Origin of the sequence: Leuconostoc litchii, from assembly GCF_008107645.1 — a bacterium.
GTDB lineage: Bacteria > Bacillota > Bacilli > Lactobacillales > Lactobacillaceae > Leuconostoc > Leuconostoc litchii.
This window is the reverse complement of record NZ_SDGY01000001.1, coordinates 115882-173552: the sequence shown is the minus strand read 5'-3', so window position 1 is coordinate 173552 and position 57671 is coordinate 115882. Positions and strand designations below refer to the sequence as shown.

Here is a 57671-nt window from a genome sequence, read left to right as displayed (position 1 = left end):
TTACGTTCAATAATTTCATAAGTAATTCGAGTTAATGCTCGTTGCAATGATGCGGTATCTAACACTTCTTTATTCGTCATATTAATTTTCCTCCTCAACAACAGGTGTTAATGTTGACAAAGCGATTTCAAAGTATTCTGGTAATGGACTATCAAATGATAAAGTTTTCCCCGTTGTTGGTTGTTCTAATGTTAAAGTACTAGCATGTAATAATTGTCCATTCAGTTTTAAACCATTTAACGTTTGCACAGAACCATACACCGGATCTCCAATAACTGGGTGCCCAATATATGCCATATGAACACGTATTTGATGTGTTCGCCCTGTTTCTAATTTGACCTGAAGCAATGTATAACCTACGTAACGTTTTGTAACACTAAAATGCGTGACAGCTAATCGACCACCTTCAATTACAGCTTGCTTTTTTCGGTCAACTTTATGACGTCCTATTGGCGCGTCAATCGTACCTGAATTTTCAGAAAATTCACCTCTCACTAATGCATAGTATATTCTTTCATTTTTATGTGCTTTTAACTGAGCTGACAACGAAGCATGTGCTTGATCATTTTTGGCTATCATCAATAAACCACTGGTGTCGCGGTCAATACGATGAACGATACCAGGACGATATTCTCCATTAATTGTTGATAAAGGTGAATGATACAACAGGGCATTTACCAAAGTCCCCGAACTATGCCCAGCAGCCGGATGCACAACCATTCCTTGTGCCTTATTGACAATAATAAGGTCGTTATCTTCATAAACAATATCGAGAGGGATATTTTCTGCCGCAATTGTTGTTGTTTCAACTTCAGGCGGCACTATCGTAATAACATCCCCTGCAGTCACTTTATAAGAACGTTTAACTTGATTGTTATTTACTAAAATATGACCGTCATCCAGCCAATTTGATAATGCTGTACGGGAATAATTTAAGTTTTCTTTCGACAATACCGCGTCGACGCGCCCGATTTGTTCTATTATGTGAATTGATATTTTATTTGTCATTATTGTTCATATATTCCTTAATTTGCTCCACAACATTTTTGCTCAAAAAATATTTTCGTTCTCTATCAGCACGAGCAAAAGATAAAACGCGTCCGTTTAATTTCCAGTTTTGAATATCTCGTAGTGCTATTTTTTCATATTCTGATAGCAACACTCGCCCTAAAAAAAGATTAGGGCCAGCCATATAAACACGCCTTCGGACTATTAATACTAGTCCTAATAAAATCATTATTGCAACAAATAACATTGGTAAAATGGTTATTTTAAAACTCATCTCACCCCAAACAATAATACTTGCCATAAAAAATATACCCCACCACAACCAGCCGATTTGACCAGCTGAATCTAATGGTTGAAAAAAACCGCGTCTTGGTGTCATATGTTGCCCTTTTCTGTTAACGTCTTCAATTACCATTTTACCAGATTTGAATTAAAGTAATATAAAAAAATAAGGATAGCAATTGTCTCAACTATTGCTATCCGTGCACATACAATCAATATACATTATTTCCAAATAATTTGTTATACTCACGATATACCATTAGTTTGTGTAAGAGGAAAAGACCCAATGATTACATTATATGTTGATGCTGCGCGCGATACAGTAACAGGCCGTTCTGCGGCTGGTTGTCTTATGATTATTGATAAGGTACAAACGCAATTAAAAACAACTTTAGTAAATACATCCGATAATCAAGAAGCTGAATTTTTAGCCATTATTTGGGCCTTACAACAAGTGCCTGATAAAAATAATTTACAAATTTATAGCGATTCCAGTATTGTAACGGATGCACTTCAAAAATCTTATGCTAAACATTATCAGTGTTTAGTTGATAAAATTAAATTACAATTGGATCTTTACCCTTTATCCCTCATTAATTGGATCCCTGAGAAAAAAAATCGTGGTGCGCATAACTTGGCGTTACAAGCACTAAAAAGCGCAAACCATTAACGTCTGCGCTTTTTAATTTACTACTTTTATCTTACAAAACAACTTGATATGCCCACCGAATACCGTTAGTTTCATCACCCTCGTTAATGTGTACCACACCACGCTTTTCGAAACCATTTCCGATGATCACTGCCTGCATGGGCATATTTTCTGGATGTGTATCTATCCGAAAATCTCTATAACCTTGCTCATAAAAAGTCGTTAAAATTCCAGTCATAAAACGTTGGGCTAATTTTTGCCCTCTATACCGATCAAGAATAGCAAATCGATGAATACTTGCATAGTCTGTTCGACTATTCAGCCACTGACCATCCGTAATTAATGTATATACTGGATCTTCACCGGTGAGAATAGCAGAATATCCTGCAGGTTGTCCATCTACTAAGAGTAAATAGCCACGTTCTAACGACAAGTCCTCGATAATCGTATCTTGGTTAGGATAACCTGCTTGCCACTGTGACATTCCTTGTAACTTTAAATATTTACGAGCATTATCAATAATTTCAACAATAGCTGAAGCATCTTCAACACGTGCTCGGCGCATATAAACTAATGGCATGTCCAAATCCTTATCAGTAAAAATAATTTATTTTATAATAAATATTACCATATAATAGTCACAAAATCTCAGACATTCTCTTATCTTCACAATAATTTTTCAATCTATCCATCGCTATTTTTAACATTTCGATAGAAGCTGCATAACTAATTCTAATATAACTTTCACCTCCCGGGCCAAATCCAGATCCTGGTACCACTGCTAATTGCTGTTTATCTACTAAATCATAAGCGAAAGCAACATCATTTTGATTTAGATCATCTGGAATTTTAGCAAAAATATAAAATGCACCTCCTGGTGTCGCCATTTCAAACCCTAATTGTGTCATTTTTTCAACTAAGTAATCCCTACGTTCTTGGTACGCTGCTTTCATAACTAAAGTATCATTTTTACTTTGCACACCTGCTAGCGCTTCCGTAGCAGCAGCCATAGCTGGATTTGATGGCGTCATGATCACAAATCCATGCACCATATTAATTTTTTTAATAAGTCCTGCTGGACCAGCTAGTAAACCAATGCGATAGCCAGTCATGGCATGAGATTTTGAAACGCCATTGATAAGGATAGTTTGTTCTGGCAAGATAGCAGCCATCGAAACATGGTTCGCATCATAATTCAACTCAGAGTAAATTTCGTCAGCAATGACAAGTATATTAGTTTCTCGTAGAACTTCAGCCAAACCTTTAAGTTGTGCTTCAGAATAAGTCACTCCTGTTGGGTTAGAAGGATTTGTGATAATAATGGCCTTAATTTTTTGTTCTGTGGCAATAACCTTACGTAAACGGTCAGGTGTTAAAATGAAATCATCCTCTGAAACATCAATAAATACTGGTTGTCCACCATTGATACGCGCCATTTCAGCGTAAACGGGGTATGCAGGTGTTGGAATTAACACTTTATCATCCACATTTAGTATTGACGCTAACAGCGCATAGAGACCTTCTGTGGCACCAATTGTCGTAATAATTTCCTCTTCAGCATCATAATTTAAGTCATACCGATCATTTAAAAAATAGCTAGCTGCTTGACGAAGTGTCATCTTTCCTGCTGACACTGAGTAGTGTGAGTCATCAGCATTAATTGATTTTAGAGCCACATCTTTAATATGCTGTGAGACTGAAAAGTCAGGTTCGCCAATCGTTAATTTCAAAATATTTGGAACGTTACTAATTTGCTCATCAAAAGAATGAATTGGACTAGGTTTTACCTTGTTCAAATTATCATTAAAAATACCAATTTGTTCTAATTTAGATTTAATCATGTTGAACCCTCATTTCATTATTATTTTATTCTAACAATGGTAAATGATTTTTTCATGAGAATAATATACAAAGAAAAAAATAAATATTAGTCACCTCGCACAAATTAAACTAATCAAAAAAAGTAAGGGTTGTTTCACACCCTTACTTTTTATCTAACACGCTTTCCCCAATATTGGAAGTAATCAACGCGTAGTGCACCATTGTATAATTTACGTCGTTTAGTAGCCTTTTCACCATACGAATTCTCAAACTCTAAATCACTTGTTAAGATGTATTTACTCCAACTTGGTAACTTACGATAGACATCACCCATCTGTTCATATAACTCACGAGCAGCGTCCAATTCACCTAGACGTTCCCCGTAAGGCGGATTCGTAACCAAAACACCATTAATTTTATCGGTAATCCAATCTTTGGCTGCCAATTGTTTAAAAGTAATATCTTGACTCAATCCAGCATGTTTTGCGTTCTCTTTAGCAATTTCAATCATATTCTCGTCAATATCAAAAGCTTCAATATCTAGTGTACGATCGTAGTCAGCTTTTTCCTCAGCGGCATCACGAACCTCATCTGACAATTTTTTATCAAACCAGTCCATATTTTCAATATCAAAGTCGCGAATTAAACCAGGCGCAATGTTACGACCGATTAACGCTGCTTCAATAGCAATTGTGCCAGAACCAGTTGTTGGATCCACAAATGGTCTGTCTGGATGCCAATTAGTAAGTAAGACCAATGCTGCTGCAAAATTTTCCTTTAGTGGAGCACCACCCTTATTCACTCGGTAGCCTCGCTTAAACAGTGATTCACCCGTTGTGTCTAAAGTGACGATAACATGATTCTTGTCAATCATCACTTCAAGTTGGGCAAAGTAGCCATTTTCTGGTAAACGTGTTCTAATATGGTAAGCATCTTGTAATCTGTTTACAATAGCTTTTTTAGTAATAGCTTGCACATCAGGGACACTGAATAACTCCGATTTCTTTGAACGACCAGCAACAGGGAACTCCGAGTCGTAGTTCAGATATTCTTCCCATGGCAACGCTTTTACACCTTCAAATAATTGGTCAAATGTAGTTGCCTCAAATTCACCAACAATAATTTTGATTCGGTCAGCTGTACGGAGCCAAACATTGGCATTCAAAATATCTTTTTGTGTACCATTAAAGCGAACACGATAATTCTCTACTTGGTGCTCATAGCCCAAACGTTCTAGTTCTTTGCCGACAAGTGATTCTAGTCCGGCTGCTGCTGTTGCCATTAAATGATATGTTTTTTCCATGATTTTCCTTTATAATTAGTATATGAGATTAACAGATTTAGAAGACTTAACACAGTATATGTCACTAGATACAAAATTATTTATTGAAAACAACACTCAACCTGTTGTAGCAATAAAATACGCAGACAATCATGTTGATATTTTATTAGTTGCAAATAATAGTAACAAAGCCTTGTCTCTGTCACAGTTATTTGCTCGGTTACGTGAGTCGTCCGCAAATACTATACTTTTCAGAGAAGATACTAGTCCGATTTTTGGCTTTCATCTTAACGAACGATATGATATTATATTTAACTAATTAATCAATGACATTATTATAGGTCACACCACGTCTCCGTTGTTTAGCCACTTGAGCTTCCTGCGGTGTTGTAACATGTTCACGCTGCCAATTAGCAAGTATGGTTTCTATATAACGTAAACTGCGTGCATTATTAGCAACAGCTTCTTGAATTGCCAGTAACATCATAACCGGTTCAAAATGATCTTGATCAAACCAATGTCCTACTGTTTGTATTTCCATTGGTGATAATGGCCGGCCAAACTCAGCCTCCAAAGTTTGCATAATCTCGCGACGAGCACTCTTACCATCGGCTATAATGTCCGAACGTTCAACAACTTGACCACCCAATAGTTTTTCAAACAGCGGCGTGAAATCATATGTTTCTGTCTGGATACTACCACCATGCACTTGCATTAAATCACGGCGAATTAAGCTTTGAAGGCGTGTAATAACAATCTTTTCGGTCGTATGCATCACTTGAGCAATTGCAGCTGGTGTCGCTTGATCTCCTCGCCCTTGAATTCTTTGCACTTGCATATACAATGCTAAATCATCATTATCAAAACCAATATCTTGATAATGCAGTAACAAATCATTATTCACAGTGGTATTTCCTGCTTGAATATATTGTTGTAATCTTTTTTCTAACATCATATTGCCTCAGTTATAAAAACGTCCAATCAAGTTGGACGTTTTTTCTTCTATAAATAGTGTATCATACTCAGACCAAAAGCATATGATATAAAAACCATTGTCAAGGTCGCAAGCGATTGGTCATACGAGGGAATGGAATTGCTTCACGAATATGCTCTTCCCCTGTGACAAATGTAACCATACGTTCCAAACCAAGTCCGAATCCTGAATGTGGCACTGAACCATATTTTCTTAAATCAAGATACCATGAATATTCATCCATGCTCAGTCCTTGCTCTTCAATTAATTTTTTCAAATAATCGTAATCCGTGTCACGTTCTGATCCACCAATGATTTCACCATAACCTTCAGGAGCTAATAAATCAGCTGACACAACAACATCATCACGTGTTTCATGTCGCTTCATGTAAAATGGCTTAATTGCCTTAGGGAAGTTTACAATAAACACTGGTTTAGCAAAATGATTGGCTAGGAATGTTTCTTCAGGTGAACCAAAATCCACACCCCATTCAACGTCAAATTCATTCTCTTGCAATAACTTAATAGCATCATCATAACTTACGCGTGGATAAGGTAGCTGCGTGTATGACTGTAACAATTCTTTATCTCGATTCAAGATATCAAGCTCTTGTTCATTTTTTTCAAGTACTTTTGAAATTAAGAAAGCAATATAACGCTCTTGAATTTTCAAGCTTTCTTCTTGATTCATAAAAGCCATCTCTGGCTCAATCATCCAAAATTCTGTTAAATGACGCCTTGTTTTTGACTTTTCAGCACGGAATGTTGGACCAAAAGTAAATACCTTTCCAAATGCCATTGCACCAGCCTCAGCATATAACTGCCCAGTTTGTGATAAAAAGGCAGGTTCGCCAAAATAATCTGTCTCAAACAGTTCTGTTGTCCCTTCCGGAGCAGATCCTGTTAAAACAGGTGCATCTAACTTTGTAAACCCTTCATCATTAAAGAATTCATAGGTTGCTGCGATTAAAGTATTTCGAATCTTCAACGTGGCAAAAGGCTTTAAATGACGCAAATACAGATGTCGTTCATCAAACAAAAAGTCTGTACCATGTTCTTTTGGCGTAATTGGATAATCATGACTTTCGCCGATAATTTGAATATCAGAAACCGCCATTTCATAACCAAATGAAGAACGACTATCCTCATGAATTTCACCAGTAACATAAATACTAGTTTCTTGTTTCAATCCTTTAGCGAGTTCAAAAATATTTTCAGCTACGTCAGCTTTAGCCACAACGCCTTGGAAAAATGCAGTACCATCTCTTAACTGTAAAAAGGCTAGTTTCCCACTACCTCTTTTTTGTCGTAGCCAAGCACCAATTGTAACCGTATGCCCAACGTAATTTTTTGCATCAATAATTTTAATTTTTGGAAATTCTTCACTCATCACTATATTAATCTTTCATATATTTTTTAAAAAACATTTTTAAGCGCTTGATTGCTTCATCTAATGTCGCTTGGTCTTTAGCATAGCTTAATCTCAAGTAATTAGGCATGCCAAAACCCTCTCCCGCTGGCAAGGCAACATGAGCCTCTTCTAAAATTTTAGTTGATAATTCAACCGTATTTTTTACACCTACACGTTTTATAGTATTTTCATCAATTTTAGGGAACAGATAAAACGCACCTTGTGGTTTGACATCAACTTGCAAACCATCAATATCGTTCAAAGCCTCAAACGTAGTGTTTAAACGTTGCTCAAAGGCCTTACGCATATATTCAACTGTATCTTGCTCCCCACTTAAAGCTTCAATCGCTGCATATTGAGCTGCCACAGTCGGATTTGAAGTCATGTGACCAAGTAATTTGTTCATAGCGGAAATGATAGCGGAACTTGCAATCGTCCAGCCAATGCGCCAACCAGTCATCGAATAAGATTTCGATACACCGTCGACAATAATCATGTGACTATTTTCTGGCTCTTGTAATTGCAATCCAGAAGTAAATTGCGCTCCATTGTAAACTAGTTGACCGTAGATTTCATCTAAAATGACAAATGTATCATGTTCATTAGCCCAGTTTAAAATGTCTTCAATCTCTGACTTTGTGTAGACTTGCCCAGTGGGATTAGTGGGAGAATTGACAATGATTAATTTAACATCATCTTTAATTTTTTTCAATTCTGAAATCGTCAATTTCATTGCCGGATTATCAGAATGAACTTCAATTAAACGACCACCAGCTAATTTAATTTGTTCAACATAGCTAACCCATTCCGGTGCAGCAGTCACAACTACATCCCCTGGATTAAGCAAAACTTGCATTAAAACATACAATGACAATTTTGCGCCTGTAGTGACAGAAACGTTTTCCGTCATAATATTTGCATTATATTGTCGAGCCACACGTTCAACAATGGCCTCTTTTAAGGCAAGGAGACCACTGGCTGGTGTGTAAAAACTAGTTTTTTGTGCTTTAACTGCCGCAATAGCTGCTCTAGAAATATTATCTGGTGTTTGGAAATCAGGCTCGCCCACACCAAGATTAATCACATCAATACCCGCTGCTTGCATCTGCTTAGCGAGTGCATTCATTGCCAACGTTGGTGAAGCAGTTATAGCGTTCACACGATTTGAAAGAGTTATCACTTTATATTCCTTTCTACATGCCCGAAATAGCACGATATGCCTTTCCTGTTTTAAAATCTAAGGTGAGATAATTCAACTTGCTATCTGCCCCTTTGTAGCTTATTTCCCAAACTAATACTCCTTGGTATTCACTGATATTAGCTGAATAGAGTTTTTTAGGTTTATACTTCTTAGTTATTATTTTTTTTAGTTGACTGTCCGACATACCCTCTGATCGATTGTATGTTTTTACTTTGTTATGCCGAACAATAGCAACTTTTTCTGTACCAGATGCTGTCTGTCCTAACACTGCATAAGTTGTCGTTTTACGATAGTCCACTGACACTTGTGTTACAGTGGCAATACTTGTTTTATCACGCACTAATTTTTGAACACGATTTTCAGCTTGGCGCATAGGAGCTAGTGAAATATAAAAATACCCAAGAATAAATGCGGCTAAAACAATTAAAATGCCAATAACAACAAACCAGACATGCGCCCAATGAACACGTGTTTGACGATGGCGTTGACGAATTCGAATATCATCTTTAAATTGTATCATTTATCCAACACCTCCGTATTTGCACATTCACAAAATATTATATCAAAAAAACCACCTACTTTGAGTGATAAATTACAGGTTACGTAACAATACATCATATTGCTCTGCCAACCCTAATTTAAGGTTTATTTTTTCTAAAATAATTTGTTCTTTAAAGCGATTCCGTTGCATCGCGTTCAATTGAGAAATCAAAACACCTTGTTGATGCCGCTGCATTTGAGTTAATACATAACCTAATCTTGAAACCGGTTGCCAAACTTCCCGTTCTGGTACCATAACAATTGCTGGTAATTCTTGTTCACGTAACCACATAGTTGAAAAAATATTAGGCGTGACAATCACAATATTGTTTCGTTTCATTTGACTTTGCCGTTGAATCTTTTTTAAGGAACCTGTTATACCTTCAGCAACAACATTATAATTTGTTGTCACAGCGAATTTAATTTTTTGATACCAATGATTCACCCGCTCTTCATTAGGAACAATCAATAGTATTTCACCAGCGTTAAACTGAGTAATAGATTGCAAATGAGCGACAGGTGATGAACGTTGTAGTTGAACAACCCGAATTGGTTGCAAGTCATTATGAATAAACGCTCGTTCTACTGTAAATGAACTAGGTACATCACGTAAAAAATCGGTTATTTCTACTGGCAAAAATTCGCTAACAACTAATAATTTGTTAACGTTGGCCACAAATTCTTCCTGATAAATGACCTTTTCTTGTACATTAAACAATATTTTGTGTTGTGATTGACCATTTTCTTCAAGCCATGTATTGTTTATTACAATTTCATCTCTTAACTTTAGTCGCTGTATTTTTAATAACTGTACTGCTGCATTTTGAAATTCATAAGGTACACTGGTTCCATTCATTTCAAACAACTCATTTAAGCGTATGGTAATTAACAATAGTCGTTCAATACGCTTTAAAATAGTCTGCACTTTGTCTGATTGTACGATTTGCTTCAGTAACCTTAATGATTCACTAACACTTTGTCTAACAAACAAGCGTTGCTTATGTGTTAAACCTGGTATTTCTTGGTGATTCAGTCCTTTTAAAACATTTTGATATTGCGTTACATTTAATGACGTACAAAAATAATCATGTAAATCGTCCACAAACTGTGTTGGTGTTTCCATCACAACAATTGGCCATTTGTCAATTGCTAAATCTGCTCGCAATTGTTTACTCTGAACAAAATATGTATTAAAATTCATCACAATAATTTGTGATTCATTGGCTTGCTGATATGCTTTTTGAAAAAAATAAGACTCATTATGACCACAAATTGACTGCAATAACTTGTCATTCTGAACCCCCACAATAATTTCTTGAAGTAGACCAGTCGTTGTTTCTGTGAGCCAAACTAATAAACGAGCCTTAAAAAATTGTTCCTGTGGTGTTCCTTCTTCTAATAGCAACTGAGAAAATTTTTCAATATCAACGTAATCAGTAGGCTCGTATAAAATTGCACTTTGTACAGGCACATTAAACAATGCTGATAGTTTTGAAATAATATTTATTTGTTGTGATTGTAAACTATCATCGTTAGTGAGTAATACAGCTTTTTTTTGACTCAAAACAACGGGAACTAGGTAAGCTAAGGTTTTCCCAACTCTTGGTCCAGTCAAGGTCGTTAATAACCCATCTGTGCGCTTGTTTAAAAACTTATAAACTCGATTTATCAAATCATTTTGTGCTTCATTTGTAGACAACCAATGGCCAAATAATTTTTCTTTTGCTTCATTCGTTTTAGGAAAAGATTTCTTAGACAAGTCACTTGACTGCTCACTTACCCTTTCTAAATACTTTGGCAATAAAGCAATTTGATTATAATAGTTAAAATTCTGTTTATTTTTGGAACGAACAATTTTTAAAAACTGCTGTGTTTGTCTCAACAATGGCCATTCTTTTTGTTGAAGTTGCTTTAATGTTGGTTCAGGAAGTGTTTCTAGTTTTTTCCATAATTTTAAAAAAAGTAATGCGGTCGCATTAGCATCAGCATTAGCCCGATGTGCATTGTCCAATGTAATGTTCAAATGCGTTGTTAAGTCCAACAAACGATATCCTGGTGCTGTTGGTAATAATATTTGTGCCAATTGGACTGTATCAATAGCATTAATTTTTAATGGAGAAAAACCTGTTCTCTCAAATTCTTCATTTAAGTAAGGGTAATCAAAATTAACATTATGCGCAATCAAAACTGTATCTTTCAGTAGATTTTGCAGTACTGGCGCAATTTCTTCAAAATAAGGCGCATCTCGCACATCTTTTTGTGAAATATGTGTCAATTGCTGAATCTGACGATCAATTGGTTGACCCGGGTTAACAAATGATTCAAAATGATCAACAATTTGACGCTTTTTAATAAACGTCATGCCTATCTGAATAATTCGTCCACCTTTTTTTACACTATGCCCTGTGGTCTCGAGGTCAACGACCGCAAATGTATCATTGGCGTTCATATAAAGTACCTTTCCAAATGTGCATACTAGCACTTTTTATACAAGTATTACGCTGTTTACTACGTGTTAACCAGGCGCACTAAACAACGTAATACTCTTTTATATTTTACACTAAATACTCCCGTGAGGTACAATAGTAAAGTACATCTGGAGAAATTTATGTTAAGTCAAATGAATGGTGTGGGTCAATCCCACGCAAAAGCAATATTAATAGGCGAACACGCCGTTGTTTATGGGGAACCTGCAATTGCAATTCCTCTACCCAATATGACAGTTACTGCCACATTGCGACCAGCTTTTCGAGGTCAAACCATTGATGGCGCTGAATTTCATGGCGACTTGAGCGAACTCGGTGCCAACGTTGAAGGTATACGTCAGTTATTGTTACGTTTAATTAATAAGTTTCAAATGACTAACGTGCCTTTCATCTTGAGCATTGATTCAAATGTTCCTCAAGAACGCGGTTTTGGCGCATCAGCTGCTTTAGCAACTGCTATTACAAGAGCATTTTTTGATTATTTTGATGCTGAATTGCATAACACCGAACTAAATTACTTCACAAATATCGAAGAAGTTATTTCACACGGTTCACCATCTGGTTTAGATGCCACAACAGTTAATTCTAGTAGCCCCATTTGGTTTATCAAAAATAAAACGATGGAAAAATTTGACATGAACTTGTCAGGCACCTTAGTTTTAGCTGACACTGGTATTCATGGTCAAACTGTCCACGCTATAAGTATTGTCAAAGAATTTTTGATGAATGATCAAAAAAGAGCATGGTCTACGCTCCAACATTTAGGAGCAATAGCAGAAAAAATTCGCATTGATATTTCTGAAAATAATCCCGAGCATCTAGGAATGATGTTCACAGCTGCACACCACGAATTACAGTCGTTAGGTATTTCTCATCCGAAATTAGATAAATTAGTTAACGCCGCAACTCACGCAGGGGCTTTGGGTGCTAAACTTACTGGTGCTGGCATTGGTGGCGCAATGTTTGCCCTAGCTAGAAATAATAATGACGCTATTACAATTGCCAATGCACTTAATAAAGCTGGCGCACAGAACACATGGATTCAACCACTATGAAAGCTACTGCACATACAAATATCGCTCTAATCAAATACTGGGGCAAAAAAAATATTGAATTAAACTTGCCTACCACTAGTTCGTTGTCATTAACATTGGACAAATACTATACAACAACATCTGTTTCATCTGCGGAGATAGATAGCTTTGTTTTAAATAATCAACCCGCTGATGCCACAAGAATTCATCACTTCTTGAATATGCTTCGTAAACAACTAGGTGACTTTTCACCATTGAAAGTAATTTCTGAGAATCATGTTCCTACAAGCGCTGGCCTTGCCTCTTCTGCGTCTGCATTTGCTGCATTAACAGGTGTTGTTGTGCATGAGCTTGGTATGAATTTATCTAATGAAGAATTATCTCGTTTAGCTCGCCGAGGTTCTGGTTCGGCTAGTCGTTCATTTTTTGGAAATTTTGCAGTTTGGCATAAAGGTATTGACGATGAATCGTCTTTTGCAGAAAGCCTCAATGCATCCGATATGCCAATTGCTCTAGTAGTCGCTGAGGTTAGTCATGCAGAAAAAAAGATTTCTTCTACTGAAGGCATGCAACGTGCGTTGACTTCACCAAACTATGATGATTGGTTAGTGAAGTCTGCTAATCAACTTATTGATATGCAATCAGCTATTCAACATGCAGATATTGATAAAGTTGGCTCTATTGCTGAGGACAATGCATTAGGTATGCATGCCTTAAATTTAACAGCATCTCGTCAGCCTTTCACTTACTTTACTGATCAAACACAAATGATTTTATCGTTAATACAAGATATGCGTCATCAAGGTATTTTAGCCTACGCAACGATAGATGCTGGTCCAAATGTTAAAATCATTACAACTAAAGACGAGGCATCAACCATTGTTAATATATTGAAAAATGCTATGCCAACGCTAGCTGTTGAAGTCGCACAAAGCGGCCCTGGAATTTCTTATGACTAAAATATCTATCCCTGGTAAACTTTTTTTAGCTGGTGAATATGCTATTACTCATCCCGGCAATACTGCATTAATTGTTGCAATTACTACTGGCTTACAAATTGAAATAACATCTGCTACAAACTCTTCTACAATTACCTCTGATACCATTTCTGATGACTTAAAATTCAATATTGGTCAATCATTCTCTGAGTTGAACCACGAATGGCGGTTTGTTTGTGCTGCGATCAAGATCTTCACTCAATACCTTGATATGAAAAAATTAAATGATAATCTACATGAAATTCATATCTCTATTGAAAGTGATATGAATCATAGCACTGGAAAGCTAGGGCTTGGATCCTCTGCGGCCGTTGTTGTTGGTATCATATCTGCCCTCAATAAACATTTTGAAATCGATTTACCTATTTTAAAACAATTTAAACTTGCAGCCCTTGCTCATCTTCATATTCAAAAGAATGGTTCATTGGGAGATGTTGCCGCAATTACTTATGGTGGTGTTATTGCCTATAACAGTCCAGATTTATCAACCTATATTTTGTCAGACAAAAACTGGATACAACCAGAACTAGTTGAAATTACTTGGCAAAATTTAAAAATCACACCTCTTTTATGGCCCGCAAGCTGGAACATACTGCTCGGCGCAACGCACGAAAGTGCTGATACACATAAAGCGCTTTTATCAGGAAGTTTAACTACTGACTTTTTCCACCAAAGTGATGAAATTACCAAAAACATTATTCATTCTGTCATTAATAGTGACTACAATAATTTCTCCAATAATTTAAAATCAAATCAAATACTATTAAGCAACACGTTACCAAAAAAATATGTTACACCAAAATTGTCTAAACTACTACAATCACTTGGTACGACAGCTGGAAAAATTAGTGGTGCTGGATTTGGCGACAATGGCTTTGCAGTTGTGAATGCACCTACTAAATTACCAGAACAATGGCAAGCTGCTGGTATTGATGCACGGTACATTAAAATTGCTCCACAGAATCGAGGTTAACATGACTGAATCTGCTCAATCTCATCGTAAAGATGAGCACTTATCAATTAGTGCCAAACTTTGGCGTAATCGTTCATTACCAAAAATTGGTGCTACCTATGACGATGTTCGTTGGTTACCTAATACTTTTCCAGAAATGAGTGTATCAGACGTTGACGTATCAACTTCATTGATGGGTCATACTTTTAAATGGCCATTTTACATTGAAGCTATGACTGGCGGTTCAAACTTAACTGCCAAAATTAATACTCAATTATCTCAAATTGCGGCAAAATCTGAAATTGCGATGGCTGTTGGATCACAATCTATCGCCCTAAAAGAACCTGATATTCGCCATTCGTTTGAAATTGTCAGAAAAAATAATCCTACGGGTTTTTTATTGGCTAATTTAGGGGCTGATCATCCCCTTGCAAACGTCCGTGAAGCAATTCAAATGATTGATGCCAATGCTATCGAATTGCATGTCAACGCTGCACAAGAACTTGTAATGGCTGAAGGTGATCGGTCATTTTATTGGTTGGATAATCTTGCCGAAATTATTGCTAAAACGCCAGTACCTGTTATCATCAAGGAGGTTGGCTTTGGTATGAGCCAAGATACTTTCAAAAAGATCTCAGCACTTAATCCTGCTGCTATCAATGTAGGTGGTGCTAATGGTACAAATTTCTCTATTATTGAACGAAGACGTAACCATCTCAACGAATCTGTTAACCTAGATAACTATGGTTTTTCTACTGTTGAAAGTCTTATTGAAGCAAAAATAGCCAAAAATGATTTGCCTCTTATTGCCACTGGTGGCATTGAAAACGTAAATCATATTATCACCAGCCTAATGTTAGGTGCCTCTTTAACATCAAGTGCCGGATACATGCTCACCACTCTACTAGAGAAAGGGCAAACACCACTTCTTGAAGAAATTTATGCTTGGCAACAAGCGTTACCACGATTAATGACATTACTTGGTGCAAAAAATATTATGGCGCTTCAAAAAAAGCCAGTATTATATAGTTCCGAGTTACAAAATTTTATAGCACAACAAAAAGCATCTCAATGAGACGCTTTTTTAATTTGTTTATTTTATTAAATCAACTTTGTCAAAATCAACAATAGCGATAACCGGTAAATTTCTAAAGAAGTTATTATAGTCCATACCATAACCAACTAAGAATTCATCAGGTACTTCAAGACCAAAATAATCAACTTCAAAATCCACTACTCTTGCAGCCTTCTTATCTGCCAACGCTACCGTAGTCACAGAATCAGCTCCTTTAAGCTCAAAATAGTTGGTTAACCACTGCATCGTTCTGCCTGAGTCAATAATTTCATCAACAATAACAACATCGCGATTAGTTAAGTCCATACTGACATCATGAACAACTTTAACTTGTCCAGTTGATTCAGCACCAGAATAACTTTTAACATCAACAAAGTCAAAGTCTACATCTAAAGGCATTTTACGTAATAAATCAGTAGCGAAAATGACGCCACCTTTTAACACCGCAATAAAAATTGGACGCTCTTTATTTTTTTCAAATTTTGTAGTTAATTCATTAGCTACACGTTGTACTTGTGCCTGAATATCTGTTTCAGTAGCCAACACTCCTTTAATCGCAGGGTGTGTAATCAAAGGTTTCATGCTAATAAGCCTACTCTCTTGAAAATTTCATCCACGTGGCGCAAATGATAGTGATAGTCAAATGCTGCATCAACTTGCTCTTTCGTTAACCTTGCCTGAATCGTTGAATCAGCATCCACTAAGTCACGGAACATTAATTGCTCATCCCAAGAACGAGCCGTCAATGGTTGTACTGTATCATAAGCCTGTTCACGAGATAATCCAGCATCAATTAAACTTAACAGTAGGCGTTGAGAATATATTAAACCATATGTACGATCCATATTTTTTCTCATCGTTTCAGGAAAGACACCTAAATTGTTTAAAATTCCCGTATGGCGATTTAACATATAATCAATCAATGCCGTCGCATCTGCCAATATAATACGTTCAGCGGAAGAATGTGAAATATCACGCTCATGCCACAGAGTAACGTTTTCTAATGCTGTTACTGCATACCCACGTAAGACGCGTGCTAATCCAGTAATGTTCTCATCACCAATTGGATTACGCTTATGCGGCATCGCAGAGGAACCCTTCTGACCTTTAGCAAATCCTTCTTCAACTTCATGTATTTCAGAGCGTTGTAGTGAACGAACTTCAGTAGCTAATTCTTCCATTTGTGTCCCGATTAATGCAATTGTCTGTATATAATCAGCATGTAAATCACGTGGCAAAACTTGCGAACCAATTGGTTGTGGCGTTAAGCCAAGTTCTTTCATAGCAATTTCTTCAACATGAGGTGGTACATTGGCAAATGTACCAACAGCACCTGATAACTTACCAGTCTCTACTTCGTTGGCAACACGGTCAAAACGCTCAATAGCCCTTGTTGCTGATGCATAAAAACGAGCCATTTTCAAACCAAATGTTGTTGGTTCTGCGTGCACACCGTGTGTACGCCCCATCATCACTGTATCTTTGTACTGCAAAGCCAACTTTTTAATTGCTTCACGCCAGTCTTGTAAATCTTGCTTAATAATCTCGTTGGCTTGACGCAGACGTAACGCTTGTGCAGTGTCAACAACATCTGTTGATGTTAACCCATAATGAATCCATTTACGTTCCTCACCCAAAGATTCAGATACATTACGTGTAAATGCCACAACATCATGTCGTGTTGATAATTCAATTTCAGCAATACGTTCAACATCAAACTTTGCTTTGGCACGAATTTGTTCCAAATCTTCTGCTGGAATGTGACCTTCGGCAACCCAACCAGCATCAACAGCAATTTCAACATCAAGCCATGTTTGATATTGATTTTTTAACGACCATATGTCGCGAAGTTCTTTTCGTGAATAACGTTCAAGCATTATTATTGTCCTTTGTAAAATAAACTGATGCAGCGAGTAATAAACCACCAACCGTGTTACCAAAAAAAGCAGGTACAAGATTGTGTAACATTTGTACTAATGTAATCGTACCATTAAAATACGCAGCTGGTAACAAGAAAAAATTAGCAATGACATGATTAAAGCCGATTAACACAAATATCATGACAGGAAACCACATACCTATCATTTTACCTACAGTGTCTTTAGCTGCCATACCTAAATATACACCCATGGATACCAGCCAGTTTGCCCCAATGGCTGAAATAAAGATCATAAGCATATTTGGCGTCACTTTGGCTAATGCCATCGTAGTAACCTGTTTACCAAATATATCTGTACGCGTTAGGCCTAAATAATGTCCGAAGACGTAAGCTAACAACACTGCACCTAAACCATTCAAAAGCGTGATGACTGTTATTTCAGACAAATATCTAACCCAAGTCAGTTTACGATTAAAAGTGCTGTATCCTAGAACAAACATATTTCCCGTAGCTAGTTCTTGTCCAGTAAAGACAATCATGATTAACCCAACCGGAAATAAAGTTGCACCAACTATAGAAGTTAGTGGTGAATGCAAAGCTGCTAAGGGTGCCATAGCTCGAATAGCTGCTAAAAACCCAAGAGATATAGCTAATCCACCAAGTATGCCAAGAACGATCTTACTTTTTACAGTATACGAACTTTTCTTTTGGGCGGCATTGAGCAGTAAATTTTGCATCTCGTCATGTGTATGCATATTTGTCTCCAAATCAAGTTATTTAATTTTTCTCTACTCAATTATTTTACCAGTTATAATAGTTATTGCGTTCGTAATTAAATTAGTTTTTTCTCACAAAAATAAAAAAAGTTCGTTATTCACGAACAAAAAACAGTATTTTATGATACTAAACGAACGTTTGGATTGTAAGCGTTCACAGTCCTAAATAGAATTTTGCAAAAAGCGCAGCTAAAATCGCACCCACAAATGGTGCTATACCCGGCACTAATAATCCATATTGAAAATCACTAGAAGCCTTTTTTTTCCAAGGAATAATTGTATATGCAATCCTTGGACCCATATCTCGAGCCAAATTCATCGCAAAACCAGTTGTGCCACCTAAGCCCATACCAACTGCCCAAACTAGAAAAGCAACAGCTAATGGTACCATCCCTGGAATATCACCAGCACGCTCTGATATTGCTAAGATGCCTGTTAAAAATACGAAAGTTGCAAACATTTCAACAAAAAAATTTCGAGGTAAATTACGGATTGCAGGTGCCGTTGAAAAAATATTACGTACAATTACTGGATCAATGTCTTTTTCAGATAATTTAAATTGATCTTGATACATCACATACACAATCATTGAACCGAAAACTCCGCCCAAAACTTCAACTAGACTAACAATTAGAAAATAATCAAATTGAATATTACCTAACACAAGTTGCACCATCGCCATTGCCGGATTAATGTAAACATCCCCAAAAATAAATAAAACAATCGCGATGCCGAACCCCCATGTTGTGATAGAAAAGAGATGCCCCGAACCGTGATATTTGGTTCGGTTCAAAACTTCGTCAGCGTGAACGCCAACGCCGAAAATAATCATGAGGGCTGTACCCATGAATTCCGCCAACAATTGATGTATCATTTTTAATCTCCTAAGGGGTTGAAAATTTGCATGTTATGGTTTGAATTTCAGTCACCTACTTATACTAAGGCCTTATGCCCTTGCTGTAAAGCTTTTTTCTTATTTTGTCAACAAACCGTCACAATTCATTTTGTTTCATAAAATGCTATAATTATTTCTGACGAATAAAGTTTAAAAAGAGGAATTTTTGAATGAAAGCACAAGTTGTATATGCTACAATCACAGGAAACAATGAAGATGTGGCAGACATTATTATTGAAGCACTAGAAAATGATGGTGTTGAAGTAAAAAAGTCAGAAATCAGTCAAACAGAAGTAGATGAGCTAGAGCAGGTTGATATTGCAGTGGTTGTGCCATACACATATGACCAAGGATCCCTACCAGATGAAGGCCTTGATTTCTTTGAAGATTTAGCTGATGCAAATTTGGAAAACGTTGTTTACGGTGTTGCCGGATCAGGTGATACTTACTATCTAGACGACTATTGTCTTGCAGTGCCCAAGTTCGAAAAGCAATTTGAGTTCACTAATGCTGTTAAAGGTGCTGAAAGCGTTAAAATTAACCTCAATCCTAAGGTAACCGATGTTCCTCTATTAGAAAAATTTGCAAAAGATTTAATTACTACCGCAAAAAAAACAAATTAAAAAGAAGGCTATCGCGCCTTCTTTTTAAATACAATCCACTTACTTAATACAAAATTAGATATAATAACAAAAACATTTTGTATCATATTCCAAATTTGTGCATCTTGCTTTAATAGGTTTACACCAAAATAAAAAATAACAAAACCTAGAAGCGCAGTTGCAGCTCTAGCTAACAAAAACTGAAATATTTCATGAACTATCGACATGAAATCATATGCTGTTGAATGAAATACCCAAGTCCTATTTGTCAGATAAGCAAAAACAATAGACCAAAACCAAGCAAATAAATATGATGCTGAGGAGTTAATATGCAATATTTGAAAGGCTAACCAAAATGTAATAATGTTGACCATCATTGTCAATCCACCAAATATAGTGTACAAAATGGCATCCTGATACTGCTTTAACAATATTTTTATTCTGTCCATGAATGTCTCCTAAAGTAGCACATAGAAACTATTTTATTTTTCTTTTAAATCATTAGCAAATTCAATTTTAGGATCAAAGGTTTTTCCTGCATGAAAACCTTTTTTAAAGATATCAAGTTTTTCTTGTTTGCGTTCAGTATTAGAAAATTTAATTTGAAAATATTCTGCCCACATACGTAACATAGCACGATTGCGACGATAAAAGTCTCGCTTTTTGGCATAATAACGCTTATTGCGGTATGAATAAAAGTAACGTGGTGTTCTATTAGCATTGTCATTTAATAAGCTACTGCCAACGTTCTCAGCCATTTTGTGAGTTACTTTTGCACTGGGAACAAAATAACCCGGTGTCACACGGCCAGCACGCTCTGTATATTCAATGTCATCCCCCCAGATAAAGAATTCTGTAATAGGTAGCCCGATTTTTTTAACAACTTCACGTTTTATTAGCAAAGAAACAAAAGTTGCATTTTGAAGTTGAATAGGTTCTACTTGATTTTCTGGTATGACTTTCAAGCGATTCATCGGTGCTGGTTGATTCATCAAAGCACGATGACCATCGATCCAACGTACATCGCTAGATAAAAAGCCAAATTGCTGTTTTTTATCAGCAAACTTCAATAATTCTGTTAGCGTATCTGAATGAACAATTGTATCATCATCCATTAACCAAACAAAATCATCTGTTGTATGTTCCATGAAATAGCGTACGCCCTTATTAAAACCACCGGCTCCACCAATATTTTCTGGAAGACGTACATAATCAATTTGGTCCCCAAGTGACGTTAAATATTCTTGCGTATCGGCTTTACTATTATTATCGACAACAATAATGTGCGAAAGTTTTGTATCTTGAGATTGCAAACTTTCAATAACTTCTTTTAAAAGTGTAAGACGATTAAATGTAACAATTACTGCACTGACATTTTGAGACATATTATTTTCCTTAATTCAAAAATGTTGTTAAATTCACGACTAATGTTAGTATAACCAAAAAAGCAATTGTCGTGTAGAAAAAAATTTTTTTAGACATATTCCATTTTACAGGAATTGGAAGAAAATCTAATAAGAATTCAATGAGTTTTATTGCAGCAATCAAACCCAAACTAGAGACAAAAATATTATCTGCTCGACCATAACTAAAATACACACCACTTAATTTAGCAGCAATAACAATTATTAGACCACCTAATAAAATCCAAATGATGCGCATTTTAGATGAATTAATAATAACTATACGATCTAATAACAGTACTCCGGTACCAATAAAAGCTGCATTTAGGCTGAAAGGTAAATCAATAATCACCCCAATATATTGGGGTAAAATCATCAAAATCACTGCAGTACCGAATAAAACAAACTTGTTCAATATTTTATTTTGTATAATACTAGCAAAATATAAAGCAATAGGTGCCATCATCAGAAACCAACCGATAGGATAATTTGTCCAAATTTCACCTATTGGTGTATTCAAATTACCTTCATTTCCCAATGCACCAGCGGATATAGCGTCCCACCAATTACCCTGTGCAAATTGAAATGGTTTTTGAATAGATATGATTTGTAAAGTAATTAAAAAACCAATAATTGCTAAAATCGTCGATATCAATAAATAATAGTTAAAAATATCAACAGGTTTTTTATTTTCTAGTATCATTAATTTAGATACTCCCACCAACAGTAGTGACCAGGAAAAATAACTCACTAATTTACCCAAGCCATGATAAGCAGATAAATCCCCGTGTACTTTTGTTAAATATATCACACCAACTAAGGAGACTAAGACCATTAAGAAGGCACTTAAATATTTTTTTATCATTTTATTTCACCTTCTGAAAAAATTTTGTCTTTAATAAGTAGTTCTTGCCTGTTGTGATGTCATATTGTACTAATTTAAAATCCTTTATTAACTGCTGTTGATCAGTTGTCAATGTCTTCTCATCAATGATTTTTCCATTTTTATCTATAAAAGACAATTTACCATTATCATTACGTTTATAATTATTAATTACTGGAACGGTCTCAAGTAATTTAGTTTTCAAAGCCCAGTAAGAATCAACTTTCATATTATTCATTTTTAGCATCATTGCTGTAAAATCTGATGGATCAGCATATTTTTCGGACACATCTACTGTGCCATTTGCTTTTTTAGCTGCTTCGTTTTGCCAAATAAAATAAGGTGTGGAATGCGCAGATAATGCATTTGTCGAAGTATTGACAAAGCTAAAAATACCTGGCCAATGATCCCCGTACCAAACAAGTGTAACGGGACGTTTTAATTTATTTAATTGATTAATAAACTTCTGTGTTGCATTATCTGTATAATGTAACCCTTGTAAATAAGATTCTATCGTATCAAAATCAACAGTTGAATCTGTTGGCTCAATTACATTATAGTCGCGTCCAGAAAAAGTCCATGGTGTATGATTTTGCATCGTTAATAATTGAATAAATTGACTATCTGTTCCTTTACTAATTTTAGTCAAAACATTCTTATAAGCTGAAGTATCACTAGCATGATTACCATCATCAACACTAGCTGTATATTCAACAGGTGTATCACTATCTGTTGTATAAAAATAATCTATTCCCATATTTTTATACACAGCGCGCCGATTATAGAAGGATCCAACATAAGGATGAACTACTATTTTTTTATCAAACTGACCAGTAACTGTTGACTGCTCATTGATACTGCTTGTTAATTGTGAATACGGCATCGTTATTGTTGGTTTATAAGATGTAATATTGAATCCAGTTAATGTTGAATATTCGATTCCTGCGGTTCCACCCCCATATCCTGAAGAAATCATGTGTCCTGAACTTGTACTGTTCATAATATTATTTAAATTTTTCAAGGGATTATCACTGATGGTCAACCCTGGTACATAACTAGGCTTGGTTAACGACTCACTGAGCGTATAAATAACAGTTTGTTTTTTAAAATTTGTATTCTTCCTAGTTTTATTGATTTCATTGGCTGTATTATTATATTTTTTGGCTAGTTTGCTCATAGTGGACTGACTATAGTTTTTAGGTTCCACCATAGCATCCGTTGTTCTTGAATTCAATAATGCCACTATACCACCATTAGAAACAGCATCATAAAGTGAATCCCATACCTTTGGATCGTCACCCAGTTTGGTAAAAGTTGCTTTATTTTGATCAGAATTAATTTGCAGAAAAGGTATTAATAGTATCATCGATAAAATCATCAAAATCGCGCGCCAACGAATAGATTTGAAAACTATCCATTTGCTGCGTCGATAAATGATAAATAACAACATAGCAGTAATAAACAAGATAATTACAAAAGCAACTATTAATTTAATGTCTAACATACTTATCAAATTACCAATAGCTGTTACTTCTTGTAAACTTGCTTCAGTGATTGCTTCTTGTCTAACATTTATTAATTGATATTCAGCAACACTAGCTACAGCCGTCAAAATTGTCATCATAATAATTGTTACTGGTATTCGATTACTAATTAATGTAATAATCCACATCATAATCATTAAAATTAATACATTGATACCGGCTGATGTCGTTTGATTCACGATAAATTGGATACCATTAGTCCAAACATTATGTCCCCAATCACCTGTACCATAACTTGGATCAGTAAACATGACACCGATTTGAATAACATAAACTGATATCATGGATAACCAAAGAAACAAAAAATTAAGCCGTAAAAATTTAAATACTTTATACTGTATATTCATTCTATTTTCCATTCTAAAAAAGAGAACAGCGCTGTGCACTATCCTCCCCACAATATAAATTCAATTATACCGTAAAATCAAAACATTTTGTGATACTAAATTAAATGATGTGTCTTCAGTTTTTTTTATTTGACATTATTAACACAATTAACGTAGTTATAGATATGACATTAAGCAATAATATCCAAAGTGGTATATATTGTTTAATTTTAATTCTATCTTCATTTCTTAATGAATGTACCAATTTTACCGATATTTTTCCATTTTTAATTGTATAGTGTTGTTTCTTATTATTGATCGCTACATCAACTCGCAGCCCCTTATATCCTACAACAGGTAATTCAACGATTGTGTTCTTAGCAATTGTTTGACTACTATACATTGTAATAGACTTCAACGTAGTTTTATAACTATTCGTATTGTATATTTTACCATTGCTATCTATAATTTGATGTTTAGTAAGTAATAGCCCTAACTTATCTGATCCAATAAACGTGCTTACACTATTTGGATTGGATAAGGCATCTTTTGGAATATAATCCGTATAATTTTTTAAATACCAAAATCGTTGATTGTTACTTATTCCATGGCCAAACGTCATATCTCCTGGATACCCATAGCCATCATGTGAATCGTCATAGGTCGTTGTATATTCTTTTAACTGATTTATTGTCCATAATTGAGAGTTACCATTCGAAAACCAATTATTTCTTATCACACCAGTCATAACAGTGAATGTCAATAGAACATACATCATTAACGCCCGATAAGTTATACTGCTGTTCTTAATATTTTTTCGAATAGATTCTATATCTAACAAAGTAAACATTAAGGCAAACGCTATACTTGGTTTAATAAATCTTGTCGCGAACTGTATAAACGTTATTGGACTATGCTGTAAATAATAGGTCCAAGGAACAAAATTAGTGCCCACTAGCATTGTAATTAGACCCAACACTACACCCAACTTAGGCTTTCGTACACTAGTAATGATACAAATAATTACAATAAAAAGTGGTAACCAAGTGTCTGGACTATCACTTGGGTTTAACAGAAGTTGACTAATATCTTTTACGTTGTAAGCAAATCCTCCGGCACTAACTACTGGTTTTTTAACAACATTAAGCACTTGAATTACTATTATTGGTATAAGAGCTGCTGCAGTAGAAATGAATGTTGTTAAACCACCAAATAAGATTATTTTAAAAATTGTAATTTTATTTTTTGTTTTAAAAAATAAAATCAATAAATAAACTGCAGTAATGATGGACAAAATAAAAAATGTCATTATGTGTGAGTATGCTGCGATACTTAATCCCACAGCAATATTTATAACAATTTTTCGAAGATTATTTTTTGCATCTGCAGTAACCAAATATAATCCATAACTTAGCCACGGAATACCAATATACGCTACAGATTCTGCCAAGTTACCAGAAGCTAGCGCTGTAACGCCGATTGTACTTAACCAAAAAACACTGAAGAGAAATATAATTCTCCTCTTTAAAGTACTTTGGCGTCGTAAAATAATATACACTGATACTCCTGACACACATGTCGTTAAAATCATACTAATTTTAAAGGCTTGGAGGACGGAACTAGTGTGAAAAATGAAATTTTGAACTACTTGCAACGTCAGTGCTGGATAAAAAATATTTGTTGATAATCCATACTGTCCTAAAGTAGTAAAATTTTGCGGATATAAAAATGCATTCCATCCTTGTCTTAAATTAGCAACACGAGATAGATGATAATATGCATCCCAAGGTAATTTGATAGATACAAAAAATAATGCATTAAACAAAATAGCAGTTGTGACTGCTATACCAACAACTGCTACCCAATCTTTATATTTGTCTTTCATTTTTTTTGCTCCCCTTACGTACATTAACAATAACTACTAATAATAACGGTAACGTATAAATAGCAGGAAGCATATATCTTTCCATACCGTTTACTGGAGATAACAACGGTACTGCTGCAAGTAATCCAATGGGGATAAAAACGAGCGCCAAATAGCTTTTTTTATATAAACAATAGGCGAAAGCAAATAGTACTGCCCACAAACTAAATGCCGGTTGAAATACAGTTCTAAATAGTGGTAGTGCAAAAATTGTGTTGGGCCACTTAATATATTTTCTCGTAGTGTCTGAGAACCAATAGTGTACCTGATTATACCAACTAGGCTGTAAAAATGTATTGGTCTTCATATACTCATTGCCATACATAATACCTCTTGAATCAGGATATTTATCAATAATAGGATTCAAGAACGAACTGTTTGCTGCAAAAAATGTGATAACATAAGTCTTTGGATGTTTAAAAAATTGTTTTACCCAAATCAGCAAATACTGCTTGGTTTCTTTTTTGATTGCCGGCGTAGCTATTTTTTTAATTTTGCCAGCTTTAAGTTGTTCAATTTCATAAGCACTTCTGAGAAATGAATCCACAGGATACAGTGATTTTAGGTTATCTGCATTATTAATATCAAAATGCATTGGAATTTCTTTGATTGGCGTTATTTTATTAATTGTTGCCAATTCTTGCTTACTGAATGATTCAGGATTTGTAAGTACTACTGCCGACACCTGACGCATTGGCAAACTAATCACTTCAGATGTTGACCCTGAAACAACATTCATTGCAGGAAGAGCTACTTTATTCCAACCAAGATAAACAGCTAAAAATACAAGCAGGCATGTAATTAATTGACGAGGAATAATTTTCTTTCGACTAATTTCAATAATTAATAATGTCAATAACGACAAAATAACAACATAACTGCCATCATTTCTAAACAGTGACATGAAAATACCTGAGACTGTCAGCTGAACATACAAAGAAAATGGTGAATCGGATTTTAAATTATCCATTAAAATCTTAGAATAATTCATAACAAACCAAATTGTAAACGCTAAAAATAATGGTGTTTTTTCAATAGTTACTTGCCAAAATGCGACAAATGGTGAAGCATAGAATAGAAATGTAACAAATGCTGCTTTTTTACCCCAATTTTGACCAATAAATTGAACGACCTTAGTATAAATGATTGAAGAAACAATCATTTGTATCAAGACTATTAAAAATAGACCAACATTAGGGCCTCCAATTTTTTGACCAATTGAAAATATACTTCCAAAAATTAGTGTTGACGCCCACGGATGATGATTAGTTGGATAATAGGTAAAATTCAAATCGTTTATATGCGTATGGAAAAATTCCAAAAATTGCCTATAACCATCCCAAGAAACCATTCCTGGAAACAACGGAAAGATTTGAATCCCCCATATCAGCATTAAAACAACAAATACATACCAAAAACGAACCTGAAATTTTCTCACCTTTAATTTATCAATTACCTGTCCTAGCAAAATGCTAAAATTGGTAAAAATAAATGTATACCCACATACAGCTAAAAATGTTATCAACAAGTTAACTTTTCCAATCAAGCTAGGCACATATGTTATATGCTCAGAAGAAACTCGAGACACCGAAAGAGTTAACACATAGAAAATTGATACAACTAAACCAAATGTCCAATAAGGCCAGTAATTTTTATTATATAAATTCAAATTACTTCTTCGATGAAAGATAATTATCAAAATAATAATACACACACCAAACAAACTTTCATAAGCAGATATAGAAAAACGAGCATAAATTCTACCAGCTAAAGTAGGCTCAATTGCTGTTGGGTAGGAAATAGCAATTGCTATATAACTTAAAAAATATAATATATAGTCTATACTTTTTTTATTCATTAGATTATTTTTTAGTCTTTTCATTGGCATCTATCAAATTCAATTCAAAATTACGCTTATTACTCGATTGAATAGCATTGAGAATTGCACCGGCAAAAAAAGCGGTTACAGCGACACTAAACAAAATCATAGTGACAACCAAAGTAGGCATATTATCCACCCTACCGGTTTGGTAGTATGGAACGAAAACACGGAAAATAAATAATAACAAAGATATAACTGAGACAAACGCCGCTGATATACCAAAGAAAGCAAAAGGATGATATATGCGATACAAATTAATAACTGTCTTTAATACACGAAATCCATCACCATATGTGTCGAGCTTTGACTCTGACCCCTCTGGACGATCACGATATTCAATAACCTGATTTTCAACTAGCATTTTAAACTCAGTAGCATGAATAGACATTTCAGTTTCAATTTCAAATCCTCTAGATAGCACTGGAAAGGTCTTAACAAACTGATAACTAAAAGCTCGGTATCCTGTTAAAATATCTTTGATGCTCGTTTTAAATAATGTATTAATAAGACCACGCACTAGAGTATTACCTACATTATGGAAAGGGCGCGTATTTTCCTCAAAGTAAGTTGAAGATAATCGATCCCCAACAACCATATCTACCTTTTTATCAACAATTTTTTTATACATATCCGGAATCGCTTGAACTGGATAAGTGTCATCAGCATCAATCATAATATATACTTCTGCGTCTATTTCACGAAACATCCTTCTAATAACAGCACCCTTACCTTGTGCATATTCATGACGAACTACTGCACCAGCATCGGCAGCTAATTCAGCAGTATTATCTTTTGAATTATTATCATAAACATATACCACAGAACCAGAAATGTTTTTCGTTACTTCTAATACATCATTTACTACCTTAACAATGGTTTGACTCTCGTTGTATGCTGGTATCAACACAGCTAATTTATCCATACTCTTATCCTAGCTTTCCTCTTTTTTAATGTAAATTGGCCGCTTTTTGGTTTCTAAAAATACAGCAGCCATATAACGACCTATGACTCCTAGGCTTAGTAACTGTATGCCACCAATAAATAACATGATCGTAACCATTGAAGGCCACCCAGCTACACTATTATTATCAATCAAAGCTCTGATAACAATAAATGCTGCACTTAATAATGACATAATGAATGACGCCAACCCAAGTATAGTTATAACTGTCAATGGTACAGTTGAAAATGAAACGATTCCTTCAATTGCATACTTCATTAAAGCCCAAAATGACCAAGATGTTTGTCCAGCAACACGTTCTCGATTTTCAAAAGGAATATATTTTGTCTTAAAGCCGACCCAAGTAAAAATTCCTTTACTAAATCGCTGATTTTCACTCAAAGATAATATAGCCTCCACCATCTGTCGAGTCATAACACGATAATCTCGCGCTCCATCAACAAGTTGTGTTTGGCTAATTTTATTCATCCATGTATAAAATTGTTCAGAAAACCATGAACGAAGCTTCGCTTCCCCTTTACGATTTGCTCTACGAGTCCCAACAGCATCATATTCCCCGTCTTGAACCTCTTTTAGCATTTCAGGTAGTAGTTCAGGTGGATCCTGTAAATCAACATCCATCACTGCTACATAATCCCCATCCGCTTGCTGTAATCCAGCATAGAGCCCTGCTTCTTTTCCAAAGTTGCGAGAAAAACTAATATAGTGCACATTTTTGTCATCTTCAGATAGTTTACGTAAAATCGACAAAGTCCTGTCCGTTGAACCATCATCAATAAAATGATAATGTATCTCAGCATTAACTTTAGACGAAAGACTCTCAATTGTACTGTAAAATATGTCAATTGTCTCTTCTTCATTATGAACAGGCACAACTAATGATAATATATCTTTTTTTATATTATCCTGAAATTTAGTTTCCATTATGATTTCCCCTCATATTTTATGTACGCCCTTTCGGGCATAAACTTAATTTACTTCATCGTGTGCAAAATTAAATTTTTGATCAATACCAAATTCTTGACGTACTGTATTAAAGGCGTCATTAAAGACCTGATCCATATCAAAATAACGGTACTTTCCTAGACGACCACCAAAAATAATTTCGGGGTGACTTTTGCGAGCTTCTGTAGCATATTCTTTATAAATTTGTGTATTTTTATCGTTATTAACTGGATAATAAGCTTCTTTAGAGCGGTCCCATTCTTGTGGGTATTCTTTGGTAATAATTGTTTTGCCATCATCAGACAATCCGTCAAGATGTTTCCATTCCATAACACGAGTATATGGCGTCTCTGAATCTGTATAATTAATGACAGCATTACCTTGATAATTATCTGAATCAATGACTTCATGTTCAAAACGTAATGAACGATATTCCAGTTCACCAAATTTATAATCAAAGAATTGGTCAATCATACCAGTATACAAAACTCGTGGGAACTCCGATAATAACGTTTCTTTGTGATCAAAAAAGTCTGTATCAGTTAATACGTCAACTAATCCATTAGAGCGTTCCACCATATTTTCAAAAATTTGAGTGTAACCGCCTACAGGAATACCTTGGTAACGATGATTGAAATAATTGTTATCATAAATAAATCTAACTGGCAATCGCTTAATAATAAAAGCTGGTAATTCAGTAGCCTTCCGACCCCATTGCTTTTCCGTATAACCTTTAATGAGTTTGTTATAAATATCTGTTCCAATCAATGAAATTGCTTGTTCTTCTAAGTTGCGTGGTTGGCGATCCCCAAGATCTTTTAATGCAAGTTGCTTCTGCTCTTCAATTTTTGCATGTGCTTCATCAGGTGTTTTAGTACCCCACATCTGATAGAAAGTATTCATATTAAATGGCAAATTATAAAGTGTGCCTTTATAGTTAGCAACAACTTGGTTTTGGTAACCATTAAATTCTGCAAATTTACGAATATAGTCCCAAACCTCTTTATTATCCGTATGGAAAATATGCGCACCAAAATCATGGACAGTAATGCCATGTTCTGTATGTGTATGCGTGTTTCCACCAATATAGGGACGTTTTTCAACCACAAGAGACTTTTTACCCCGCTTTGCAGCCTCGTAAGCAAAAATCATGCCAAATGGTCCTGCCCCAACAATTAAGTAATCATAATTTTTTGTATTGAATTTATTTGTCATTAGAAATGTACCTTTTTATTTGAATTTGGAAAAAACTTTCTTTTTAGAAAATTATACCCTTTATCTAACCAGTTTGTCCGCTCTAATTCTATCACAGGACACTCTGCCACACTAAGTTTTTTTGTATTAACCCAAGTATCCATCAGGCGTTCACTTAGGAAACCATATACTCTTTTTTCCTGGCCTTCAAGTTGATTTATGTCGATATTTTCCTCCACTTTACCTAGAACGTCAAATATAAAATTCGTATATTCATCAAAATATTTTCTAGGCATAATAAACATATTAAATAAATGGGCTGAAGTTGATTGTTCCATTTTTTCAAATGCAGGTAAATAATCTGGATATTGTGTGGCAATAACTTGTTTCATGACATTATAGGGTTCTGCTACATGTGCATGTAAATAGTGATCACGTTGGTTTTCAATATAATAATTTCGTTTTTTAGGTAAAATAATATCAGCTGTCTTTAGAAGTTCTGTAATTTGCCTCTCGTTAAGTATGTCTGATAATGTGTGTCCTTTTTGGATTCCCAAGTACCGGCGATAGTGACATAACCCAATAATCGCGTCATTCGTATTATATTTTATCCAGTATAATGCCGTTAATTCATTAAAGTTAGGATTTTTTTTAGATATGTTTTTACCAGATGCATCAGATTGGTATCCTATCGGTATACTCTCATGTTGTGCCGCACCAACGAAAATTGGTTGATAGTTATCACTTTGAGGCATTTTATAAGGTTTATGTGTTGCGATAAATATAGTCACAATGTTAGCTCCTTTTCCTGATTAATTAGTGTTTGTCTATAAAAGAAGAACATCAGTAAATATGGCCATAGGAATATTTGAATAACAAATAACGATGATACTGCGACTAGAATAATCATAATAATAAAACTAATTTGAATGCCTAAATACCACTGCCAGTTTTCTGATTGACGTATCTTCAACTCATGTTGTAGAACTAGTGAACGTATGATTAAACGAGCTAACATCCACAAGGCTGGTATCATGATAATTAATCCATAAGTCGCAAACCATCCAATACCATCACTTAGAATAGGATATCCAATGTGTCTGTAAACTTGCTGAAATTCTGGATTATACGTCGTAGATTTTGGTACATAATCCATGATGAAATAACCTGTGAAACCATAACCCACACCAAAAATAGGATGAGATAAAAATGTTAATACTAATGCAATCGTACCACCAAGTCTATTAGATGTTCCCTGCTTGTTAAATAAGAAATTATAAAATATATCATGGATTGGTTGTACAAAAAAGTAGCCAATTGCAATACCACTAATTGCAATTATACCAAATATAATTAAAATAATTTTATCGTCTCGTTTACTCCATAAAAACCAAAGAACAGCAGCAACTACCAGTGTAATCAAGCCTGTAGTCGTTCGAGCAAGTACTAAAAACATTAAAATTGAAACAATAAGTCCCCAAGTGACTATTTTTTCCAGAGCAAAATGTTTTTTAAAATGCCAGAATTGCTGCTTTGTAATTGCTATTCCTAAAATAATTGGTAAATAAACGACCCCCAAGAGATTAGCTAGAAACGCAGCTTCAGGTTCAAAACCATTTAGTCGATAGTTAGTTACGGCATAACTACCACCCACATAAAAATCTCGCCCCATCCAATGTCTCTCAAATAAATGTGCAATAGTGTTAACATAAGGTCGTATGGAAAAATTATTGAGTGTCACTAGCAGTTGCGGCACTAAAACAATTATCATATACACTATTAGCCCAATAAGACCACTTTTAATGAAAAGTCGTTCTTCATGATAATTAGTTACTGTAACAGTGATTAATGCCCAAGACATATATACAGTCATCATCCAGCCAAATAAAAAGATAACAGAACGAATAATTCCAGTAGTTTGGATTGAATCTCCTGAATGTTGATAACTCAAAAACATTGCTAGGAATTGCATAACCAAAAAAAATCCCGCTAGCAAAAAAGATTGCGCGCTAGGAATAATTTTTATGAGACGTGACGGGTAACGATATAATTGCAACAATAGCAAAAGTGCAAATATTGGAAAAGCGAGCATCACTGTTGTTTCAGCAAAGCTATATGAATATGTTTTAGAAAAAAACGTGATTGGTAGCAAAAAAGCTGTCACAATACTGCCTCACTTTGTTGTTTTAGTCATCAACCGCTTATAGTTTTGAAAAATACCCGTAAGCAATATAATGAAAGCGCCTAATGTGATGCCAAATGCAAATCCGAATATGGCTAGTTTCTTAGGGCTATATATTGTCCCTGATAAAACATCAGCTTTTTTCGCTGAAGATAACAGTACAGGATTAGCCATATCAGGGTATAATTTTTTCCCCTCCGTAGTAAAAGCTTTGGCATATGCATTTGCAATCGCAACCGATTTTTTAGCAGTCGCCGCTGAGGCACTAAAGCGCATCATTAGAGTTTGATCTGGTTGTGACACTGTTATGGCGTTAATAATTTCTTTTTTAGTGACTGGTACTGCAGACAATGTCTTTGCAGTAGATACAATGGCTGCATCATTAGCAATTTTTTTATACGTGTTGATCAACATCTGATCTGCTTGTACTCTTGAATTTGGATCTTTAGCATCAGTATTATCTTTTGATACAATAACATATCTTTCAGCAGTATAAGCTGTTAAAACAGAATGTTTTGCATAAGTGTAAAGCGATGCGCCAATGACAACACCTAGAACGATAATCCACCAACTATTTTTTAATAGTCTTTTTACTAAATCTATTAACGAAAAACTCATCTTTCTCTCCTCAAAATTAAAATGCCCCATCACGCTTAAAAATTGCAATTATTGTTTTAAATAAAATATAAAAGTCAAAGCGCAAATTTGCACGATCAACGTAATCTAATTCCATTTGTGCTCTTTCAGGGTATTCAATATTACTTCGTCCACTTGCTTGCCATAAACCAAATACACCAGGCTTTACAGATAGAAACTTATCAATATCTTTACCATATTCTATCAACTCATCTTCTACAACCGGACGTGGCCCGATAATACTCATTGTACCATTTAAAGTATTCCAAAATTGTGGTAATTCGTCTAAAGATGTTTTACGTAGAAAAGCGCCAAATTTTGTAATTCTAGGATCCTCAGCCGTTGGTAGCTTATAACCACTAGCCACAAATTTAGAATACAATTCAGCATCTTGTTTTAATATTTTATCGGCATTATCAACCATAGATTGAAATTTATATATTTTAAAACGTTTTCCGTACTGACCAACACGCTCTTGTGCATAAATGACATTACTTGTTTTTTTATCTTTAATAATAATTAAGGCAATAATAGCAAACACTGGTGACAATAAAATCATCGCCGCCAAAGATACGCTAATATCTAAACCCCTTTTTGCGGTTAAATAACCTAGTTTGCGTTTCAATTTTCCACCTCATTCGTGCACAAATGTGCATGATATAACTTTTCCATTATAACAGAAAAAACTGTTATTTCGCTATTTTATCCAGAAATGGTACTTTCTTCAAAATTGGTGCCCGTAGAACTATGAGAATTATAACATAAACAAAAACACCTAATACTAGTTCTAATATTGTACTTTGAACGCTAATATTAACGCATTGACTCACTACGGTAACCAACCAGTACATAGCAATTCCTGCAATAAGATAGCGCCACATACCAGAAAAATGACGCCAACTGTTCATATCATTTCGTGTAATATATAATTGGAAAGCTATCACTAGAAATTCGGATAGCGTTGTAGCTATGGCAGCGCCATTGACCCCAGCTACGTAAATCAACCAAAAATTAAGTAAAACATTAGCTACTGCACCTATCGTGACTGATAATGTAAACTCATTAAGTCGTTTAGTTGGCACTAAGTACTGTGTTCCTATCACTGTGCTCCAACCAATAAAAACAATTATCGGTGACAGTAATACAATCACGTGTCCTACTGTCGCAAATTCTTGTCCTAAAAACCAAACCATTGCTGTAGGTGCAACAGCTGCCATTCCAAATGCCATTGGTACGGATAAAGCTGAAACAAAATCCATGGATTGAATAATATTTTGTTTCATCTTACCAAACTGTCCTTTTGCAAATTGAGCAGACATTCTTGGTAACATAACGGTTCCGACAGAAGTAACCAAAGCTAATGAAACTTTGATAATTCGATCAGCGTTGTCATAAAATCCTGCTGAATCTGTTGAATTTGTAAAAAAAGGTAACATTGTCTTATTTAACTGTAAGTAGACTTGTGTAGCAATTGTTGGCAAGAACATCATAAAAATTGGATTTACATGCTCTTTTAAATTTAATTGTGACCAGACCGGCCACGACATCTTTTTAAACAGATAGAACCACATAGATAAGTTGCCAAAAACCTGTGATAGCCCTAGTAACAAAATATAATTACCAATATCATGGGGCGTCTTAACTAAAATAAATATTAAAACTGTCATCGCAATTTTAACTAAAGCATTACGTAACACTGTTTTTTTAAAATCTTCTAATCCCATGAAATACCAAGAAATATCTAAGATTCCAGAAATAATAATCCAAGTTTGAAGCAACAAATAAATTTGATTATTTTCAATATTGCTATTCCACTGTACGCCAAATTTTAAAAATAAAAAATATAAAACTAAAGAAAACATCCCTGCAATAGTATGTATAATTTGAATTTCCCAAAATTTTTGTTGTCTTGCTTGCTTATTGTCTTTTACATAAGCAATTTCGCGACTACCGTACGTCACAATCCCCAAACTAGCAATAAGCAAAAAATAGGTGGCAAATGAATTCGTCCAACTCGCTACCCCAACGCCGTTGCGGCCAAGAACACGCGCTAGGTATGGCATTGTGATTAACGGTGCGATAATGTTAAGCAGCTGATAGGCTGCAGTATATAAATAGTTTTTTGCAACTTGCATGTTGTTAAGTTGTCCTTAATTAAAGTCGTACGACCAATAAACGATTAGCTTAATGATAGTCTCTTCATAGCATTATATCAAATTACGGTGCTGATGTTTACTTCATTTCTTGTATACTGGCTTGGGAATCTTGCGTATCTAGATTATCAAAAGTAAGTTCATCTCCAGTGCTTTTACTATATTTAGCAAATGTAGCTATTTGACCTGTTCTTGGCCAATAGACCTCGACACTATATTGATCCACATAAAAATCTATTTTTTCCGACCATTTTCCCCATAAACTAACATTATACTCCTTACTATAGTTATCATTTTTAACATATTTACTTTTACGATGAACAGTTAGCTTTTTATCAAAGTTATCAAATGTAAACTTAATACTACTATCATCATTTTTCGATCTAATAGTTACAGTTTGGTTTCCGTGAATAGTTGTATTGATTTTATAAGCAATCTTATTGACTTCCATCTTCTTTTGATTATATTTCTTAATAATGGTGCTTTTTTTCTTTGTATCAAAAATATTTTCAGTCATGACTTTTGACGTTTTTAATCGATTTTCTGAGTCTAAAAATATCTTTCTAAACGCTGAGTAATTACCTTTGTATGTTATATCATTACTAACCGCATTAATGTAATCCCAGTTGCCCATCCAGCCAAAACCTAGCAGCTCACTAGCTGTTTCTTGATAATGATGTGCGGCGTAGTAGTCTGTTCCAAAATCGACTCTTTGAGGTGACGATGAGGATTGGAAACGACCATTTTCAAGCTTTCCTACAACATAATAAGTACCACTGCTTTGTTGATAATCATCTGCAAAACCATTTGCACCAAAAAATAATACCCACTCTTTTTTCCCAGTATTCTTTTGGTAAACCTGATGAATTTCTGGCACTTCTAGCGTACCTAAATTTCGAGGTGAATAATAACTATCTGTATATTTCCAGGAAATACCATTTTTTGAGGTATAGAAGCCAATTTTCATATGATCATCGTCATCGGCTTCTGCCATAGTCATTACAAATTGTTGTTGTTCAGAATCATAAAACACATTTGGGTCACGAAAAGCCTTACCTATTTTATATGGCTTGGCCACAGGTTGCCCTTTATTGGCTATTTTCCAGCGTTTTCCTCTGTCATTTGAATACCACATGTATGTCCATTGATTACCATCAATATATTTTGTCGCATAAGCTAATAAAGTATTTTTCCCATAACCCGCTATATCTTCCACATCCTTGACAATAGATCCGGTGGCAACAGATTCGTGATTGGAAACAGGTTTGATATTAACATCATCCTTTAATTGAAAATTTACTAAGTCAGATGATATTGATTTTGACCAACGTGTCCTTTGTTTAGTAGATTGTAATCCTTTACCACTATCGACTAAATAGAAAAGTTCGTACTGGCCGTTATTTTTTAAAATGGTTTGTGTATCGTTTGATAAACCCGCATTAGAAAATCCATTAAGATGCCATTTTTGAGGCAATTTTTTTTGAGTTTCAAGACGAGTTTGATTGTACTTTAGGTACATCATACCAATAATTAAAGACAGAAACAAAGTGGTCACTATACTCACTGTTACTCGTTTTATTTTGTGCCGTATCATAGCTGATATCCCTCCTCATTCGTTCTATTGTAACATTAATAAAAATAGCAACCCTGTTTACATGTTCACACATGTAGGATCGCTATTTTATAGATATTAATGACTTTTAACGTAAGTAATATGTACCATCATTACCAAAATTATATTGCTTACCTTCGATTGTTTGAATCCCTTGCAATGCTCGACCTGTTCCGTCTGTGTAATACTTCTTTCCCCACGCTTCACGCCATCCCGCATTTTGTCGCACACCATTTACAAACCAGTAATATGTGCCCATGTAATAACGGAATCCGGTGTATGGCTTACCATCTTCAAACCAATTATACCCACCGTTGGCTTTTGAATACTCTGGTGAATACAAGTAACCACTCGCTGCATTCTTCAAATTATACGTACCATTAGTTCCAAAGTCATACGCTTGCCCATCGATAATTTGAATTCCTTGCAATGCTCGACCACTTGCATCTGTATAATACTTCATTCCCCATGCTTCGCGCCATCCTGCATTTTGTCGTATACCGTCTACAAACCAGTAGTACGTTCCCATATAATAACGGAACCCAGTATATGGCTTACCATTCTCAAACCAATTATAGCCACCATTGGCAGTTGATAGTGATGGTGAATACAAATACCCACTCGCTGTTCCCTTCAGGTTGAACGTACCATTAGTTCCAAAGTCATACGCTTGTCCATCAATGATTTGAATCCCTTGAACCGCACGACCATCATTACCAACATAATACTTCATGCCCCAGGCTGTTTCCCACTTGTTCTCTTGGCGTGCGCCTGTTTCAAAGAAGTAGTACGTGTCTTTATAGTAACGGAATCCTGTATACTTTTGTCCACTCTCGAACCAATACCATTCACTATTATCAGTTATGTCCTGTAAGTAGCCTGATGCATAACCACGTTTATAGTATGTCTTGTCATTACCAAAATCATACGCAACACCATTAACAGCAAATTGACCTTGCTTAACACGGCCATCATTACCAAAGTAATATTCTAATCCCCATGTTGCTTTACGAATTTCATTCTCTACACGCTTATATGTTACTGGATCAAAACAATAATACGTATTATCATAAGACTGAACGCCACTCTGACGAATACCATCTTTAAACAAGTAATTAGCATCATTAGTGTAATCATATTGATAACCATTAGCTAATTTATTATTGATGTAGAACTTATTATCTACCCAACCAATCTTTTTGCCTGTAATATTTGACGTTTCTTTTGTGCCAACTAATTCAGCAACACTACCTTTACCGTTATAAATCCATGTCCCCTGTGCAAGAACAGTGTCCAAAACTTTAGTTGTTTTACCATCTGCGCCAATTTGAACTAAGAATGATGGGGCAACAGTAGAATTAAGACCTACACCAGCTTTTTCATTACGGTTACTCATATAAGCCGTAATCAAGAACAAATCATTATGCCCTTCAACAGGAACCGCATAATAAGAGTATGTATCTGTTCGAGATTCAGCTAACTGCGTGCCTGTAATAACACTACCGCTACCGTTCAATGGTGTGTATGGTCCTGTTAAACTGTCAGAAACATAACCCATCATACCAACATTAATATCAGCATCCACTGTTGGCACCACACTTTTGATAAGACGTGTATCTGTAAACAAGTAATACTTGCCATTTAATGGCACAATGTTAGCACGCTCTATTTCATCTGTGATACCATTAGCTGCTAATAGTGGTGAATATACTTTATCAATAGTTGGATTATTTTCTGCTCCTGTAAGCTTTACCAATCCAATAGCCCCATTAGCTTTTTTAGATAACTTCAACTTATCAGCATCATTCAAAGTTGTCTCTCTTGCCTTTTGATTAAAGTCATCTGTTCCACCGTAATAGGTCATGTTATCTACTGCTGTGTCACTTTGATAGTTTTGTGTACCAGTATTAGATTCAAAAGCAAGATAACGTTCTCCATCTACTTCGATAACATGTGGATCACGTAACGTAAAGTTATCACCGGTTGTATAGTAACCAGCGTCTATCCACTGTTGCAATGTTTGATAATGTTCTCCATCACCTGCAAAAAGTTCATGATCATTAGTTACTTTTGCCACAGATACTTCTGAATCTGAATACGACATTGATAAATTAGCCGTTGACAATCGTTGCACAGTATTTGGTTGATCTGTTTTTGTATAAAATAGTTGAATTGTATCATCAGTATTTACAGTAGCTGATCCTGACCATTGTTGCTTATCCCACTTGGCATCATATCCAAAGACTGGCCCAGCATTCTTCCAGTCATTCAATGCTGTATCTCCGTACTTTGTATAGAGCATATAAACATGTTGATCATTATCTTCTTTTGGATATCCAGCTAATGCAAAGACAATATTATAGCCATGATAATTCGCAGTAACACCTGTTTTGGCATCTTGCAATGCCCAAGAATCCCAGACGTCAAGATCTTCGGTTTGACCACTTTGTGCATCTTTCGTTGACATTGCTGGTAAATTCTTAATAGCATCTGCATTAAAGTATGGCACTGATGTATTGGGGTTAACACTAGCTATGTTATCCGCTACATCTTTCAAGTTAGCATAAGTAAGGTTCGTGGTTGATGTACCATCATCATTTTTTGTAACCACTGTAGTTTTTGAATTTAAATCTTTTGAAACGCTGTCGTCTAGTTTTTCTACTGTTGTTGTTGAAGCTTTAGAAGCATTTGTCGGATTATTTACATCAGTCTTCTCATCAACTTTTTGCGGATTGTCATTCGTTGTTTTCGTAACATCGATAGCTGACTTATTCTCATTTACTTCAGTGTTAATGTCATTAACGGTTGTTGTCTTGTTCACATCAGTTGTGTTCTTTACTTCATCCGTTTTTGTTTCTGCAGTAACAATCGACTTGTCTTTATTTACTGCTGTTCCTGTTGAAGTCTGAGCATCATCCGATGAAACAACTTTATCACCGTTAGTCGCATCAGCTGTTTTGTTGGATACCGCTACATCACTTGTTGTTTTATTATCAACTGTATCAGCGCTAACAGAACCAATGCCCACAGAGATAGCCGCCACGGTTGCCGCACCAGCTACCCAAATCTTCCCCGCCTTGTATAACTTTTTTCTCATCATAGGAACTCCCAATTTAGAATTATTGCATCTCCTGCAATTAAAATAAGTATAAACGTTAATCATTTCAAAATCATTACAAAACGTTGTTAAACGTATAACATAGTATTTTTTTGAACAAACAAGAATCGAAACATAGTTTAATAATTTAGTATAACTATCGGATTATTTATATCACTATAAGTTCTTTAATCAACTTTTATTATTACTTTGTATATCATTTTAAAAGATAAAATAATTAAAAAAGAAACAATTGTGATTTATTGAACTATTAAAGGTGTAAAAAAATTTAATCAAAAATCTAAGAAAAATAGTTTATTACACAGTTAAAACAGCGTTTTAACTTAGAATATAGCTTTTTCTTGTTATTTAAAATGGGTATACCGTCACTGAGACAAAATAAAAAAGGCTTTCGCCTTTTCTTTTAACGTAAGTAATATGTGCCATCATTACCAAAATTATATTGCTTACCTTCGATTGTTTGAATCCCTTGCAATGCTCGACCTGTTCCGTCTGTGTAATACTTCTTTCCCCACGCTTCACGCCATCCCGCATTTTGTCGCACACCATTTACAAACCAGTAATATGTACCCATGTAATAACGGAATCCGGTGTATGGCTTACCATCTTCAAACCAATTATACCCACCGTTGGCTTTTGAGTACTCTGGTGAATACAAGTAACCACTCGCTGCATTCTTCAAATTATACGTACCATTAGTTCCAAAGTCATACGCTTGCCCATCGATAATTTGAATTCCTTGCAATGCTCGACCACTTGCATCTGTATAATACTTCATTCCCCATGCTTCGCGCCATCCTGCATTTTGTCGTATACCGTCTACAAACCAGTAGTACGTTCCCATATAATAACGGAACCCAGTATATGGCTTACCATTCTCAAACCAATTATAGCCACCATTGGCAGTTGATAGTGATGGTGAATACAAATACCCACTCGCTGTTCCCTTCAGGTTGAACGTACCATTAGTTCCAAAGTCATACGCTTGTCCATCAATGATTTGAATCCCTTGAACGGCACGACCATCATTACCAACATAATACTTCATACCCCAGGCTGTTTCCCACTTGTTCTCTTGGCGTGCGCCTGTTTCAAAGAAGTAGTATGTGCCCATGTAGTAACGGAATCCTGTATACTTTTGTCCACTCTCGAACCAATACCATTGATTATTGTCTGTTACATCTTGCAAATATCCTGAAGCATAACCACGTTCATAATATGAATTATCATTACCAAAGTTATAAGCTACACCATTAACAGCAAATTGGCCTTGTTTAACACGACCATCATTACCAAAGTAATATTTTTTACCAGTATTGTCTTGATGAATTTCGTTATTGACTCTCTTATATGTTACTGGATCAAAATAATAGTAAGAACCAGCATAAGATTGAACACCACTTAAGCGAATGCCATCCTTAAATAGGTAATAACTATTATTGATATAATCATAAACATAACCATTCGCTAATTGGCTGTCTACATAAAACTTGTTGTCAACCCAACCAATCTTTGTATTAGATAGCTCTGATGTTTTCTTAGTCCCAACAAGTTCAGCAACCGTTCCTTTGCCATCATAAGTCCATGTTCCCTGTGCAAGAACAGTGTCCAAAACCTTAGTTGTTTTGCCATCTGCACCAATTTGAACTAAAAACGATGGGGCAAATGTTGCATTCATACCAGTACCAGCTTTTTCATTACGGTTACTCATATATGAAGTAATTAACAATAAATCATCATATCCTTCAACAGGAACTGCGTAATAAGAATAGGTATCTGTCCTAGAAGTAAAAAGTTGGGTTCCTGTAATAACACTACCGCTGCCATTCAAAGGTTCGTATGGTCCAAATAAACTATCAGAAACATACCCCATCATACCAACATTGATATTAAAATCAACTGTTGGCACTACACTCTTACTTAATCGTGTATCAGTAAATAAGTAGTATTTACCATTTAATGGCACAATGTTGGCACGTTCAATTTCGTCAGTAATACCGTTCGCTGCCAAAAGCGGAGAGTATACTTGAGCTACTGTAGGGTTATTTTGATTCTTATCAAGTCTAATTAAGCCGATTGCGCCATTAGCTTTTTTGGACAGTTTTAACTTATCTGGATTTTGTAATGTATCAATTTTAGCTTGTGCATTAAACTCTTCTGTTCCACCATAATAAGTATCATTATCGACAGCTGTATCGCTCTGGTAATTATTTGTGCCTGTGTTGGCCTCAAACGCTAAATAACGCTCACCATCTACTTCGATAACATGCGGATCACGCATTGTAAAATTATCACCAGTAGTATAGTAACCAGCATCTAACCATTGTTGTAATGTCTGATAGTGTTCACCATCACCAGCAAAAAGTACATGATCGTCATTAACTTTTGCCACAGATACTTCTGTATCTGTATAGACCATTGATAAATTAGCTGTCGACAATCGTTGCACAGTATTTGGTTGATTTGTCTTTGTATAGAATAACTGAATACTATCGTCATCATTAACAGTAGCTGATCCTGACCATTGTTGCTCGTCCCACTTAGCATTAAAGCCAAAGACTGGACCGGCATTTTTCCAATTATTTAATGCTGTATCTCCGTAATTTGTGTAGAGCATGTAAATATGTTGGTCATTATCTTCTTTTGGATATCCGGCTAACGCAAAGACAATATTATAACCATGATAATTTGCTACGGCACCAGTTTTAGCATCTTGTAATGCCCAAGAATCCCAAACATCAAGATCTTCAATTTGACCGCTTTGCGCATCTGCTGTTGACATTGCTGGTAAATTCTTAATGGCATCTGCATTAAAGTATGGCACTGATGTATTGGGGTTAACACTAGCTATGTTATCCGCTACATCTTTCAAGTTAGCATAAGTAAGGTTCGTGGTTGATGTACCATCATCATTTTTTGTAACCACTGTAGTTTTTGAATTTAAATCTTTTGAAACGCTGTCGTCTAGTTTTTCTACTGTTGTTGCAGTGTTACGGTCTGATTCTTGAGAAGTATTAGCCTTTGCATCACTCTCATTAAGTTGACTAGAACTAGTATTAGTTTTATCAGCCGTATCATCTACAGTTGAATTAGATTCTGTATTTTGACTGCTAACTGTCGTATCTTTTGTTTGAACACTAGCGGTATTAGTTTGGACTGTACTACTACTTGTATCATTATTTTGATCTGTTGCTGATATTATTTTTTTATCATTAGTGGAAGTAGTCGCTTCAGATGCTTTATTTGAAGATGCGACACTATCATCGGATTGTGTGCTTATGCTATCTACAATGTTTTTAGTAGATGTTGTACCAGATGTCGTTGCAGATACACTATTCGTGTCTGCATGAACAAAATTAGGCGCCACAATTAGTGCGGCAGTTGCTGCAACCCCAGCTACCCATAATTTCCCAGCCTTATATAACTTTTTTCTCATATAAATTCTCCACTTTATTATACTAATTAAAATATACCTTTTTTAAGTATAAACGTTAATCATTGCAATAACATTACATTAACTTGTTAAACGCATATCATAGACGCAAAAAAAGAAGACATTAATTATGTCTTCTTTTCATTTAATTATACAATTTTCTTAACTAAGGGAATTTGATGCATTATCAAGATAGCCAAAGTTGATATTACCCATACGATGACTGGCAAAACAATCATATGCTTTAATGAACCATCGCCAATATGCAGTTTTCTTTCAGCAAAATAAATAAAAAACTCGTGCACCACATAAACACCCAATGACGTGTTAGCTATTTTTTTAGTCAACAATTGTACTTTTAACCCTGGTCTATATGTTGATAAATGGCTCTTAACAAACTCAAATACGCCGATGGAAAGCATGAAACCAAATAATCCCCATATATCGTACACTTCACGAGCAAATTTTCCGCGTTTAACTGAAAGATAGATGGTCAGACTGACCATGATAACTATCGATAATAAAGCAGCAACATATAAAACTCTTCTCACCCATATAGGTAGAATTGTATTTTTTAAGTACCACCCAACAACGAAAAATCCAATACCACCTGCAGCACCAATCTGCACGCCATGCAGAAACATATTATCATCTTGTAACCGAACTTCATAGTAATAACTCAAAAGATTCACAAAAACCATATTCACTGTTAGTAAGTATAATACTAAGGACTTATCATTTTTGTTGATGATTTTCGATAGCAACGGTGCACTAATATAAAATCCAATAATAAAATAGAAGAACCAAAATATTGGCTGTATAGAATCATGCATGACCGCATTGATAAATTGCCCAATATGATAATTAATAGGTTCATGTTGTATAAGTGGATTAACGACATACCAAATTAGCGACCAAAAAATAAATGGTATAAAAACTTTTGAAATTCTTTTTTTGAAAAAAGTTGGTGTATCATATCGTTCGCGGTAATCTAATAGATGTGCACCAGACATCATAAAAAATATAGGTACTGCCCATATAAAAGTAACTTGAATAATCACTGCAACAAACCAATGTGGATCATTAGTTTGATTTGAAAAAGCATATTCCGAAGAATGCAGAAAAACAACTGCTATCGTTGCTAGTATGGTCAAAAGATCCATATAGTAATAACGTTTCATATGTATTTTCTCTCAATATTTCTGTATTTTTAACATAAAAAAGGGCTTTCGCCCCCGTATCGATTAGCGCATATAATATGTGCCATCATTACCAAAGTAGTAGTCTTTACCAGCGATCGTCTGATGACCTTGAACAGCTCGCCCAGTACTATCAGTCCAATATGTATATCCCCATGCATGTCGCCAACCTTCATTTTGACGAACACCGTCAACAAACCAGTAATAAGTACCCATATAGTAACGAAATCCTGTGTAAAGTTGGCCATCTTCATACCAGCGATAACCACCGTTAGCAGAACTGCCATCGTAAATATAACCCTTCCAAGGCTTTAAAACACCGTTAATATCAGACTTAAATGTTTCATTGCCTTGCTGCAATGTCTCATTAGTACGTAAGTAATACGTGCCATTATCTCCAAAATAATACTTATTATTTCCAATAGTTTGTACACCTTGCAAGGCACGACCGTTCTCATCTGTATAATACTTCATGTTCCATGCTTCGCGCCATCCAGCATTCTGACGAACACCGTTAATAAACCAATAGTACGTACCCATGTAATAACGGAATCCAGTGTACGGTTGCCCATTTTCGAACCAATTATAACCACCATTGGCTGTCGAAAGTGATGGTGAATAATAGTAGCCACTAGCAGGTTGGCTGTTTTGATAGAAAATGCCATTATTATAACCATTTGCAATAGTAGCTATCAAGTTTTGATAATCGATTGATACATCGAATGTCCCTTTTACGCCGGGAAAATTCGTGTTACTATTCCATTGCCACATTCCATATGAAGAATTCCATAATGAACTAGAACTTGGTTGGTATGGATATTGCGCCATCCAAACACGATTATTGCCTATATATGAAAAATTTAATTTTGTTTCATTGACATATGAAGCATATGTATAAGTTGATGTGTTATTGTATCCTGCAGCTTTAACTTGCGCATTAAATGCTGCTGCATTAGCACTCACGCCACTATTTTTAGTGTAGGATTCTTCCAAATCATCAACCATTAATGTATCCTTTGGTAGATTTAGTGAAGATGCATAATTTGTAAAATATTTAGCTTCGTTTTGTGCGTCTGCTTTTGTGGCATACCATGAATAATGATAAGCACCAACTTGAAGTCCAGCCTCTTTAGCGTTTGCTATTTGTTTAGCAGCATATGGATTTTTATATGAATCAGATTCTGATAACTTAACAATTACAGCTTTAACACCATAAGTTTGCATTTTTTTATAGTCAGAAACTGTAATAATACCATTGTTAGATGATACATCCACAACATCCATTCTTGGCACACCCGCTGTTCCCGCTGTAATAGAAGGAACGCCGTCATCAGCACGAACACTGTTAGTATTCATCATTGTTGCTACAACACCCAATGCAACCATTCCAGTCCACAAAGTTATTTTGTTCATTAATATACTCCCAAATATGTACTCTGACCAAGTCAGAAAATTTTTTAATTATGAAAATTAGCCTTGGCATAATCGACAACAGAAATATTTTGCTGAGAAGCCTCAGTAATAATCTTCTTGATGTCACTAGGTGCCCACTGATCGGCTGGTAATCCAGCAGCAATCAATTTTGTTCGCGTATCAGAAATCATACTTGATGTAACTTCTTCACCCTGAATCGTTTTATTTGGATCATATGATGGACTATCAACTGCATTGGACACATTTTCAGAAGAACTAGTTGATGATGATGAAGATGATGAAGTAGTTTCAGATGATGAAATCTCTGAAGACGCAGAAGTTGTCTGTGCCGTTTCGTTAGAAGATGATGTACTTGACAAAGACGACTTACTTGACGAACTTATTTTCGAGCTTTCAGAAGAACTTTTTACTACTTTAGAAGTTGTTGTAGATTTAGATGTCTTTGACGAATCATTGATATGATGCCCAAGAACCACGATACCGACAATGACTAACACGACAGCAACAATAATGCCTAATATTTTTTTCATGTATCACTCTCCCACGACATGAAGATAAACGCTTAACACACACGCTATACTAACACCCAATTTTGACATAATAACTACTATTTTTCAATACTCCTTAGAAGTCTGTTACCTAATTGTTAAAAAGCGATGACAGTTCAAAGTACTTTTTGAATCACTGACTAAAATAACTCTTGTTAACATTTTTTCAAAATAGTTATGCAGTATATTTAAATTTTTGACAGATAAATTTTGTGCTTCATCAATAAAAATATAATCAACAATTTGTAATTTATTCGCCTTTATTTTCTTCACAAACTGTCGAATTGGTAAAATTTGCCAACCATAATCACGTTTAAAACGTATCTGAGTAGCATTAAGTTTGTTGCCATAAACCAGTAAAACACGATTACTTTTTCTTAGTTTTTGAATGGTATCATATATCATTAAAGTTTTACCATTACTTGGCGATAGCTTTATCACATAGACACCTGGTCGTTTAATGCTTAGCATGCGCTTTTGAAATTCTTGTTGCTGATAGGTTAATAAGTATTTTCCTTTCAAAAAATCACTCGTTTCTTTAAACGGCGAAACCAAATATAATTGTGTTTGAAAAATATTATCTAAGTCGCCAACATTAACACTATTGAAATCACACATAATATTGTAAAAGTCAGCGTTCAAAAATGCTTGCGTTGAAGAAATATCTGTTGTCTGTAATTCATTTCTCTCTGTCAATGTATATAAAATATCTGATGCTGAATTATATGTAAACAATCTAACCCATTGTGTAATATGAGATAAATAATATTTATTGCTTAGTAATTGCTTTTTTATTTTATCTTCATCGTAATCAGCTTGACTTTTGAGTTCAATATTAATCACACGATGTTGTGCATCAAGTACAAGTAAATCAAATTCCTTACTGACTTTGGGCATACTATAGCCAACATAAAAATTATCTAGTTCTATCTGTATATTATTGAAGTGATTAACTAAGCGCTTGATTCCTTGTATTTCTCGTTCACGAATTGATACTAACCCTAACTGACTAAGATAGGGTTTTAAATTACGAGTATGTGCTTTTGAAGCTAGCGTGCGTAAATTTACTACTTGTATCATGTCAATTATTGTACCTCCTTCGTGCCTTAAGTTATCATTTACATAAGTATTAATGAAATTATATCAAAAAAATAAGCAGTCAATTTCACAAATGGAATTGACTGCTTGAAAATTTTTTAAAGGAACAAAATAAAATGTTAGTAAACTACTTTTTCAGTTTTTTATTTTGTCGAATAATAATGATAATTAATATCGTAACGATTAATAATAACAACAACCCTACCAAAATAAATATCAAATTATTATTGTTAGTGTTAGCCTTGATATCAACATCAGATTTGTTTAATGAACTTGCCTCTGCTGATTTTATTTTAAAATTCTTAGTAAAATACCACGTTTTTGGGGTAACATAAGCTGTCCCAGTAACAGACATTTTCAGTGTATAATTACCTGGTTTCATTTCTGTGCCGTTTAAAGAAATAGGATACTTAAAGTTACTATTTGGCGCAATTTGCATATCAGTGGTCACAGATGTATACACTGGTGTCTTAGCACCTTTCGCGTAAACTTTAGCACTCACCTTAACTTTTGATAATAATATTGATTTATCATTTTGAATCTGAGCACTAATTACATTACGAGCATTGTTTTGCCCTGGACTAACTTTTAATAAATTCAAATTAGGCGATACTTGATTATCTGATTCTTTCAAACTCAAGGCAACTGCATAAGCATAGTGATTTTGAATACTAGTTCCTTTTACTGATGGGCTAATTCTACTTTCTTTTTGTTGAAATACAATGCCACCTAAAATAATACCGTTATATTTTTTCTTTGGCATTGTAATATGAAATAGCACTTCTTTTGAACTATTCGCAGAAATCTTAACCTCAGATGGATATTTTACTAAATCAGGAATTGCATACTCCAATGACTTGTCAGCTCTGATGTTAGTTTCTCCATACTCTATTACACCATTAGCATTTGTTTTAGCACTATTGACGTTAACTTTTATTGTAACGTCTTGTGACGTTGTATTTGTCAAATTTGCAGTGATTATTTGCTGTTGACTAGGTTTTACTTGTAAATTAAAAAATGTTTTCCTTTTATCAATTTGATTATCAGGAACAATTGTTTTAACTGTAAACGGCATTTCAGTTGCTTGAACCAACTCTGAAAAACTCGTTAATAACGAAAACAAGCCTGCTATAATCAACAAATTTCTAACGCATACTTTTAATATTTTTGTTTTTTTATCAAGGCGCATCATTAATCGTCCAAGTTAAATCAGCCGTGTATTGTCCGACTTGCTGAATATTTTTGAGATTAGTAATTTGAAATTCGTAATATGGATTAGTTTGATTAGCTTTATTCCAAGTCCAGTCTTTTAAAGGATACCAAGCGCTGTCTTGATTACCATTCCAACGCCAATAATTAATAATTCCTGCCCCCTGATTAATCGCTTGTGTATGATTATTGGTAGGCGTTTTTGGATCCGTGTAAATTAAGTTCCAAGTCAAGGCTTGTTGTTCGCTAAGGGTGTTGCCATTAATTTTTTGATTTGAAACTGACAAATTAATTTTTAAGTTACTATCCTTTGGCCCACCAACTACCAATTGTTTTTGTTCCTCCGGTGACCACTCTTTAGTGATAGTATTCACCGAATTAATAGATACTTTCCCAAAATCAATGTTTTTAGGCACAATTAAACTTGATTTCGGTGTATTATCATCTGTCGGCACATCAATGTCAGGAAAAGGTGTTAATGCATTACTATTTGAATTAGTAACTTCATTGGCCACTACACTACCAGCATAACCATGAGAAACATTAACCGTAGCTGCTGGCGCAAATATCAATCCTAAATTTACAGACTGATTACCCAAATTAATACTCTTGTCAAATTGTTGATTTTGTGATGTATTATAAAAGTTTAACATCACCTTTTTACCAGCTAATGCTTGATTTTGAGTACCTAAATCAAGTTTGATGTCAGTTGCCACATCCATATTGATGACAATAGTTTTTACATCAGATGGCATATTAGAAGATGTTGAATTGTAAAAGGTTTGTAGATCAGATAAACTCTTAAAGTTAATGTACAATATCCCATCAATTGGCTTTAAGTTGCTCAAATTAACATTTTGTTTCCCCCAGACACCTGAATCAGTAATCACTGGGTTATTATTTTGAGCAAAGTCGGCAATTTTTTTCGAATTTTCTTTCAGTCGAATAAATTCATTATCAAAATCTATTTGATTACTGTTTTCTCGATAAAGACCACTGTCAACTATTTTAACTGTATTACTACCGTCTGTTAACATTGTTGAATTTTTATTATAGTGAAATTGTTGCCCCAAGATTAACTTGCCTGAATTATTGTTAATTACTCCCCATGGAATGGCTTTAACTTCCGATTGAATGTAAGATAGCGTATCCTTTTTACCAATAATACTGCTATCACTTAATAGACTTTTTGTAGCAAAATTACCTGTCAATTGCTGATAACTCGAACTGGAAATATGATTAGCAAAAATATTAAAGTTAGCAGCAATGCCTAACACGCCCGATTCATCAATCGGTAAATTACTGACCCAGTTACCAGCATCAGTTAATTCAGAATCAGTTGTTGTAGAGGATTCATTTGCTAAGGGTTGTATTTTGTATTGCTGAGATGGCGATTCTTGTAAATTAATAGTAGACACTATATTTTTGGTATATTCATGATACACGACGAGCATACCCGAGAATGTTACTAAAGAAGTGATTAACAAAATCATTTTTTTATTATTAATCATACACAATTCTCCTTCTTTCACAATCTCATAAATCTAAGATAATTGGACACACAATTAGTTAAATTTTACTATGATTGTCTATATTTGTAAAACATTTATGAAAAATAAAAAAGCAAAATCTCTTCTGCTTTTACATCTTACGTATCATCTGCTCAATTAATATTAAAAGAATTTATTTTTTTAAATTATTTAATGTTATGATTTCTTTTTTGCATTTTTTCGTCTTAAAACTAACAGCACAAACAAAATAACAATGATAATGAAAAGAATGATACCAATAATAATAAAGATATTCAAATGATTGTTTGTATTGGCTGAAACATCAACATCCGACTGATTAAAGCTAGCTGCTTCTTGACGTTTGATTGTAAAGTTTTTTGTAAAATGCCAAGTTTTTGGGTCTTTATAAGCCGTGCCAGTCACTGCCAACTCCAATCGATACTTTCCAGGTTGCATTGGTGTCCCTTGTAAAGATACAGGGTACTTAAATTGACTATTTGGCGCAATTTGCATATCGGATTTAACGGTAGTATATACCGGTTTTTTACCTGCTGCAGAATATACTTTAGCAACTACTTTAACATTAGACATTAGTAACGATTGGTCATTCTGTAGTTTAACGTCTATCACATTGTGTCCATTATTTTGTCCAGCTTTTACTGACTGCAAATTAATATTAGGTATTACTTGATCATCAGATTCTTTCAATATCATGGCCACTGCATAAGCACACTTGTTTTGAATATTAGTCGTATTACTAGATGGCTCCGATTGATTATCATCTACTTGATTGAATGTAATGCCACCTAACAAAATACCTTTATAACTATCTTCTGGCATTGAAATAGCAAACGAAACATCTTGTGATTTACCTGCCGGTACCGTAACACGTTTCGGATAAGAAACAATTTCGTTTAGCTTGTACTTTAATGATTTATCCCAATTAGTTAGTGCCTTAGAATAGTCAATTGTCCCATTAATAGATGTTGATGCGGTCTGAACATTAATCTTAATAGTCTGTGGTTTATTCGTCGTGTTATATACCGTCGCCGTAACAGTTTGCTTTTGACCAGGTGTCATTTTCAATTGATAAAAATCGTTCTTTTTATCAATTTGATTATCTGGCAAATTTGTCTTGACGGTAAAAGATAATCCTGATCCTGTTGTTGAATTGTCAGCTTTTACTAAAACCGGAAATAGTGCAAAAACAAATAAAGCCACCAGCAGAAATTGAATCAATCGATACTTTGTGATCCATTTAATGGTCATAATAGTAATTAGTTTCCTGAGGTTGGATCAAGAGATAATGTCCATGTGATATCTGAATTATATGTGGCAGCAGATTGTGTATTCTTAGGCACATACAAACCAACACTGACAGCAGCAGTACTTTGATTTCCAGCAGTTAACAGATGTGTCCCATTAGCACCTTTTATCAAAGAATTCGATGTTCCGTCAGCCTCCATATTAAACGCCGCTTCACTTGCAGTCGCATTTGCTGCCGAATTTTGTCCATTCATTAAACTAGAAAAATTATCCCCTAGTGTTGTTGAACCTGTGAGTGCAGAAGTTGTACCATCCGTTACATCTTGGTCTTTTATATTACGGAAGATCAATGCTGCACCATCTAACTTATCACTTGAGTCATTGGTATTTGTAAATGCACCAATATTAACATCAAGCTTCCATTTGCTACTATTTTTTGATCGCAAATCAGAAACTTGAACGAAATTAGGACGGCCTTCGGCTTGTGTGTTAGCGAAAAATACCTTATCACGAATTTGGTTCACCTTGTGTGTGTTAAAGTTGAAGTTAGGTACATAAGCCAAGTAAAGACCATTATCAATGTTATTTGTTAAGTCACTTGTTCCATCGGTTGAACCAGGTGTAAATTCTTTTGAATTATCATTTGGGTCCAAAACTTTAATCCCGTCGGTATTTTTTTCGAAAGTAACCGTTCCAGTTGTTTGACTTGCTGACACTTGAGTAACAGCTACTAATGCTGTTGCTGCCGCAGACCCTAGCAGAATTGCTGCATATTTTCTATTAATCATCATTATTCTCCATTTTCTTCTCAATCCGTCTCAAAATCAGATTGACGCAATGTGTATAAAAACACCATTAATATTATAATATTAAAAATGATGAATAACAAGCCGTCAAAGCCTGATGCTGACCCCGTATCAGGTAAAATACTTTTTTTCTCTTGATGACCGTTTACGCCAATAAATATGTTGCTCTTCGAAGTATTGTTTTTAGGGCCAAGTACATAATATTCATCTTCATTGTGTTTATCTACTGGAATACCCATGTCATTTGAAAAACTAATGGTTACATAACTATCAGAATTCATATCAGTTATCCTCTTTTAATTCTCCCAAACAAATAGCTCAATCTGCCTTCAATAGCTATTGAGTTCCTATTCTATTAGATCATGTTTAAGGAATACTGGCAAGAAAAATACAGTAGGTATTTTTATAAAAAAGATGTATATTTACTATTAAATTACCTTATCATCATTAATCAACTAGCACGCACATTACTCCGCTAAAAACTGTTTCAATGCCTCCCGCCAGCTCAAAATCTCAAACCCCGTCGCCTTAGCTTTATCCAAACTCATTACCGAATGCTTTGGTCGATAAGCTTTTTGCGGAAATTCAGCACTGGTTACTGGTGCCACTTCAACCTCTGTATCCTTCAAAATTTCACGTGCAAAGTCAAACCATGTAGCCACATCATCATTTGACAAATGATATGTGCCATATGCTGCCTTAACATCAATTAAATGAAGCATAAACTCAGCCAAAGTACGTGTCCAAGTTGGGCGTCCTAGTTGATCATTCACAACCGTCAACCTTGGGTGTATGGCAGCCAAGCGTTGCATGGTATAAACAAAGTTATTTCCGAACTCACCAAAAACCCAACTAGTGCGTACAATGTAGGCATCAGCATTACTTTCAGTTACGGCCAATTCTCCAGCTAACTTAGCACGACCGTAAGCATTTTGTGGATTAACAGCGTCAGATTCACGATATTCAACTTCGCTCGTACCATCAAAAACATAATCCGTTGAAACAGCAACCAATTTAGCATTATAAAGTTTCGCCGCATCAGCAACGTTTTTTGTACCATCGACATTGACTTGCCAGTTTAACTCGCGTCCGTCATCTTCGGCTAAATCAACTTTCGTATAAGCTGCGGCATGAAGAACAACGTCTGGTTGTTCCTGTTCAAAAGCAGCCAAAACGGCCATACGATTGGTAATATCCAATTGTTTGGAATCGAACGCTACAAAATCTAATCCACGCTCACGCAATAACTTTTGTAATTCCTGCCCTAATTGACCATTGGCACCTGTAATTAAAAATTTCATTTCAATTCTCCTTTATAGACAAAAAACTCACAGGCTGTGAGTTTTAATTATTGTTATTGATTGTTTTGTGCGTACTTAGCTTCAACTTCTTCTTTTTCAGCCTGCCACCATGATTGGTTATCTTTATACCACTCAATTGTATCAGCTAAACCAGTCTCAAAGTCAGTATACTTAGGTACCCAACCCAACTCTTCACGAATCTTTGTTGCATCAATTGCATATCGTAAATCATGACCAGAACGATCTTGAACAAAGTCAAAATCGTCTTCAGCTTTACCCATATCTTTCAAAATAGCACGCAATACTGTGATATTGTCTTTTTCGCCGTCAGCACCAACCAAATAAGTTTCACCAATCTTACCTTGAGTCAAAATCGCCCAAACTGCGGTCGCATGATCGTATGTATGAATCCAATCGCGGACGTTTTTACCATTACCATATAGTTTTGGCTTAATTCCACTGATAATGTTTGTCACTTGGCGTGGTATAAACTTCTCTATGTGTTGGTATGGACCATAGTTGTTTGATGTGTTAGAGATAGTAGCTTGCAAGCCAAATGAACGAACCCAAGCACGAACTAACAAATCAGAACTAGCCTTCGTTGATGAATAAGGGCTTGAAGGACGGTATTGTGATTCTGGTGTAAACTTTTCACCGGCTCCTTCACCATGTCCTGGTAAGTCTTCACGTAGTGGCAAATCGCCGTACACTTCATCAGTCGATACGTGATGGAAACGCTTATTATACTTACGCGCTGCCTCAATTAATGTGTAGGTACCAATAATGTTTGTTTGCACAAAAGGAGATGGATCTTTTAATGAATTATCATTGTGACTCTCAGCTGCGTAGTGAATCACAGCATCTGTTTCAGAGACGAGTTGATCAACCAAAGGTGCGTCAGCAATATCACCGACCACCAACTTAACACGGTCTTCTGGTAAACCAGCCAAATTTGCCTTATTCCCTGCATATGTCAACTTATCCAAAACAGTCACGAAGACATCAGGGTGTTCTTCAACAATGTAACGAACAAAGTTAGCACCGATAAAACCAGCACCACCAGTTACTAAAATATTTTTATATTCTGTCATGAGAGTTCTCCTATTGTAGTTGTTCTTTTGTTAACGGTACAACATCTTTTAATAGTGCATGATTTTTATCTGCTTCACTAACTTCAGCATTTTCAACATCATCCCATGTAATGTCCAAGGCAGGATCTGCATAGTTTACAAAGGCATATTTTGGCTTTAGCTCTAATGCCCAATAATCATTTACCAAGTAAGAATATGAAACGGTTTCACTCAATACCTGAAATCCGTTAGCTACGCCCCGTGGTACATAAATACCTTTACTGGCGTCAATCACAGTTTGATAAACATGACCAAATGAATCACCCTCACGTAGATCAACCCAAGATCCTAGCACACTTCCGTTATCGGCAACAGAAATGTACTTATCCCATGGTTCGGCATGTAATCCTCGTAGAACACCTTTTCGTGACAAGGACACATTATTTTGTAATTTGCCGTCTTTGAAAAATGATTCAGGAAAACCTAACGGTACCATTTTTTCCTTTTGAAAATTCTCCTTAAACCAGCCACGATTATCACCATGCACAGGAATATCAAAGGCAACCATTCCCGGAATAGCACTAATCTCTTTTCCTGCTAACTTCTTTTCAAAAAAATCTTCTGTCATCTTCATCTTCCTTAGTTCTTCTCCTCAGCAACAATTCTAAGCAAATATTGACCATAATCATTCTTTTTCAGAGGTTGTGCTAGCTTTTCCAGCTGTACAATATCAATATAGCCCATGCGATAAGCAATTTCTTCTAGTGAAGCAACTTTCAAGTTTTGTTGCTTTTGAATAGTTGCAATGAAAGAGGCGGCCTCAAGTAATGAATCATGCGTGCCTGTATCCAACCAGGCATAGCCACGTCCCATTACTTGAACATCAAGATCACCGCGGTCTAGATAAGCTTGATTAATGTCAGAAATTTCAATTTCACCACGTGCTGAAGGCTTGACGTTAGCGGCTATGTCCACGACATCGTTATCGTAAAAATAAAGACCTGTGACAGCATAATTTGACTTTGGTTGTTCTGGCTTTTCAACAATAGATAAAGCTTTTCCTTCCTTATCAAATTCAACAACCCCAAAACGTTCAGGATCTTTTACTTGATAGCCAAAAACTGTAGCACCTGCTGCTTTTAGTGCTGCCTTTTGGAGCTTTTCGGACAATCCGGCACCATAGAAAATGTTATCTCCTAACACTAGCGCAACCGAATCATCACCGATAAAGTCAGCACCAACAATGAAAGCATCTGCCAATCCACGAGGTTCTTCTTGAATAGCGTATTCTATATTTAGACCAATGTCATGACCATCGCCAAATAGTTCCTCAAATTGTCCAATATATTCAGGTGTCGAAATGAGCAAAATATCTTTAATACCCGCCAACATTAAAACAGACACTGGATAATAAATCATTGGTTTGTCATAAATCGGCACAAGTTGTTTACTTGTTGCCTTGGTGATTGGATAAAGTCTTGTACCGGAACCTCCGGCTAGGATAATGCCTTTCATTGTTTCTCTCCTTATTTTTCTAAACTTTTTTGCCAAAAAGTGACTTTACTTTACTTACTTCGCCAAGTATCACGCTACTCAAAATAAAAACAAAAATAAATAAAAAACCACGTATAAGTAGATCAATTATTGAATTAGAATGAGCGAACATTAAGCCATATATTCCTAATACAACTGCGAGGACTGCTCCAATTATTATTCCAGATTGTAGTTCCTTTACAAGTATCCAAAAATTAGAGCTAAGTGCCTCGTGCATAACAGTATAAAGCACATAGATACCATTAAAAGAAAAAGATACTAATAACGCAAAAGACACCGTACTAACACTACCACTCATTACCCCAATAATAGTAAATATAACGTCGAAGGTACTAGTATATATACCTATTTTCAACAACTTTCTAACCTTATTTCTTGCTTGAAATATTGCTTCTGCATTCGCATTCAACATTTGAGTCCATATAGACAAACTAAGTATAGCAAATGGAAATGCAGCAGCGTGCCAATTTTTTCCATATAGAACATTAATAATACTATCCGACGAAAAAAATAAAAATATAGATAACGGAACAGCAATCAATGCAGTAACATGTTGTAACTTCAAATAAACGTTTCTAATCACTGTAACATCCGATTGATGTTCTGCAAGAACAG

The 57671-nt window shown here is 35.1% G+C and carries 53 protein-coding genes (2 of these 53 only partly in view); 7 read left to right on the top strand and 46 right to left on the bottom strand.

Going from position 1 to position 57671, the window contains the following annotated elements:
- The 3 genes in view from pyrR to ESZ47_RS00810 are tightly spaced (at most 1 nt apart) and all read right to left on the bottom strand, a layout consistent with a single transcriptional unit that may run on beyond the window.
- Positions 1 to 80, bottom strand: the 5' end (the start) of a protein-coding gene (gene pyrR, locus ESZ47_RS00820; RefSeq protein WP_148603897.1) for a bifunctional pyr operon transcriptional regulator/uracil phosphoribosyltransferase PyrR. Its footprint begins 448 nt before the window's first position; the window shows 80 of its 528 coding nt (coding positions 1-80); its start codon is at positions 78 to 80; its stop codon lies beyond the left edge, outside the window.
- Between the two features lies 1 nt (position 81).
- Positions 82 to 1008 carry an RluA family pseudouridine synthase gene (locus tag ESZ47_RS00815; protein WP_148603895.1) on the bottom strand — a complete coding sequence of 309 codons (927 nt, stop codon included), beginning with the start codon at positions 1006 to 1008 and terminating at the stop codon, positions 82 to 84.
- The gene (locus ESZ47_RS00810) at positions 998 to 1387 is read right to left on the bottom strand and encodes an EbsA family protein (RefSeq protein WP_148605691.1); all 390 of its coding nucleotides are present in this window, start codon (positions 1385 to 1387) and stop codon (positions 998 to 1000) included. Before ESZ47_RS00810 ends, ESZ47_RS00815 begins: the two co-directional genes overlap by 11 nt.
- A 189-nt stretch (positions 1388 to 1576) precedes the next feature.
- Here ESZ47_RS00810 and ESZ47_RS00805 point away from each other — a divergent pair, with 189 nt between their 5' ends.
- Positions 1577 to 1960, top strand: coding sequence for a ribonuclease HI family protein (locus ESZ47_RS00805; RefSeq protein WP_148603893.1), 384 nt, complete (start codon positions 1577 to 1579; stop codon positions 1958 to 1960).
- A 31-nt stretch (positions 1961 to 1991) separates the two neighbouring features.
- On the opposite strand, the gene ESZ47_RS00800 is transcribed toward ESZ47_RS00805, so the two are convergent.
- The 3 genes from ESZ47_RS00800 to ESZ47_RS00790 all read right to left on the bottom strand — a co-directional run bounded on the left by ESZ47_RS00800 (position 1992) and on the right by ESZ47_RS00790 (position 5063).
- Positions 1992 to 2519, bottom strand: coding sequence for a GNAT family N-acetyltransferase (locus ESZ47_RS00800; RefSeq protein WP_148603892.1), 528 nt, complete (start codon positions 2517 to 2519; stop codon positions 1992 to 1994).
- Positions 2520 to 2577: 58 nt separating this feature from the next.
- Entirely contained in the window at positions 2578 to 3780 is a 1203-nt protein-coding gene (locus ESZ47_RS00795; protein WP_148603890.1) for an aminotransferase class I/II-fold pyridoxal phosphate-dependent enzyme, read from the bottom strand.
- Between the two features lie 149 nt (positions 3781 to 3929).
- Positions 3930 to 5063 (bottom strand): THUMP domain-containing class I SAM-dependent RNA methyltransferase, encoded by a 1134-nt coding sequence (locus ESZ47_RS00790; protein ID WP_148603888.1) that lies wholly within the window; start codon positions 5061 to 5063, stop codon positions 3930 to 3932.
- Positions 5064 to 5085: 22 nt separating this feature from the next.
- Here ESZ47_RS00790 and ESZ47_RS00785 point away from each other — a divergent pair, with 22 nt between their 5' ends.
- Positions 5086 to 5361 carry a hypothetical protein gene (locus tag ESZ47_RS00785; protein ID WP_244307532.1) on the top strand — a complete coding sequence of 92 codons (276 nt, stop codon included), beginning with the start codon at positions 5086 to 5088 and terminating at the stop codon, positions 5359 to 5361.
- Here the strand turns inward: ESZ47_RS00785 and ESZ47_RS00780 are convergent, their stop codons facing one another.
- From ESZ47_RS00780 to ESZ47_RS00760, 5 genes are all read right to left on the bottom strand, one after another.
- Positions 5362 to 5997, bottom strand: a complete 636-nt coding sequence (locus ESZ47_RS00780) for a DnaD domain protein (protein ID WP_148603886.1) — start codon at positions 5995 to 5997, stop codon at positions 5362 to 5364.
- A gap of 100 nt (positions 5998 to 6097) precedes the next feature.
- Positions 6098 to 7405 carry an asparagine--tRNA ligase gene (asnS, locus tag ESZ47_RS00775; RefSeq protein WP_148603884.1) on the bottom strand — a complete coding sequence of 436 codons (1308 nt, stop codon included), beginning with the start codon at positions 7403 to 7405 and terminating at the stop codon, positions 6098 to 6100.
- Positions 7406 to 7412: 7 nt separating this feature from the next.
- Entirely contained in the window at positions 7413 to 8606 is a 1194-nt protein-coding gene (locus ESZ47_RS00770) for a pyridoxal phosphate-dependent aminotransferase (protein ID WP_148603882.1), read from the bottom strand.
- Positions 8607 to 8619: 13 nt separating this feature from the next.
- Complete coding sequence (locus ESZ47_RS00765; RefSeq protein ID WP_148603880.1) at positions 8620 to 9147, bottom strand: cell wall elongation regulator TseB-like domain-containing protein; 528 nt, start codon at positions 9145 to 9147, stop codon at positions 8620 to 8622.
- A gap of 72 nt (positions 9148 to 9219) precedes the next feature.
- On the bottom strand, positions 9220 to 11616 hold the full coding sequence (locus tag ESZ47_RS00760; RefSeq protein WP_148603878.1) for an exonuclease domain-containing protein: 2397 nt from the start codon (positions 11614 to 11616) through the stop codon (positions 9220 to 9222).
- 159 nt (positions 11617 to 11775) lie between these two features.
- Here ESZ47_RS00760 and mvk point away from each other — a divergent pair, with 159 nt between their 5' ends.
- Genes mvk through fni form a run of 4 tightly spaced genes read left to right on the top strand, consistent with a single transcriptional unit; the run spans position 11776 to position 15712 of the window.
- Positions 11776 to 12708 carry a mevalonate kinase gene (gene mvk / locus ESZ47_RS00755; protein ID WP_148603876.1) on the top strand — a complete coding sequence of 311 codons (933 nt, stop codon included), beginning with the start codon at positions 11776 to 11778 and terminating at the stop codon, positions 12706 to 12708.
- Positions 12705 to 13646: a diphosphomevalonate decarboxylase gene (gene mvaD, locus ESZ47_RS00750; protein ID WP_425280127.1), complete on the top strand. Its 942-nt coding sequence runs from the start codon at positions 12705 to 12707 to the stop codon at positions 13644 to 13646. The genes mvk and mvaD overlap by 4 nt, the downstream gene beginning before the upstream one ends.
- Entirely contained in the window at positions 13639 to 14658 is a 1020-nt protein-coding gene (locus ESZ47_RS00745) for a phosphomevalonate kinase (RefSeq protein WP_148603872.1), read from the top strand. Before mvaD ends, ESZ47_RS00745 begins: the two co-directional genes overlap by 8 nt.
- A 1-nt stretch (position 14659) precedes the next feature.
- Entirely contained in the window at positions 14660 to 15712 is a 1053-nt protein-coding gene (gene fni / locus ESZ47_RS00740; protein WP_148603870.1) for a type 2 isopentenyl-diphosphate Delta-isomerase, read from the top strand.
- Between the two features lie 18 nt (positions 15713 to 15730).
- On the opposite strand, the gene hpt is transcribed toward fni, so the two are convergent.
- The 4 genes from hpt to larD form a co-directional block, all read right to left on the bottom strand.
- Positions 15731 to 16294, bottom strand: coding sequence for a hypoxanthine phosphoribosyltransferase (gene hpt / locus ESZ47_RS00735; protein ID WP_148603868.1), 564 nt, complete (start codon positions 16292 to 16294; stop codon positions 15731 to 15733).
- Positions 16291 to 17589 carry an adenylosuccinate lyase gene (purB, locus tag ESZ47_RS00730; protein ID WP_148603866.1) on the bottom strand — a complete coding sequence of 433 codons (1299 nt, stop codon included), beginning with the start codon at positions 17587 to 17589 and terminating at the stop codon, positions 16291 to 16293. The genes hpt and purB overlap by 4 nt, the downstream gene beginning before the upstream one ends.
- Positions 17582 to 18346, bottom strand: a complete 765-nt coding sequence (locus tag ESZ47_RS00725; RefSeq protein WP_148603865.1) for a formate/nitrite transporter family protein — start codon at positions 18344 to 18346, stop codon at positions 17582 to 17584. The genes purB and ESZ47_RS00725 overlap by 8 nt, the downstream gene beginning before the upstream one ends.
- A 175-nt stretch (positions 18347 to 18521) precedes the next feature.
- A complete protein-coding gene (gene larD, locus ESZ47_RS00720; protein ID WP_148603863.1) occupies positions 18522 to 19241 on the bottom strand; it encodes a D/L-lactic acid transporter LarD in 720 nt (239 codons plus the stop codon).
- A gap of 191 nt (positions 19242 to 19432) precedes the next feature.
- On the opposite strand from larD, the gene ESZ47_RS00715 reads away from it, so the two are divergent.
- A complete protein-coding gene (locus ESZ47_RS00715; RefSeq protein WP_148603861.1) occupies positions 19433 to 19885 on the top strand; it encodes a flavodoxin in 453 nt (150 codons plus the stop codon).
- Positions 19886 to 19893: 8 nt separating this feature from the next.
- Here ESZ47_RS00715 and ESZ47_RS00710 read toward each other — a convergent pair whose 3' ends face one another.
- The 31 genes from ESZ47_RS00710 to ESZ47_RS00560 form a co-directional block, all read right to left on the bottom strand.
- On the bottom strand, positions 19894 to 20313 hold the full coding sequence (locus ESZ47_RS00710) for a GtrA family protein (protein WP_148603859.1): 420 nt from the start codon (positions 20311 to 20313) through the stop codon (positions 19894 to 19896).
- Between the two features lie 33 nt (positions 20314 to 20346).
- Positions 20347 to 21249 carry a glycosyltransferase family 2 protein gene (locus ESZ47_RS00705; protein WP_148603858.1) on the bottom strand — a complete coding sequence of 301 codons (903 nt, stop codon included), beginning with the start codon at positions 21247 to 21249 and terminating at the stop codon, positions 20347 to 20349.
- Positions 21250 to 21259: 10 nt separating this feature from the next.
- Positions 21260 to 22132 carry a fucose 4-O-acetylase gene (locus ESZ47_RS00700; protein ID WP_148603856.1) on the bottom strand — a complete coding sequence of 291 codons (873 nt, stop codon included), beginning with the start codon at positions 22130 to 22132 and terminating at the stop codon, positions 21260 to 21262.
- A 1-nt stretch (position 22133) separates the two neighbouring features.
- Entirely contained in the window at positions 22134 to 24041 is a 1908-nt protein-coding gene (locus tag ESZ47_RS00695) for an LTA synthase family protein (protein WP_148605688.1), read from the bottom strand.
- A gap of 115 nt (positions 24042 to 24156) precedes the next feature.
- The gene (locus ESZ47_RS00690; protein ID WP_148603854.1) at positions 24157 to 25905 is read right to left on the bottom strand and encodes a glycosyltransferase family protein; all 1749 of its coding nucleotides are present in this window, start codon (positions 25903 to 25905) and stop codon (positions 24157 to 24159) included.
- Positions 25889 to 27802 (bottom strand): DUF6020 family protein, encoded by a 1914-nt coding sequence (locus tag ESZ47_RS00685; protein WP_244307531.1) that lies wholly within the window; start codon positions 27800 to 27802, stop codon positions 25889 to 25891. Before ESZ47_RS00685 ends, ESZ47_RS00690 begins: the two co-directional genes overlap by 17 nt.
- 4 nt (positions 27803 to 27806) lie before the next feature.
- The gene (locus ESZ47_RS00680; protein ID WP_148603850.1) at positions 27807 to 28748 is read right to left on the bottom strand and encodes a glycosyltransferase family 2 protein; all 942 of its coding nucleotides are present in this window, start codon (positions 28746 to 28748) and stop codon (positions 27807 to 27809) included.
- Between the two features lie 9 nt (positions 28749 to 28757).
- Entirely contained in the window at positions 28758 to 29711 is a 954-nt protein-coding gene (locus tag ESZ47_RS00675) for a glycosyltransferase family 2 protein (RefSeq protein ID WP_148603848.1), read from the bottom strand.
- A gap of 45 nt (positions 29712 to 29756) precedes the next feature.
- Entirely contained in the window at positions 29757 to 30947 is a 1191-nt protein-coding gene (glf, locus tag ESZ47_RS00670; RefSeq protein WP_148603846.1) for a UDP-galactopyranose mutase, read from the bottom strand.
- Positions 30947 to 31717 (bottom strand): DUF4422 domain-containing protein, encoded by a 771-nt coding sequence (locus ESZ47_RS00665; RefSeq protein WP_148603844.1) that lies wholly within the window; start codon positions 31715 to 31717, stop codon positions 30947 to 30949. Before ESZ47_RS00665 ends, glf begins: the two co-directional genes overlap by 1 nt.
- On the bottom strand, positions 31714 to 32898 hold the full coding sequence (locus tag ESZ47_RS00660) for an O-antigen ligase family protein (protein WP_244307530.1): 1185 nt from the start codon (positions 32896 to 32898) through the stop codon (positions 31714 to 31716). The genes ESZ47_RS00665 and ESZ47_RS00660 overlap by 4 nt, the downstream gene beginning before the upstream one ends.
- 201 nt (positions 32899 to 33099) lie before the next feature.
- Positions 33100 to 33726, bottom strand: a complete 627-nt coding sequence (locus ESZ47_RS00655; protein WP_148603840.1) for a YveK family protein — start codon at positions 33724 to 33726, stop codon at positions 33100 to 33102.
- A 16-nt stretch (positions 33727 to 33742) separates the two neighbouring features.
- Positions 33743 to 34369: a sugar transferase gene (locus ESZ47_RS00650; protein WP_148603838.1), complete on the bottom strand. Its 627-nt coding sequence runs from the start codon at positions 34367 to 34369 to the stop codon at positions 33743 to 33745.
- 64 nt (positions 34370 to 34433) lie between these two features.
- Positions 34434 to 35879: a flippase gene (locus ESZ47_RS00645; RefSeq protein ID WP_148603836.1), complete on the bottom strand. Its 1446-nt coding sequence runs from the start codon at positions 35877 to 35879 to the stop codon at positions 34434 to 34436.
- Positions 35880 to 35976: 97 nt separating this feature from the next.
- Positions 35977 to 37491: a glycoside hydrolase family 32 protein gene (locus ESZ47_RS00640; RefSeq protein ID WP_148603834.1), complete on the bottom strand. Its 1515-nt coding sequence runs from the start codon at positions 37489 to 37491 to the stop codon at positions 35977 to 35979.
- Between the two features lie 106 nt (positions 37492 to 37597).
- Complete coding sequence (locus tag ESZ47_RS00635) at positions 37598 to 40606, bottom strand: glycoside hydrolase family 68 protein (RefSeq protein WP_148603832.1); 3009 nt, start codon at positions 40604 to 40606, stop codon at positions 37598 to 37600.
- A gap of 424 nt (positions 40607 to 41030) precedes the next feature.
- Positions 41031 to 44063 (bottom strand): glycoside hydrolase family 68 protein, encoded by a 3033-nt coding sequence (locus ESZ47_RS00630; protein WP_148603831.1) that lies wholly within the window; start codon positions 44061 to 44063, stop codon positions 41031 to 41033.
- Positions 44064 to 44209: 146 nt separating this feature from the next.
- Entirely contained in the window at positions 44210 to 45241 is a 1032-nt protein-coding gene (locus ESZ47_RS00625) for an acyltransferase (RefSeq protein ID WP_148603829.1), read from the bottom strand.
- A gap of 63 nt (positions 45242 to 45304) precedes the next feature.
- Positions 45305 to 46672, bottom strand: a complete 1368-nt coding sequence (locus ESZ47_RS00620) for a GH25 family lysozyme (RefSeq protein ID WP_148603827.1) — start codon at positions 46670 to 46672, stop codon at positions 45305 to 45307.
- A gap of 44 nt (positions 46673 to 46716) precedes the next feature.
- Positions 46717 to 47223, bottom strand: a complete 507-nt coding sequence (locus ESZ47_RS00615) for a hypothetical protein (RefSeq protein ID WP_148603825.1) — start codon at positions 47221 to 47223, stop codon at positions 46717 to 46719.
- 105 nt (positions 47224 to 47328) lie between these two features.
- Positions 47329 to 48321, bottom strand: a complete 993-nt coding sequence (locus ESZ47_RS00610) for a hypothetical protein (protein ID WP_148603823.1) — start codon at positions 48319 to 48321, stop codon at positions 47329 to 47331.
- A gap of 145 nt (positions 48322 to 48466) precedes the next feature.
- Complete coding sequence (locus ESZ47_RS00605) at positions 48467 to 49480, bottom strand: WxLIP family cell surface protein (protein WP_244307529.1); 1014 nt, start codon at positions 49478 to 49480, stop codon at positions 48467 to 48469.
- A 37-nt stretch (positions 49481 to 49517) separates the two neighbouring features.
- Positions 49518 to 51059, bottom strand: coding sequence for a collagen-binding domain-containing protein (locus ESZ47_RS00600; protein ID WP_148603819.1), 1542 nt, complete (start codon positions 51057 to 51059; stop codon positions 49518 to 49520).
- Between the two features lie 195 nt (positions 51060 to 51254).
- Positions 51255 to 52328, bottom strand: a complete 1074-nt coding sequence (locus tag ESZ47_RS00595) for a WxLIP family cell surface protein (protein WP_148603817.1) — start codon at positions 52326 to 52328, stop codon at positions 51255 to 51257.
- A gap of 8 nt (positions 52329 to 52336) precedes the next feature.
- A complete protein-coding gene (locus ESZ47_RS00590; RefSeq protein ID WP_161595272.1) occupies positions 52337 to 53113 on the bottom strand; it encodes a WxL domain-containing protein in 777 nt (258 codons plus the stop codon).
- 20 nt (positions 53114 to 53133) lie between these two features.
- A complete protein-coding gene (locus tag ESZ47_RS00585; RefSeq protein WP_148603813.1) occupies positions 53134 to 53412 on the bottom strand; it encodes a hypothetical protein in 279 nt (92 codons plus the stop codon).
- 186 nt (positions 53413 to 53598) lie between these two features.
- Positions 53599 to 54432 (bottom strand): dTDP-4-dehydrorhamnose reductase, encoded by an 834-nt coding sequence (gene rfbD, locus ESZ47_RS00580; RefSeq protein ID WP_148603811.1) that lies wholly within the window; start codon positions 54430 to 54432, stop codon positions 53599 to 53601.
- A 53-nt stretch (positions 54433 to 54485) separates the two neighbouring features.
- Positions 54486 to 55523, bottom strand: coding sequence for a dTDP-glucose 4,6-dehydratase (gene rfbB / locus ESZ47_RS00575; RefSeq protein WP_148603809.1), 1038 nt, complete (start codon positions 55521 to 55523; stop codon positions 54486 to 54488).
- Positions 55524 to 55533: 10 nt separating this feature from the next.
- Positions 55534 to 56130 (bottom strand): dTDP-4-dehydrorhamnose 3,5-epimerase family protein, encoded by a 597-nt coding sequence (locus tag ESZ47_RS00570; protein ID WP_148603808.1) that lies wholly within the window; start codon positions 56128 to 56130, stop codon positions 55534 to 55536.
- A gap of 11 nt (positions 56131 to 56141) precedes the next feature.
- The gene (gene rfbA / locus ESZ47_RS00565; protein WP_148603806.1) at positions 56142 to 57017 is read right to left on the bottom strand and encodes a glucose-1-phosphate thymidylyltransferase RfbA; all 876 of its coding nucleotides are present in this window, start codon (positions 57015 to 57017) and stop codon (positions 56142 to 56144) included.
- 19 nt (positions 57018 to 57036) lie between these two features.
- On the bottom strand, positions 57037 to 57671 hold the end of the coding sequence (locus ESZ47_RS00560) for a lipopolysaccharide biosynthesis protein (protein WP_148603804.1). It continues 796 nt past the right edge of the window; the window shows 635 of its 1431 coding nt (coding positions 797-1431); its start codon lies beyond the right edge, outside the window; it ends in the stop codon at positions 57037 to 57039.

What these genes read in the sequence shown, in the direction of transcription:
- ESZ47_RS00815 (WP_148603895.1), bottom strand. Translation starts at nt 1,008, where the DNA reads ATGACAAATAAAATATCAATTCACATAATAGAACAAATCGGGCGCGTC.
- ESZ47_RS00810 (WP_148605691.1), bottom strand. Translation starts at nt 1,387, where the DNA reads ATGACACCAAGACGCGGTTTTTTTCAACCATTAGATTCAGCTGGTCAA.
- ESZ47_RS00805 (WP_148603893.1), top strand. Translation starts at nt 1,577, where the DNA reads ATGATTACATTATATGTTGATGCTGCGCGCGATACAGTAACAGGCCGT.
- ESZ47_RS00800 (WP_148603892.1), bottom strand. Translation starts at nt 2,519, where the DNA reads ATGCCATTAGTTTATATGCGCCGAGCACGTGTTGAAGATGCTTCAGCT.
- ESZ47_RS00795 (WP_148603890.1), bottom strand. Translation starts at nt 3,780, where the DNA reads ATGATTAAATCTAAATTAGAACAAATTGGTATTTTTAATGATAATTTG.
- ESZ47_RS00790 (WP_148603888.1), bottom strand. Translation starts at nt 5,063, where the DNA reads ATGGAAAAAACATATCATTTAATGGCAACAGCAGCAGCCGGACTAGAA.
- ESZ47_RS00785 (WP_244307532.1), top strand. Translation starts at nt 5,086, where the DNA reads ATGAGATTAACAGATTTAGAAGACTTAACACAGTATATGTCACTAGAT.
- ESZ47_RS00780 (WP_148603886.1), bottom strand. Translation starts at nt 5,997, where the DNA reads ATGATGTTAGAAAAAAGATTACAACAATATATTCAAGCAGGAAATACC.
- asnS (WP_148603884.1), bottom strand. Translation starts at nt 7,405, where the DNA reads ATGAGTGAAGAATTTCCAAAAATTAAAATTATTGATGCAAAAAATTAC.
- ESZ47_RS00765 (WP_148603880.1), bottom strand. Translation starts at nt 9,147, where the DNA reads ATGATACAATTTAAAGATGATATTCGAATTCGTCAACGCCATCGTCAA.
- ESZ47_RS00760 (WP_148603878.1), bottom strand. Translation starts at nt 11,616, where the DNA reads ATGAACGCCAATGATACATTTGCGGTCGTTGACCTCGAGACCACAGGG.
- mvk (WP_148603876.1), top strand. Translation starts at nt 11,776, where the DNA reads ATGTTAAGTCAAATGAATGGTGTGGGTCAATCCCACGCAAAAGCAATA.
- mvaD (WP_425280127.1), top strand. Translation starts at nt 12,705, where the DNA reads ATGAAAGCTACTGCACATACAAATATCGCTCTAATCAAATACTGGGGC.
- ESZ47_RS00745 (WP_148603872.1), top strand. Translation starts at nt 13,639, where the DNA reads ATGACTAAAATATCTATCCCTGGTAAACTTTTTTTAGCTGGTGAATAT.
- fni (WP_148603870.1), top strand. Translation starts at nt 14,660, where the DNA reads ATGACTGAATCTGCTCAATCTCATCGTAAAGATGAGCACTTATCAATT.
- hpt (WP_148603868.1), bottom strand. Translation starts at nt 16,294, where the DNA reads ATGAAACCTTTGATTACACACCCTGCGATTAAAGGAGTGTTGGCTACT.
- purB (WP_148603866.1), bottom strand. Translation starts at nt 17,589, where the DNA reads ATGCTTGAACGTTATTCACGAAAAGAACTTCGCGACATATGGTCGTTA.
- ESZ47_RS00725 (WP_148603865.1), bottom strand. Translation starts at nt 18,346, where the DNA reads ATGCATACACATGACGAGATGCAAAATTTACTGCTCAATGCCGCCCAA.
- larD (WP_148603863.1), bottom strand. Translation starts at nt 19,241, where the DNA reads ATGATACATCAATTGTTGGCGGAATTCATGGGTACAGCCCTCATGATT.
- ESZ47_RS00715 (WP_148603861.1), top strand. Translation starts at nt 19,433, where the DNA reads ATGAAAGCACAAGTTGTATATGCTACAATCACAGGAAACAATGAAGAT.
- ESZ47_RS00710 (WP_148603859.1), bottom strand. Translation starts at nt 20,313, where the DNA reads ATGGACAGAATAAAAATATTGTTAAAGCAGTATCAGGATGCCATTTTG.
- ESZ47_RS00705 (WP_148603858.1), bottom strand. Translation starts at nt 21,249, where the DNA reads ATGTCTCAAAATGTCAGTGCAGTAATTGTTACATTTAATCGTCTTACA.
- ESZ47_RS00700 (WP_148603856.1), bottom strand. Translation starts at nt 22,132, where the DNA reads ATGATAAAAAAATATTTAAGTGCCTTCTTAATGGTCTTAGTCTCCTTA.
- ESZ47_RS00695 (WP_148605688.1), bottom strand. Translation starts at nt 24,041, where the DNA reads ATGAATATACAGTATAAAGTATTTAAATTTTTACGGCTTAATTTTTTG.
- ESZ47_RS00690 (WP_148603854.1), bottom strand. Translation starts at nt 25,905, where the DNA reads ATGAAAGACAAATATAAAGATTGGGTAGCAGTTGTTGGTATAGCAGTC.
- ESZ47_RS00685 (WP_244307531.1), bottom strand. Translation starts at nt 27,802, where the DNA reads ATGAATAAAAAAAGTATAGACTATATATTATATTTTTTAAGTTATATA.
- ESZ47_RS00680 (WP_148603850.1), bottom strand. Translation starts at nt 28,748, where the DNA reads ATGGATAAATTAGCTGTGTTGATACCAGCATACAACGAGAGTCAAACC.
- ESZ47_RS00675 (WP_148603848.1), bottom strand. Translation starts at nt 29,711, where the DNA reads ATGGAAACTAAATTTCAGGATAATATAAAAAAAGATATATTATCATTA.
- glf (WP_148603846.1), bottom strand. Translation starts at nt 30,947, where the DNA reads ATGACAAATAAATTCAATACAAAAAATTATGATTACTTAATTGTTGGG.
- ESZ47_RS00660 (WP_244307530.1), bottom strand. Translation starts at nt 32,898, where the DNA reads ATGCAATTCCTAGCAATGTTTTTGAGTTATCAACATTCAGGAGATTCA.
- ESZ47_RS00655 (WP_148603840.1), bottom strand. Translation starts at nt 33,726, where the DNA reads ATGAGTTTTTCGTTAATAGATTTAGTAAAAAGACTATTAAAAAATAGT.
- ESZ47_RS00645 (WP_148603836.1), bottom strand. Translation starts at nt 35,879, where the DNA reads ATGCAAGTTGCAAAAAACTATTTATATACTGCAGCCTATCAGCTGCTT.
- ESZ47_RS00640 (WP_148603834.1), bottom strand. Translation starts at nt 37,491, where the DNA reads ATGATACGGCACAAAATAAAACGAGTAACAGTGAGTATAGTGACCACT.
- ESZ47_RS00635 (WP_148603832.1), bottom strand. Translation starts at nt 40,606, where the DNA reads ATGAGAAAAAAGTTATACAAGGCGGGGAAGATTTGGGTAGCTGGTGCG.
- ESZ47_RS00630 (WP_148603831.1), bottom strand. Translation starts at nt 44,063, where the DNA reads ATGAGAAAAAAGTTATATAAGGCTGGGAAATTATGGGTAGCTGGGGTT.
- ESZ47_RS00625 (WP_148603829.1), bottom strand. Translation starts at nt 45,241, where the DNA reads ATGAAACGTTATTACTATATGGATCTTTTGACCATACTAGCAACGATA.
- ESZ47_RS00620 (WP_148603827.1), bottom strand. Translation starts at nt 46,672, where the DNA reads ATGAACAAAATAACTTTGTGGACTGGAATGGTTGCATTGGGTGTTGTA.
- ESZ47_RS00615 (WP_148603825.1), bottom strand. Translation starts at nt 47,223, where the DNA reads ATGAAAAAAATATTAGGCATTATTGTTGCTGTCGTGTTAGTCATTGTC.
- ESZ47_RS00610 (WP_148603823.1), bottom strand. Translation starts at nt 48,321, where the DNA reads ATGATACAAGTAGTAAATTTACGCACGCTAGCTTCAAAAGCACATACT.
- ESZ47_RS00600 (WP_148603819.1), bottom strand. Translation starts at nt 51,059, where the DNA reads ATGATTAATAATAAAAAAATGATTTTGTTAATCACTTCTTTAGTAACA.
- ESZ47_RS00595 (WP_148603817.1), bottom strand. Translation starts at nt 52,328, where the DNA reads ATGACCATTAAATGGATCACAAAGTATCGATTGATTCAATTTCTGCTG.
- ESZ47_RS00590 (WP_161595272.1), bottom strand. Translation starts at nt 53,113, where the DNA reads ATGATTAATAGAAAATATGCAGCAATTCTGCTAGGGTCTGCGGCAGCA.
- ESZ47_RS00585 (WP_148603813.1), bottom strand. Translation starts at nt 53,412, where the DNA reads ATGAATTCTGATAGTTATGTAACCATTAGTTTTTCAAATGACATGGGT.
- rfbD (WP_148603811.1), bottom strand. Translation starts at nt 54,432, where the DNA reads ATGAAATTTTTAATTACAGGTGCCAATGGTCAATTAGGGCAGGAATTA.
- rfbB (WP_148603809.1), bottom strand. Translation starts at nt 55,523, where the DNA reads ATGACAGAATATAAAAATATTTTAGTAACTGGTGGTGCTGGTTTTATC.
- ESZ47_RS00570 (WP_148603808.1), bottom strand. Translation starts at nt 56,130, where the DNA reads ATGACAGAAGATTTTTTTGAAAAGAAGTTAGCAGGAAAAGAGATTAGT.
- rfbA (WP_148603806.1), bottom strand. Translation starts at nt 57,017, where the DNA reads ATGAAAGGCATTATCCTAGCCGGAGGTTCCGGTACAAGACTTTATCCA.